Source organism: Acinetobacter sp. V89_7 (assembly GCF_029967895.1).
Classification (GTDB): Bacteria; Pseudomonadota; Gammaproteobacteria; order Pseudomonadales; family Moraxellaceae; genus Acinetobacter; species Acinetobacter soli.
The window spans coordinates 1-44,715 of record NZ_JASCAJ010000004.1 but is presented as its reverse complement, the minus strand read 5'-3'; the positions used below and the strand labels follow the sequence as shown (position 1 = coordinate 44,715).

The window sequence follows — 44,715 nt, the reverse complement described above, 5'->3', positions numbered from 1 at the left end:
CGCTGATGGTAGTGTGGCGTTAGCCATGTGAGAGTAAGTCATCGCCAGCTTTTAAATACGAAAGCCCCCTTAACATAAATGTTAAGGGGGCTTTTTTATGCCTAAATGAAAGAGAAAAGAAATAAAAAATAAATAAAAAGTGCATATCAAATTAGAAAATACAAAATCTGCCCAGCACATCGATCACTTTACGTTATGATGAATGAAAACGGAGGGATCTTGTGTGCAGTTTAAGGTAATAAGCGCGAGCGATTTAACGCATAATCAAAGAGAGCAAATCGCAAAATTATGTTTTGAGGCTTTTGATGAAGATCCTTGGAGCCAATATGTATTTATGCAAAATGCTGTGCATGTTATTGGATCAGTAGATAATGTGATTGTGTCACATGCTTTATGGACAAAAAGAAACTTCACTGTAAATACGCTTCAGAATATTGAAACGGCATATGTTGAGTATGTCACTACCGATTTGAGTATGCGGGGTAAAGGCTATGCATCGCAGTTACTTAAGTATTTAATCCATTATTTAACTCTGAATCAGTATCCTCTTGCAGCTTTACAGCCTGAAGACGATGAGTTTTATAAAAAACTAGGTTGGTTACCATGGAAAGGTAATCTATACGTTCAAAATGGGCAGTCGTTGTACCAAACTGAAGACGTCGAGATTTTACTTTATCCATTGAATAATGAGATTGAGGCATATCTCAAGTCACAACATCAGCTTCTGTGTACAGACTGGAGAGAAGGTGAGCTTTGGTAAATGAATCAGATTTTATGATGAGATTTGACAGGCTTATTTTGATTCTGAATAATGCATGAGAATCATTCCAACGCTAATAAGGATAGTTATGTCTACCGATCCACACTTCAAAACGCCTGAAAATCGTGGTGTTGCAGTTTATGCGAATAATGCTGATGCCATTGGTAATACGCCCTTAGTACGAATTAACCGTATTATTCAAACGGGTGCAACCGTGTTGGCAAAGGTAGAAAGCCGTAATCCTGCATTTTCAGTGAAATGTCGTATCGGTGCTGCACTGATTGCCGATGCTGAAAAGCGTGGCGTGCTTAAGCCGGGCATGCACATTGTGGAGCCAACAAGTGGCAATACTGGTATCGCATTGGCATTTGTGGCCGCTGCAAAAGGTTATCCAATTACACTCACAATGCCTGCAAGTATGAGTCTTGAGCGTCGTAAAGTGCTGAAAGCCTTTGGTGCGAATCTGGTTTTGACAGAGCCAGCGAAAGGTATGAAAGGTGCTGTCGATGAAGCTGTCAGACTCGCAACCGAGCAACCTGAGCTCTATTTTTTACCTCAGCAATTTGAAAACCCTGCAAATCCGAAAATTCATGAAGAAACGACCGGGCCTGAGATTTGGGAAGCCACGCAAGGTCAAGTGGATATTCTGGTAGCCGGTGTGGGAACTGGTGGTACGATCTCAGGTATTTCGCATTATTTTGAAAAAATACAAAACAAACCGATCTATTCGGTTGCAGTTGAGCCGGCAGAATCTCCAATTATCTCTCAAACCAAACGTGGTGAAGCCATCACTCCAGCTCCTCATAAAATTCAGGGAATTGGAGCGAACTTCATTCCAAAAAATCTAGATTTAGACATAGTCGATGAAGTGATCACGGTCGAGAGTGCAGATGCGATTGAGTGGGCACGCAAGTGCGCAACTCAAGAAGGGATTTTAGTGGGGATATCATGTGGTGCAGCATTGGCTGCAGCAGCAAAAATTGCTGAAAGATCAGAAAATGCTGGAAAAACAATAGTCGTAATTTTACCTGATGCGGGTGAGCGTTATTTGTCTTCTGTACTTTTTGAAGGCATGTTTGACGAGTAATATCAAGAAGGAAGAAGCCTATGTCGGGCTTCTTCTGATTTGGGTATCGCTCAATAGGTTATACTAAAGTTCCTTTTTTAAAGTTTTTTCAAAACGTTTGACAGATCGCGCATATTTCTTAGCTTTGTGTCTTGTCCAAAAGCTCGATTTATATCCTGTTGGTCCTACATTATAGTAGGCGCTGGCTTTAAACCAACTTCCAGCCATGCTGTTATAGCGTTCTAAAATATAAGCACTACATTGAATATTGGTATATTCGTCCAACAAGTCGCCCGGACAGCTCTGTTGCCAGTAACTTGGAATAATTTGTGCCAGACCGACGGCTCCACCTGAAGAACGAGCGTAGGAATTATAATTCGACTCTTGACGAATCGTGGCTGCAATTAATAGTGGTGGTACATTATAGCGATCTGCACTTTGAATAATCATAGGTGAAATACGGTTCGCTGCATTCGGGGAAACTGAATAGGCACGCTGTAGTCCATGAGCAAGTTTATTTGAGCGTTCGACTACGGTTCCACTGTGTGGTCCTAGTGTCGTACATCCTGTAAAAATCAGACCGATTGTCATCACACTTAAGGTTTTTAAAGAATGAATCGGATTAATAAGAAATTTATGTTTATAAGATAACTGCGTAAATAAAGCCAAGGTGACGATCTATCAGAAATACTATTGATCTGGATAGTAGTGATAAGCACATTTGAGGTCAATATATGATAACTTTTCATAACAACATGTTGCTCGCAACAGTAAAATGATGCTTATAAGCAAAATAAGTGTTTTAACGCACGCTAAATTATGAAAGAAATTGCACTCAAGTAAATAATGTAGGACATCAAAAATGAAGTGGATGGTTATTGCGCAGTATTCATTTCCCTATGAGGCTCACATTGCAAAGGCTCGACTGGAATCGGTTGGTATTCCAGCATATATTGAAAATGAACATACTATTAATATGTATTGGCTGTATTCAAATGCTTTAGGCGGGGTACGTGTTTTAGTGCCTGATGAGCAGGTAGACACGGCACGTTATTTAATTTCTCAAGATTTTAGTCAAGATCTAGATGATGAACTGAATTTGACTTCGGTACGATGCCCAAAATGCAACAGTACGCAAATTGAGCCATTTACTCAAGGCAAAAAAGCAGCTTTCATTGCGTTTTTTGTGATCAATGTTCCATTATTTATATACAAGCACGGCATGCGCTGTAAAGCATGCCAGCACTTTTTTAATTAATATTTTGTTTGCTATTGATGCTTTAAGTCCACCAGTATCTCAAAATATGAAAGAAAATCGGCGCTGAAAAACAAACGGAGTCGATACGATCCAGCATCCCGCCATGACCTTGAATCAGTTGTCCCCAGTCTTTAACACCGCGATCGCGTTTGATTGCAGACATCACCAGTCCGCCAAAAAAGCCAAAAATACATACCACTAAACCAATTGCTGCTGCCTGCCAAAGATTAAAAGGCGTTAACCATTTCATGGCCACACCTAATGCGCTCGCCAGTATAACCCCACCAATTAAACCTTCAATCGTTTTAGACGGAGATAAAATAGGCGCAACTTTATGTTTGCCAAAGAGTTTGCCGCAGACGTATTGCAGTACATCTGAAGCTTGCACCACCATAATCAACCACATTGCCAGCCAGATTTTATCTCCATAAAAGTGAATTAAATTCAAATTGAGAAGTGCGGGCACATAAGAAACACAAAAGACACAGATCATCAGACCCCATTGAATTTTTGCACTTCGCTCTAAAAAATGTTTAGTATCTTCTTGTTTTAAACTTGCAATTGGAATAAGTAAAAAGGCGTAAAGTGGTATAAAAATAGAATATAACCCATACCAATCCGTATAAACCAAGTAATACTGATATGGAATCATAAAATAAAATGAAATGAGTAGAGGGAAATAATCACCACGTCGGGTCGGCAGTAGACTAATAAATTCACGTAAAGCAAATAACGAAATGAGCCCAAACAGCACAATAAATGCAATTTTTCCAAGCAAAATAGCGGTTGCAAGTACAATCAGCATGACCCACCATGCATTAATACGTGCATTTAAATTATCAATCACAGGGGAGGCTTGAGTGCCAGCGCGTTGCTTTAAAACAAAACCGATACTCGATGCAATAAGCAAAATGCCTGCAAAAATAGCAAAAAGCAGATAGGTTTGATATAAATTATGCGCCATCATTGGTATTCCGCCTGTTTAAGTTTAAGCAGTTCATCTTGAGCAAGACTTAAAAAATGGGCTTTGTCTAATGCAGAAGATACTTGCAACGGACATCCAAAAATGACGCTAGAGAGCAATGGTAAAGGAATAAATGCACCTTTTGGCATGACTCGTTTCAGGTTTGAAATCCATACGGGTACAACTTCCACCTCGGGAAATGTCTGACTTAAATGATATAAACCACTTTTAAATTCGAGTAGTTCAATATCATCGTTTAAATTACGTGTGCCTTCAGGAAAAAAGATGATCGAATAGCCTTCTTGTAACACATCTTTGACGGGCTGTAAGGGATCTTCATGATGTTCTCGTTGGCGTTTAATAGTCACACCAGAGAATGTATCTTGAATTAAAAAGCGTCTGAAACCATCTTTTAACCAGTAATCTGATGCTGCAATGGGTCGGGTTTGTCTTCGAATCGCTTTGGGTAGTGATGACCAGAGCAAAATAAAATCGATATGGCTGGTGTGATTGGCATAGTAAATTCGTTGTTTCATTTCTGGTGCACAGCCTAACCAGACACTCCGCGCACCCGTCAATAACCGTGCACTGCGACGAATAATGAGCGAAATTAAACGCGCAAAAAGTCGACTGATTGTTGAGTTTGTGCGGGTAGTAGGATCAGATTGAGCAGGTATTGTCATTTTTATCTCTATGAATAGCCAGATAGCATTTGAATCAAACTCATCATTAACATAGCGTATTGCAGCACAAGAAGAACAATTTGTAGTTTAAATAATCGCTTGCATCCATTTAAACGCTCTGTCCAAGTTCGACCTGCTTTACTGTTTGGCATTAACTTTAACGCGATTAAAGCCAAATCCAGATCATGAGTTCGTTCATTTAGCATTTTGGGGTCATGCTCAGCCAAGTAAAGCAAGAGTTCTGCATCGAGTTTGACACGGATAGAGACATAAAGATGACTAAATATCAGAATAAAAATTACAGCAAAATAACCCCATATCCAGATTGTTGGCCAGAGCGCATAAAAGAAACATAAAATGCATAACACAAAAGCCACATAGCCTGCCATTAACAATGAATGGGTGCTTTGTAATACTTTTGCCAGTACAATAAACTGCATATGCATCATTAAAACTCTAACTTTTGAGCATAGTCATGTAGACATTGCATTTGCTCAATGTTCAAACGTACCCATGGTCGCTCCGTTTGAACGATACGTAGTGCATCTTCTGGATCACGTGCAAAGTTTTGATCAATCAGCCAGGCACACAAAATAGCGGTACTGCGTGAATAACCGAGTGCACAGAAAACAAGTAATTCATAAGGTCTTTCTGCTGCTTTAGATTTTTGAACGAGATCATCAAAAATACGCACTGCATATTTTAACTGTTTGGGTTGAAGCGGAATAAGATCTAGACTGAAATATGCTTGATAATGTTTTTGTGTGTGAACAGGCAATTCCGCGCAGCAATCAAATAATGCAGTGTAGTTCTTTGCCACAGATGACGTTGGTATTCTACCCAGATAAAGATTTCCAGATTGATAAGTCAAAATTTTGGAATCTTCTGGATGTTTTTTTGTCCAAAGTCGACTATTTAGCCAAGCCATGACCAAATAAGGCCCCAACAATAAAGTCGCTGCATGCGTTAAGCGACCGTTGGCTTGTTTCTGAAAAAAATGCGGTCTGACCAACAGATATGCCAATCCGACAATGGTTAAACTGACGGCAGGATAGAGCAACCAGAGTGTCCAGCTGGCATAATAAAATGCAATAAAGCTAAGCCCTAAAGCGCCAAAAAGATAATAACTGGCCAGACGAATGTGCCGTGATGTACGGTACTGAAGTGCATCCGCTTGATAAGGTGCTTTGACATGAAAAGGGAACAGCCAAATACATAAGGCGCCCGCCAACACCCCTGTTGGAATATCGATAAAATGATGTTGCCATGTCGTCAGCACTGAAAGACCAATCAAAAAGGACCACAGATCTACGATCCATTTATATGGAGCAACTACATGCCGACGGTAGAAATCCCACAAAATAACCAGAAGCACAATATGCAAAGAGGGCGCCTGATTAAATGGCTTGTCAAACCCCATCAGCACATCAAACCAAACACCAAAAAAACCATCAAGTGCGGGCCGATCAAAGCTAAATTTAAGCGGGAAAAGTAAGAAGCAACTTACAGCAATTAGCTGTGCGGTGAATAATCTTAGCGCATGTTGTTTAAGTTCTAAGCGATTCCAGCACAATAGCAACGATAAACCATAAAATAGATCAATCGACCAATATGGAACAATCGTCCAAGGCCACAGCGGAATTTTATGCTCCCAGTCAAATACAATACTTCCAACGTAAGGGAGATTGTCGGCATATTGATTGGCAAAGCCATAACTTAAGAAAAAAAAGGGTGCTAAAAAAACTAAACAGAGAAGTCCCCATTTCCATGTGCCAGCCTGTAGTTCAAAATCTTGCTGCATATGCGTCTTTCTCTGATCTCTATTTGATTTTTTGGGCAACCGATACACTAAATATTCCAAATTCATCAATACATTGATCAATTTTTTTAAATCCGGCTTCTTCTACCAACGCATCAATTTCGGCTTGAGAACGTAAACGCATCACCCAAGCATCTCCCTGACGGTGTGAGGTGAGTGCACGAGCTATAAATTCTTGTTGAGGATGCCAGATCTGACCGGTGTAAATAAGGTAGCCTTCTTTTTCAATGGCTTGAGAAAGACCACGAAGTGACTGTCTGAGTAGATCATTATCACTAAACAGCTCGTACAATCCAGAGACCACCGCCAAAGTGATTTTAGGCTCAATACTCGCCAGTGAGGCTTCATCAAAGGCATCACCTTGTTTAAATACTGCAATATCGTCCAAACCACGAGAGCGAATTAGTGTATTACCTGCATTTACGTTCAGTGGGCTGTAATCTCTTAAAAGCACATGGGCTGGGCGCACAGAGAGATTTTGTATAGCATCGAGAATATATCGGCCATGACCTGCGGCGATATCTAATAGCCTAAGCGGTTTTCCTGATTGATTCAGTTTTTCTGCATATTGAATAAGTAACTGCTCGATATGTTGCTTGCGTATACGAATTCCTCGCCAGCCTATGGCATTTAAATATTGTCGATCAATCAGCTTACCCAACATAGAGGTGCTTTCTGGCTGGTTGCGATAAACAAAATCAAGGGTACTTCCTGAGTCATATCCTGTATCTTCACCCAATTGAAGCCCTTTAGAAAATCGGCTGCCTATTTTTAAATTTTGCTTTGTGATCGACCAAAACCAGTGTTTCAGTGAATTACGAGGAAAAGGCGTACTTAACTGTTCAGCGGTCGCACAGCTTGGCCCGACTTTATCGGCATCTAATATATCTGGCGCGGTATAAGCGTGTGCGAAGCATTGGAGAATATAGCGGCGGATTTTATGTACCGCAATATTGCGGTGCTGCTCTCCCAAAGTATCGTGATAAAAGCCTTCAAGAATATGGAATTCTTTATTGGGATGTGCCAGTCGCTGATAGAAAAGCTGTTGTGGTTTGCGATGTACGACAAAATCTGCGCCCGAACATAACACTTGAGTAGGCACAAAAATGTGTTGAGCATCGGCAACGATACGTTGAGCAGCTGTATACAACCCAAGTAACATGCGCACTGAAATTGCTTTGGCGATCTGTGGATCTTGAGCGTAGTCCATTGCACGTTCGCGGTCATGCGTGAGCATGTTGGCTTTCACATAACTGGTAATAAAAAAGTTACCTTTTATCTTGCTGAGTAATGACAAGCCTGGTTTTGCAAACGGAACATAGAGCTTAATATCAAAAGCAGGTGAGGCAAGACACAGTGCTCGAAGTGGCGGGGCATAATCATGTACCCATGTGGCAGCTAAAACAGCGCCAACACTCTGTGCCACAATGGCGATATCGGATGTTTTGATCTGATACTCAGCTTCGATATGTCGCATAAAGTATTGAATATCTTTAACACAAGCCGAAAAACTTGGTGCATCTCCACGTTCGCCGGGTGATTGACCATGTCCTCGCGCATCCCATGCAAAAAAATCAAAATCTGGAAGATTCAGCTCTTCAACCAAGTGTGCCATACGTTCAGAGTGCTCATGACCCCGATGAAATAATACAATGGCTTTTTTTGCAGGTTGATGTGCCGCCGCCCAGCGCTGATAAAACAGGGTAGTTCCGTCATGTGTGATAAATTGATGATGACTGTTGTGATGCATAGTATTTTGTCCTGTTTATTATTTTGAATGAATTGCGTGTCGAACTCGATTGGATATCGTGAGCATTAAAAGTAAAGCCATAATACCTAAGAGGCCGTTTGCTACAGAATGAAGGATCTGCTCTGAAATGATGGAATTCAACATACTTGCCAAAACAATCCAGAGGGCAAGAAGACTAAAACAGAATGCTCGATCACTTTTACCCATGGGGCCATCATAGCGTCGTGCTTGACCAATAAGTGGTGCCATTACACCCGCATATTCACTTAAAATAGCCATAAAAATGACCGCCACTAAAAGTATCGGCTCGATAAAACCAAACGCGATAAAGCAGCCGTAGAGCGCCGTATCGGAAATCACATCACACAGCTCGTTTAGGTAAGCACCTAGCATGGTTTGCTGGTTGAATTCTCGTGCCAACATGCCATCTATAGCATTGAAACCCATACGCACCAACATCCAGAGCGGAAAGAATAACCAAACAAAATAAGGCGCTATATTTTCATGTAGCAGCAAATAGGCTGCCAGAGCGACAGAAACCAGCATTGCGAGTACTGTAACTTGGTTGGCGGTTACTCCCTTGTGATAGAGCTGTTGTACCAAAGGTCGTAAAAGATTCTGAAACGCTGGTTTTAATTGATAAATTGAAGGCATTTTTCGTTTTTTTAGTTCAATCTAAAACTTATTCTTATCATTTTGACTTATAACTTACAAGCTGATGCTGCATTTACCTAAAATAGCCTAAGTAATTTTAAAATCTATATAAAAGAATTTATACTCAATTTGCTTTCAATGACTGGACTAAAAAAACATGACACCTGCCTGTAAGCTTCTTAAAAATCAAAAGATTGAATTTAGTCTGCATGAATATGAACACGATCCGCAGGCTAAAAGTTTTGGTCTGGAAGCCGCCGAAAAATTGAATCTGAATGTCGAAGATGTGTTTAAAACACTTTTAGTCACCGACGACAAAAACTATTTCGTTGCGATATTACCTGTTAATCATCAGCTTAATCTAAAAAAAATTGCGTCGGCTTTGGGCTGTAAAAAATTACATATGTCGGATCCTAAAGAAGCGGAACGGCTGACTGGATATTTAGTGGGGGGGATTAGTCCGCTTGGACAAAAGAAACGACTTAAAACAGTCATTGATGCAACTGCGATCAATAAACCCAAAATTTATGTCAGTGGTGGAAAGCGTGGTTTAGACATTGGCGTTTCACCACAAGATTTGTCCAAACTTCTTGGCGCAGCATTTGCCGATTTACTCGATATCTCATGATATTTAAATGAATGTCTTTAAATGGTCGTGAAAGCTTCATTAAAATGACATCTTGAGTGCGCAAAATCAGTCAACTTTTTTTAATGCCTAAACAAAATGAAAACAAGAATGCTGCTTTTGATGATCTTGACGGGGAGTGGGTTGATCGGACTGACAGGCTGTAATGACAGTTCGAATGATGATTCGACTACTACAACTTCAGTTACAACCAACACATCTGGTTATTTTCAGACCAAAACACCGTATCAGGCGCAGCAGAGCATTGGTAGCTATCAGGCAGCACCGGCTGGATTTGAGCCCGTATTTACAGAACTGGTTGCGCGTCATGGTTCGCGCGGTCTATCGAGTATGAAATACGACTTGGCATTGTACAATCTCTGGAAACAGGCCAAGACAGACAACGCATTAACACCATTAGGAGAAAAGCTCGGCTCAGATCTTGAAGCGATGATGAAAGCCAATATCGTCCTTGGTTACGGCGTCGAGGGAATTCGCCAACCGGGTTATGGCAATGAAACTGCACTGGGGATAGACGAGCATCGCGGGATTGCAGATCGTTTGCTGCAACGCTTACCACAGCTTTTTAATGTCTCTGCGATGGGAAATCAGGATATTCTGGTGCAAAGTTCGGGGGTAGACCGAGCCGTAGACAGTGCCAAATTTTTTAGTAATGAACTTATACGCCAAAATGCCGCTTTGTCGGGCAAAATTCGTCCTGCAAGCTATACCATTTTAAATACAAGTCTTAGTCCAACTGTTCAAGATCAGGGCGTCGAACGCTTCTTACTTTATTTTCACAGCTTAAATAAAGACACTGATGCAAGCGAAATCAATTCAAGCTTCAAACAACGCATTTATGACGCCAGCATGAATTATCAAAACTTTGAAAGCAATGATCTTCAGTTACAGCAAAAGCTCAAACAAATTTCTAGTCAAACGCAAGCGCAGCAAGTTGCACTGACAGTGCTAGCTCCACTTTTTAAAGATGCATTTATTCAGAAGTTGGGAACGCCAAGTTATACCTTTAGCAACACGGGCTCTTTTTCAGCCACAGCACCAGACGGCACTGTGGTTACGGAAAAAGGCAAAGGCAAGAATACCATTAGTAGTGCAGTCGATGCTGCGGCATATTTATATGAGTTATATTCGATTGCACCGGGCATGAAAAAAGAATTGGTCAATACAGATTTTGCTCAATATATGCCACGAGAAGCAGCTAAATTTTATGCAGAATATAATGATGCCAACGATTTTTATGAAAAAGGACCAAGTTTTAGCGAGTCTAATCAGGTTACGAGTATGATGGCTCAAGGCTTAAAGCAAGACTTTTTTAACCAAGTCGATGCTCTAATTAATAAAGCGCAATCACATAAAGCGGTTTTACGTTTTGCACATGCCGAAATCATCATCCCATTGGCGACTGCGTTTGAACTCAAAGGCATGATGACGCCGTTACCGCTTGTCCAAACCTATTCATACAGCAACAGCCCATGGCGTGGTGAAGATATTTCCCCAATGGCAGCCAATATGCAGTGGGATATTTATCAAAATGCGCAAGGTTATACCTTGGTCAAAATGCTTTACAACGAGAAAGAGACCTTATTTAAATCGAATTGTGACTATGCTCGCTACGCACCGAATAGCTATTTTTATGATTATCTGAAATTGAAACAGTGCTACAACATTTCAAATTTTTAACAGATTTTGCGTGGGCAGCAGTGTTTGACTGCTGTCCAGTTCTTATATTTAGTTTCATAGCTTTTTTATAAAAACAATATTTTCTGATTGATTTGATTAAAAATGTTGAATAATAGCCTATATTTTGTTTAAAAAATAATCAAAAATGTTTCATTTATTAAGATCAGCCCGCAAAGGATGATTTATTGGTTACTCTAAAAAACAACAAATTATAAACAAAGGGGAAAAATATGCTGATATTTCACTCGTTTTCTGTTCAGGGCGCGCTTTTTGATATGGATGGTACAATGTTTGATACTGAACGACTTCGGTTTCAAACATTGAAACAGGCATCTCAAGAACTCCTTGGGCAGAGCTTTTCAGATGACTACTTAATGCAGTGTTTGGGTTTAAGTGCCACCACAGCAGAGCAGTTGGCCAAAGAGCGCTACGGCGAGCACGTTCCTTATCAGAAGATTCGCCAGCGCGCCGATGTGCTCGAACTCGAACGTGTCCGTAACGAAGGTGTACCGATTAAAAAAGGCTTGGTGCAAGTTTTGGAGCGTTTACGCAAATCGGGATTACGTATGGCAGTTGCCACGTCGAGCCGCCGTGCGATTGCAGAAGAATATCTGATTAATGCCAATGTATATAAGTTTTTTGATGTGCTGGTTTGTGGCGATGAGGTGACTTGCGGTAAACCTCATCCTGAAATTTTTGAAAAAGCGGCAGAGCAGCTCAACCTTAAGCCGACGCAATGTTTAATGTTCGAAGATTCTGAAAATGGCATTTCATCTGCACATGCAGCGGGTGGTGTGACTATTTTGCTCAAAGACATTAAAACGCCAAATGACAACATGCTTTCAAAAGCAAATTTTTACTACGAAACCATGTATGACTGTTTGCATGATCTGGATCAATTTGTCGCAACGATGGACATGCCTGAACTCGATGCGTCATTTCCGCAGTCATTAAATCAGCTCACCGTTGGCATTCATGGTTTTGGGGCAATCGGCGGCGGATATCTGGCTCAGATTCTTTCGCATTGGGATGGTTATACACGGCCGCAGCGCATCTTGGCTTCCACCAGAAATTCCTTATATCGTGAAGCCGTCAATGCATTTGGTACCTACTGTATCCGTTATGGGCAGCGTTCTTATGATGAGCGTATAGAATACATGTCGGTGATCGATGCCGATAATGAACAACAAATGCTGGATATGTACCTCGAATCGTCTTTGATCGCGTTATGCTTACCCGAACAAGCGATTCAAGATGAAGCCAAAATCATTGCAAAAGGCCTCTATGCACGTTATGCCTCCCAAACAATGCAAAATCATCATCCACTGACGCTTTTAATTATTTTAAATAAAGTCGGCGCTAAAAAGATGGTGATCGATCATATCCGTGACGCTTTGGCTCAGCTTTCAACCGTTGAGATTGCAGAACAAATCATGCAACAGCATTATTTCTGCGACACGGTGGTCAACCGCATGGTTTCAAAATTGTCAGAGCAAAATTTATATCGACAACTTAAGATTAAATACAACTTTTTTAAGCAATATCAGTCGGATGTAGAATGCGATAATGTCGAGATTGAAGATACGTCTAAGTTATCGAGTGAGCAAGAGCATCAAGCTGCGATGTATATCGATGATATGCGTCGAAATTTTCAGCCAAGCCATATTTTGCAAACGATGGATCTGATTTTGTTCAATAGCGAAGTAGATATGCCAATTTATGTAGAAAATTGCAGTCCGCTTTTAGCTAAATTAAGGCAAGTCATCCGAGTAGATAACATTGCAGATATTCAATTGATCAAGAATCGTTTATGGAACGGTGTACACGCCATGATCGCTTGGTATGCAGCGACGCTCGAACACGAAACCATTGGAATTGCGATGGGAGATTCACGTGTAAAGGATTTTGCTGATGCATTGATCGGTAATGTGCAGGCGGGATTGAATCGGCAGTTGCCTCATCGTGAAAAAGATTTACAGCGTTTGGCCAAAAGCTTCATCGAATCGTGCCAATACGCCTATAAAGACCCATGTGAACGTGTGGCACGCGATCCCTTACGTAAACTCAGTTATCCCGAACGTGTTTTTGGTTCGATTGCCATAAATCTTCAGCATGACCAATCTATCGATGTCCTAATTGTTGGCGCAGCGTTGGGTTATTACTACGCACAACATGCGCAAAAGCAGCCTTTAGCAACAATTCAGGCACATTTACAGCAAACGTTAGATGCTACGAATATCGCTGCCAAGCACAAACATCTAATCAAGCAGCAAATCGTAAACTATTTAACCGAATGGAATGAAAACCCTGAACAGCTGCTGTCAACGAGTTTTTTGCAAGATGCATTAGAACATCATGCTGTAAGCGCTTGATCTAGACAATTGATTTCTAAATTTAAGCGCACTACAGAATCTAAAAGCATGTTTTAATATTGGTCTTAGAGTTTTCGGTGCCATGATGTGTTTATCAAGCCAAATCAGTTTGTTATAACAACCGAGCAACGTGATTATAGCGAATGGCACCGTGGACGCACACGTTATGCACTATGGTATTTGTTGCTTGATCAGGTTAAACATGCAGAGATAATCAAACAGCTTGATCAGATCCGTCACCAGTTTTCGGACTGTTTAATAAAATCTTCAAACCGCCAATACCATATTACATTGTATATTGGCGGTTTTTTGACATGTGATGAGTCTATTTATAACGATGATTTTCCACAGTCATTGTTTGTCAAACAACGGCAACAGCTTGAATCTTTAAATTTATCTCATTCGATCACACTAAAGTTGACCGCTGTAAATAGCTTCGAAAGTGCGCTTTTTGTGCAGGTGAGTGACTCACTGCATCAACTCATATCGATCCGATCCGCTTTAAGATTAGCCCAACATACTGAAGTGGCTGCGCAAACATACTGTGCGCATATTACATTGGGGCTTTACGCTCAAAAAGTGATGGGACAAGATGTTTTGCAGCGTTTGGATGCATGTGCAGCACTTGATGTAGAACTCGAATTTGATCAAATCCATTTTGGTTATTACAGTGCGCAAACACTGCAAGGCCCGTTACATTCACTTTATTGTTTTAATCTGGAATGATCTATGCTACAGCTGATCTTGGGCGGCGCACGCTCTGGAAAAAGTCGACATGCAGAGAAAACTGCTAAATCCTTTGTGTGTCCTGTGATTTATATTGCGACCGCAGAAGCGCGAGATGCTGAAATGCGGGAGCGAATTCGCCATCATCAATCACAACGGCCCGTCGAATGGAACCTAGTGGAAGCACCACTCGATTTAGTCGATCAGTTGCTGGCACATGATCATGACAATCAAGTGATACTGATTGATTGCTTAACGTTGTGGCTGAGTAATCTTTTAATCACAGAAGATGTGCATTTTCAGTCACAGCAATGCGATCGCTTGGTTCAAATCTTACCGACTTTAAAATCGGATGTGATCATGGTCAGTAATGAAACAGGCCTTGGTGTGGTTCCGATGGGGGAACTGAGCCGCCGTTTTGTCGATGAGTCAGGCCGATTACACCAGCGTTTAGGCGAGGTGGTCGATAAAGTAGAGTTTTGTGTTGCGGGTTTTGCAATGTGTTTAAAAGGAGAGGCATCGTGAATTGGTGGATGGCACAGATTAGACCTGTAAATCAAATCGCACAGCAAATGGCCGAGCAGCGACAGCTTCAATTGACAAAGCCGGCAGGCTCACTTGGAATGCTTGAGCAGGTCGTGATTCAGCTTGCTGGATTACAAGGTACACCTCATCCGCAGCTGAGCAAGCCGTGGATCAGCATTTTTGCAGGCGATCACGGCATTATGCAAGAGCAGATTTCGGCTTTTCCGCAAGCGGTCACGCGCCAGATGCTACAAAACTTTGCAACAGGTGGTGCATGTATCAGTGTGATCGCACGTGAACACGCTGCTCGCTTACAGGTGATTGATTGCGGAACGGTGGGTGAGGCTTATCACATCGATGGCGTTGAAACCCATTGTATTCGTGCAGGAACAGCAAATTTTATTCAAACCCAAGCCATGACGGCATTCGAGTGTCAACAGGCATTAAATTTAGGGCGTGAAAGTGTCGAAAAAGCCCAGACCGCCCAAGCAGATATATACATTGCAGGTGAAATGGGTATTGGAAATACCTGTGCGGCTGCTGCGTTAGCCTGTTTACTTTTAAATGAAGATCCAGATCAGCTCACAGGCGTAGGAACCGGTATCGATGCAGATAAACTTAAACACAAAAAGGCAGTGATTCAAACTGCGCTGAATTTACATCGAGAAGCAAAAGGTAATGCCTTTCAATCACTGTGTGCAGTAGGCGGGCTTGAAATTGCTGCCATGACAGGCGCCTATATACGCGCAGCTCAATTAGGAATCGCGATGGTGGTGGATGGTTTTATCAGTTCGGTAGCAGCACTCTGTGCTGTACATTTAAATCCAGATGTTCGTCGGTGGATGATTTTTGGCCATGCCTCTGCCGAATACGGGCACCGCCGGGTGCTTGAAGCATTAAATGCAACTCCATTGCTCCAGCTTAATTTACGTTTAGGTGAAGGAAGTGGTGCGGGTGCAGCGCTTTGTTTGATTAAGCTTGCATGCAGCTTGCACAATCAAATGGCCACATTTGCTCAAGCGGCTGTGTCGGATCATACAGGATAACCGAAATGAATCTGCCAATCATTCAACTCGATCTATTGCGCCACGGAGCCACCGAGCAAGGGCATACTTTACGTGGTCATATCGATGATGCACTGACAGCAGAAGGGCTTGCGCAGATGCAGGCATCAATCGATGCACATCGCAACCAAAACTGGCATGTGATTGTAAGTTCGCCTTTATTACGCTGTGCCTACTTTGCAGCGCCTTTGGCACAGCGCTTGGCGTGTCCATATATAGAAGTTGAGGCACTTAAAGAAATGTATTTTGGTGAGTGGGAAGGTAAAACCACCCAATCCATATATGAGCAATCACCCGAAGAATTGGCAAATTTCTGGCAGTGTCCTACACAGTACAGTGCTCCACAAGGTGAACGGCTAATCGATTTTCAAACGCGGGTTTTAAATGCCTTGAAAAAACTCATCGAACAGATGTCGATGCGGCATCAGTCGCATGCTTTGGTGGTAACGCATGGCGGGGTAATCAAACTATTACGCTGTCTTGCGCAGCAGCGCCCGTTAGACGAGCTCTTGAGCATGCAAGCACCTTTAGGTGAGCTGGTTACAATGCAATTAAGCACTCAGGATGATCAGTTAATGATTCAAGAGATGTATCAATGATGCCGTTTTGGATTGCCTTACAGTTTTTGACGATTTTACCTGTACAGCTTGATCGCATGCCGACAGCAGAAGAAAATGCGCGGGCTGTATTGTTTTATCCTGTGGTTGGGCTACTTTTAGGTGGGCTTTTATATGCTCTGGCGCTGCTTCTTGTACCAGTGCCAATCATTTTAACAGCAGTGTTCATAACGCTTTTCTGGATAGGCCTGACAGGCGGATTGCATCTTGATGGTTTGGCAGACACGGCCGATGCATGGGTGGGTGGCTTTGGAGACAAGACCCGAACGCTTGACATTATGAAAGACCCTGCATGCGGGCCTATAGGTGTATTAAGCTTAATTGCGCTGGTTCTTGTTAAATTGTGTTGTGTATATTTGCTTTTGATGCAAAGTCAGACACTATTTTTAATTTTTGTGCTGGCACTGAGCCGCGCGGTCCCTATATTACTGTTTTTGAGCACACCTTATGTACGCGAAAAAGGCTTAGGGCGCGATGTTGCGGCAAGAATTCCTAAATTGTATGCATACTTGATTTCAATCTTGATTGCACTGGGAGGCATCAACTGGGGCTTACGAGGTATGTTGGCTGTCTTGGTTTCGATAACGACCATTATTTTTTTGCGTAGATGTTTTATCAAACGTATCGATGGCATCACAGGAGATACCATCGGGGCGAGTATTGAAATTGTTGAAGCCATGCTCATCTTAAGCTTTGTTTTGCTTGGCTATTATTTGCTTTAATCCGACTTTGGTGATGAGAGTTTCAATTAACCTAGTAACTTGATGACCAGATGAATCAGGCTCGGACCAGCCACCACCATAAAAATACCAGAAAGTACCATCGTGAGGCTGGCAATCACGCCTTCATCTTTATGCCGGGCATAGGCTTTACTGGTGCCAAAACCATGCGCTGCATTGCCTAAAGAGGCACCTTGTGCCAGCGTAGAGCGTAAGCGCAAAATCGCCAATACCACATCACCGAGTACCATGCCTGTAATTCCGGTGATCATGGTAAAAACAATCACCAGTTGCACCGATCCACCGATGTGTGCCGTGAGTGCCATGGCAAATGGTGTGGAAATTGAGCGCGACATTAAACTAAGCGTGGTTTGCTCATCAAAATGAAACCATCTTGCCAGATAAAATGCACTCACAATACCCGCCGTCATACCAATACATATTCCGAATCCGATTGCCAATGCATGACGACGGATGATACCCCGATATTCATAAATTGGAATAGCAAACGCGACAGTAGCTGGGCCAAGCATCCACACAATCCACTGGTTATCTTGCATATAGGTGTTATAGGAAATATTGAAAGCCACCAATATAAGTATGATGATGGCCGGCAATAAAATGGCGGGTGAAAGCAGTAAATAGGGAAAGCGTTGGTGTAGGGCTTTGACCAGCACGTAACCAGCGAAGGTTCCGATTAAACACAAAAGTGATAGCATCATGACAATGACTCACTTTTACTGTTACCTTTGCCAAAGCGAAACGTATGTTGAAGCCATTGTTCAAGCTTAAAGCACAAATGGACTGTATATACGGTTGCAAGCATGACGCATACTGTACCAAGTACGACCGCCGTGATGAGCTGCAAGCCTTCGCTAAGAAAAAGCACTTTATAGTTCATTAGCCCGACCACACAGGGAACAAAAAATAGAACCAGTTCGCTCAAAATAAAATCTGAGCCCGATTTAATCCAGTTCAGCTTAAAAGTTCCACTGAGTAATCCGAGCAACACCAAAAATAACCCAATCACACCAGCCGGAATCGGAAGTTGAAACAGCTTTTGAATCAGTGATCCTATCCACCACAGCATGATCAAAAGGCCGATCTGTAAACTTATTTTTGCCAAAACCGAATAACGTGAGTTCATCACCAGAAGTATCCTAAACTTATGCGGGAGAAAGTGATGTAATTAGTTTAAATCGACTTTTTATATCAAATTATGAATAATAAAATTATAATTATGCTGTATTGGAATGTTTGATTGTGGATATTAAAGCCTTAAAAATTTTTGTGCAGATTGTTCAATCGCAAAGTTTTACACTTGCGGCTGAACATATGTTTGTAACTCAACCGACCGTAAGTAAGGCCATTTCTCTTTTAGAGAATGAACTCGGAACAGCACTATTTAAAAAAGGCGAGGCAGGGCGTAAGCGTGAAATTGAACTGACCTATACTGGTGAACTGGTTTATCAGCATGCATTAAAAATTTTAGCTGAACAAAAGAAAATCTATGAAACCCTAGAAGATATCAAGCAGCTCAAAAAGGGCAAGTTAACTTTAGGTTTACCTCCTTTAGGCTCGGTTCTACTTACTCCTTTAATTGCAATGTTTCATAAACAGTATCCCAACATTGAATTAAGTTTTTTAGAAGTAGGTTCCAATACCATTGAGCAGGCGATTTTAGCGAAAAAAATTGATGTTGGAATTTTATTGAGTCATCTCAATCCGGTACTGGCGACCATACCCATTATCGATTCTCCTCTGTATTTACTTGCAGCAAAAGATTCATACTGGAAACATCATGAAGCTGTGGTATTGAGTGATTTACGTGAAGAGTCATTTTTGTTGTACGACGATAGCTTTACCCTGAACCATTTAATTTTACAAGCAGCACAACTTGAAGGCTTTCAACCCAAAATCGTATGTAAAAGTAGTCAGTGGGATTTTATTGCCAAGCTAGTCGAGTTTTCGATGGGTGTTGCACTTTTGCCAAAAATTTATTGTGATCAACTTGATGTATCCAGATTTACGATAATCCCTTTGATCAACACACCGCTACGCTGGACCTTAAGTATGGCATGGAATACCTCCGTACCCATGACTAGCGCTACCCAAGCGTGGTTAAAGATTGTAGAGCAACATAAGCAGCACATAGGGTTTAAAAAATAACTTGAACAAATTATAAAATAATATATTATAAAAATATATATTGTTTGGTGAGGCTAAGCACATGCACGAAGTTCTGTTGGCTTTTTTTGGAGGTACGCTTCTGGGGCTTGCTGTTGTTGGATATCTATATGTTCATGGGCGCATTGCCGGCATTAGTGGTCTGATTGCACAACAATTCGGTTCGGGCTTGTCAACAAAGTCACCTGCATTTTGGTTTTTGTCTGGACTCATTCTCACCTCATTTGTAGTCGGGCTATTCTGGCAACCAGAAATTCAGCTTAATAGTCATCCCTTGATACTGATTGTTGCGGGTTTACTGGTGGGATTTGGTACACGTTTGGGATCAGGATGTACCAGTGGACATGGCATATGTGGCTTAAGTCGATTGTCATTACGCTCATTCATGGCAACATTTACCTTTATGCTCACCGGTTTTATCACGGTTTATGTATTACGTCATATCATTGGAGGATTCTAATGAAAAATCTCCTTGCATTTGCTTTTGGTGCTTTATTTGCTTTGGGTCTGTTAATCTCTGGTATGTCGAACCCTGCTAAAGTTTTGTCTTTTTTAGACTTATTTGGAAATTGGGATATCAGCCTTGCCTTTGTTATGCTGGGTGCTATTGTGGTCGCATTTCTGCCGTTTCAGCGCGCCATCAGACACCCAAAAACTTGGTTAGGTGAAAAAATTGATTTGCCTTCAAATCAGCAAATAGATAAAAAACTCATTAGTGGTGCGATCTTGTTTGGTGTGGGCTGGGGGATCGCAGGTGTATGTCCTGCACCTGCATTGACATTGATTGGGCTTGGGCACTTTCAGGTTTTGTATTTTGTAGTTGCCATGTTGATTGGCATGTATATTCATCGTAAATGGTTTGGAGTATAAGCCCATGTCTCTTATGAAGCCGCAAGTAACTGCATTTTTTGATGAGTCAACCAAGACTTTCAGCTATGTAGTGACTGATCCAGACACCAAAATCAGTGCCATCATAGATAGCGTGCTGGATTACGATGCTGCATCTGCAACCACATCGACCGTACATGCCGATCAGATTGTTGAGTATGTCAATCAACATCGCCTTAGTATTGCTTGGATTCTTGAGACACATGTACACGCTGACCATTTAACGGCTTCGCAATATTTAAAAGAGCAGCTGGGTGGCCGAGTGGCCATGAGTGAAAAAATTAGTACGGTACAAGACACCTTTAGCCACATCTATCATCTAAATGCAGAAGCATTCAAAGCAAAGCATACTTTTGATTATTTGTTTAAGGACGGTGAACAATTTCAAATTGGTAATTTACAGGCTTACAATATTCCAACGCCAGGGCATACGCCCGCTTGTTTAAGTTATGTGATTGGCGATGCTGTGTTTGTAGGAGATACCCTGTTTATGCCAGACTACGGCACCGCGCGCTGTGATTTTCCTAAAGGCAGTGCAAGCCAGTTATTTGACTCGGTACAACGCTTATATCAATTGCCTGAATCCACACGGATGTTTTTGTGTCATGACTATTTGCCAGAGAGCCGAAAAGACTATGTGTACGAAACTGATGTGCGTACGCAAAAGGTTCACAATGTGCATATACATGAAGGTACATCTAAATTCGATTTTGTCGAAATGCGTCAGGCGCGTGATGCAACATTGGCAATGCCCAAACTTATTTTACCGGCGATTCAGATCAATATGAATGCGGGGAAATTTCCAGAACCGGAAGCCAATGGTCAGCGTTACCTCAAACTTCCTTTGAATTACTTTAAAGTCTAAATTATGTCTAATCTTGAAGATCCGCGCGTTTTACTCGCGCTTGAACGTACTTTACTGGCATGGAACCGAAGCAGTCTTGCCCTGATTGCTTTTGGTTTTTTAATTGAAAAATCGACACTTTTGGTACATTTGATTGATCCAGTGCGTTATCACGACAAAATTATTTTCAATCGCTGGTTAGGCGTGATCGTGATCGTGATGGGCGTTGTGGTCAGTATTCTTTCGATCCAGCAGTATCGAATAGCACTACGTTCTCTTACACCGCTCGAAATGATACCTGGGTACAAAACCAATCTTGCCAGTGTATTAAGCTATTTCACCATTTTAGGTGCAATTATGCTGATTATTTCATTTTGGATGTAGTTTTTAACAGTAGCCCTCGAGAGGACTACTGTTACCTAAAAAATAATATTGAAGCGCTTAATAACACGCTTATTATACGGGCCACCTAAAGCTGGCCTGTATCTGATGTGCCCAAGGGCAATATTAGACATTATGATTGCTGCGGATCGTATTGTTTTTCCTTAATCAATAATGCTGGAATTACACCGCAAATCAAATAGGCAGCGCCCATGACTAAAAAGCCTAAGCCGATGGAGCCGCCCGAGGCTAAAAAGCCAATAGTCGCAGGTGCAATTGCCGCACCCAAACGACCCACATTGTATGCGCCACCTGTAGCACTACCGCGAATATGGGTAGGGAAGCTTTCTGTCATATAGGTGGCATTCACGCCGTAAGGAATACCATATAAGAAGCCAAACGCAATCAAAAGGAAAAGAATATTATCTGGGGAGTTGTAAAACACAATGAGTGGAAGAAAAATTGCAGTTCCAATGGCACCAAAGGCATAGGTAAAACGCCGTCCAAGTTGATCTGCCATATAACCTGCAAGAATTTTACCTAAGATCATTGCGCTGTATGTTCCGACCATGTAGGCAGTCATTTCCTTAAACTTCATGCCTAACTCACTTTCAAGGTAAGAGGGCATCCAGTTATTTACGCCATAATAGCCAAATTGCAAGAAACCCGCAGTTAAAGCCCACAAAATAAACATCTTACGGTTTCGTGGTTCTGCAAAAATGCGTTTTAACGCACTCTCTTGCGTGTTGGTATCTTGCCCAGTTAAATCGTTGCGAGAATGATACCAAGCTTGTGGTTCGGGAACTAAAAAATGCATCAAGACTGCAAGGAGTACCGGCACGATCGCAACGTAAAATAGCATTCTCCAGCCATGATCCGGAATAATCCAGCCTGCAAGTAGAGTTGCCACAATATATCCAACCGTCCAGCCCGCTTGAAGTGTACCCAGAACAGTTGTACGGTAGCGAGTTGGCACATACTCGGCCATGAGAGTATTACAGGCAATATAAAGTGAGCCTAAACCCAATGATGCAAAAAATCTTAAGATACTAAATTGTATAAAATTTTGTGTGAGTCCTAGTCCACAAGTCAGTACTGAAAACAGCAAAATCGAAATCACAACAATCCGAACTCGCCCGAATTGATCACAGGCCCAACCGCCAAAAATTCCACCAATTGCCATTCCCGCAAGGGTAAAGCTACCGAGCATACCTGCTTGAACAGAACTTAATTGGAACTCAGCCTTGATGCTATTAAGGCTGTATGACAGCAACATCAGGTCGGCACCATCGACTAAAAGGGCAAGAAAAGCAAAAAAGAATGCGATTTTCCATGTATGAGGGCTGAGATTGACCTTATTTTTCATATTTTTCACTGCTCTGTTCCTTAAGCACCACAACCGATATATCTCGTTAGCATTGATGGCAGTGCGAGATGAAATCGATGAATTTTCCGGATAGTAAAACAAGAAAATTATATTTTCAATTAAAATAAAATTAAATATCGCTATGCGGTATAATATTTTCTTATATAAGATGATGTTTTTGCTTACAAATCTTTTGTGTTAGGAGATTTAATCTTTTATTCAGTTTTTAAATCAATTTGATGTTTCATTAAATATCTGTATTATTGATTTTTCATATCGCTATGCGAAATATTTTGCTAGTGTTTAACTTTTAATACGCCATAATAATGGAAATAAGAATGGGTGCACTTCAAGGAATCCGTGTTTTAGATTTAACTCGTGTTTTGGCTGGCCCGTGGTGTGGTCAAGTACTTGCAGATTTGGGCGCCGAGGTCATCAAGGTTGAGCGGCCAAAAAAAGGCGATGATACGCGTGCTTGGGGGCCACCTTGGATGAAAGACAACACAGGCCAAAATACCCAAGAGGCTGCTTACTATCAGTCGACCAACCGCAATAAACTTTCGGTCGCCATTGATATTTCTACGCCTGAAGGGCAAGAGCTTGTTCGCAAACTTGCAAAAGAATCTGATGTTTTGATTGAAAACTATAAAGCGGGTTCACTGAAAAAATATGGTTTAGATTATCAAACCTTGGCAGAAATAAATCCTAAACTGATTTACTGCTCAATCACCGGTTTTGGTCAAACTGGCCCACGTGCACAAGAGCCGGGCTATGATTTTATCATTCAGGGTATGGGCGGTCTGATGTCTGTTACAGGTGAGAGAGACGATTTACCCGGTGGCGGCCCGCAAAAACTTGGGATTGCATTTTCAGACATTACCACGGGCCTATATGCGGCCATTGCCATTCAAGCTGCGATCATAGATCGATATACGTCCGGGCTTGGCCAATATATCGATATGGCTTTGCTCGATGTGCAAATCGCAACACTTGCCAATCAAGGCATGAATTATTTGGCATCGGATCAAATTCCAGTTCGCTATGGCAATGCGCATGCCAATATTGTGCCGTATCAAGTCTTTCAGGCGTCTGATCGGGATTTTATTATAGCCTGTGGTAACGATTCACAGTTTATCAACTTATGCACCGCGATTGATCGTTCAGATCTGGCACGAGATCCACGTTTTAAACGTAATGCCGACCGGATCGCGCATCGAGAGCAAATTATTTCAGAGTTAGCGCATCATTTTAAAAACAAAAAGGCCGATGAATGGGTGAGAAAAATTCATGCTGCGCATGTTCCCGTTGGGCTAATTAATGATTTGAAGCAGGCTTTTGAAGAGCCACAGGTACGAGAGCGAAATATGCTGATCAAGATGGAGCATCCTCAGCGAGATGAGCTCACCATTGTGGGTTCACCCATTAAAATGTCGAGAACACCAGTTGAGTACAAACTTGCGCCACCCACTTTGGGTCAGCATACCAAAACAGTACTTGGGCGTTTTTTATCTTCAGATGAGCTTCAAAAATTATCGCAGCAAGGCGTGATTGAATAGTTAGCTTGAATTATTGAGTAAAAGAGGCTGGGCATTTGTCGCTTCTTTTGCTATTCCCAGAATAATTAGATTATAATTTTCGCAATGCGAAACATTAATTGAGTTGAGTGCACTCATTCTTATGACAGATTTAAATGACATTGAACATAATGAAAAATTATTAGCCCCGCTGCGTCATGAATTGCTTCATCCCATCGAAGATATGCAAGATGAAGATGACCGACAATTTATCACGGCTTTGGCGCGTGGTCTGGAATTATTGCGCTGTTTCTCTGCCAAACAACCGCATTTAGGTAATCAAGAATTGTCACAGATGACAGGCTTGCCCAAACCTACAATTACTCGCTTGACACATACCTTGTCGCGTTTGGGGTATATTCGTCAGGTGCCGAATTCAACCAAATTTCAATTGTCTGTTGGCGTCTTGGCGTTTGGTTATTCCATGCTTTCCAATGTCTCCATCCGTTCAATTGCTCAGCCCTATATGAAAGATCTGGCCGATTATGCCGGTGCTGCTGTGGCCATGTCGACCCGCGATCGACTCAACATGATTTATCTGGATGTTGTGCAAGGTAAAGGTAATGTTACCATGCGCCGTCAGGTCGGAACATATTTACCCATTCACCTCAGTTCGATGGGGCGTGCCTGTCTTGCTGCTATGCCTGAAGATGAGCGCGACTTTCTGTTAAACGCGATTCGTAGCAAGCATAAAGAAGACTGGATTAAAATTAATCGTGATCTGGATAAAGCATTTCGTGATTACCAAGATTTTGGTTACTGTTTTTCGATAGGCGACTGGCATAAGGATGTTAATTCGGTGGCGGTGCCACTCATGCATGAGCAACATGGATTACTGGTATTTAATTGTGGTGGGCCAAGTTTCATTATGAAGCGAGAGAAACTCGAAGAAGATATTGCACCGCGCTTATTGCATATGGTCAATAACATCAAGACAGAAATTAGCTGATTTTTTACTATCACGCTGATTTCTAAAGCTGTTAAGCCTGCTTTGATAGTAAAGTACTTTTACTGTCGAGGTAGGCAATCCATAAGGTCAGACCTCCAAAACCAATGCCGATCAAACATACGCCATGCCATCCTGAATGTCGCCAAGCATAACTTTCGATCACTGTGCCGAGTGCGCCACCAAAAAAATAAGCCGTCATATAAATTGCGTTAAAGCGTGATTTCAACACCTGATTCAATCGAAAGACAATACTTTGATTGGTGACATGAAGCGCCGATAATGAGGCATAAATCAAAAGAGTTGCCAAAATATAAAATATAAAAGAGACAGGTAAAAATAAAAAAAGGATCCAGCTCCCAATAAAGCCACCAGCAGAGATATAGGATATCCAGTGGACATTACGCTCATTTAAATGATGACCAGCCAGATTTGCAACCAAAGTTCCTAAAATGCCCACAAAGCCGAACAGTCCGATACTAAAATCAGAAAAATGATAGGGCGCAGGCGCAAGTAGTAAAGACATTGTAGTAAATACCATGCTCACACTCGCAAAAATTAAAAAACCAAGTGCGGCGCGTCGGGCCAAGCAGGGTGAATTTTTTAATAATACTGGAATAGAAACAAGCGTTTTCATATAGCTCTGTCGCTGTGTGGCGGGAAACACATCGAGCTTGCGATATAACATAAATGCAATCATGAGCAAGGCGATTCCGCTGATCACATAAATGATTTGCCAGTGCCAGAGCGTAGAGGCCAAACCAGATAATGACCGAGCTAATAAAATTCCAAGCATGAGTGCGCTAATTAAAAAACCAACCACACGGCCACTTTGTGTAATAGGCACCAGACTGGCTGCAAGTGGCAGGAGTAGCTGAGCAGAAACTGAAAATAATCCAGTTAAAATTGTGCCTACGATCATCCATCCCAAGCGATCTGCGCTTCCGGTAATGAGCAGTCCACAGGCGGCAAGCACCATCAAAATAACCACCAATTGACGCTTTTCTAACAGATCTCCAAGTGGCATCAACACCAATAAACCAATGGCATAGCTGATTTGAGCACATGTGGGAATCCAAGCAACCGATGTTTCTGGAAGTGCAAGAGATAGCGCAATGGAATGAATAAGCGGTTGGCTAAAATAATTACTACCCGAACAAATTCCCGCTGCAATCGCCATGAGTATTAATGTAGGCGTATAAAATGAACAAGATCTCATAAAACCAGACGGCCAATTGCTGTGCTTACAGAATTTAAGAGTAATAAATTTAAATTGTATTTACAATTAAATAAAACATTATTTTGCTATGCGGTACTTTAATTTGATATAAACATGAATCATGTGTCAGATGCATATATTACAGAATGAGGGATGCTATGGGAGCCTTAACAGGATTTAGGGTGTTGGATTTAAGCCGTATACTTGCTGGGCCTTGGTGTAGCCAGATTCTTGCAGACTTAGGTGCAGAGGTCATCAAAATTGAAAAGCCATTTCAAGGCGATGATACGCGTATCTGGGGCCCACCGTTTTTAAAAACCGATCAGGGTGAAGATTCAAATGAGTCAGCCTATTATTTATCTGCAAATCGCGGTAAATATTCGGTGGCCATTGATATGGCAAGCGTTGAAGGTCAGGCTCTCATTAAAAAAATGGTACTTGAAAGTGACGTTCTACTCGAAAATTACAAAGCGGGTTCTTTAAAAAAATACGGGCTGGATTATGAAAGTTTAAAAGAAATTAACCCTAAACTGGTGTACTGCTCAATCACTGGATTTGGTCAAAAAGGCCCACGTGCTCAGGAGCCAGGTTACGACTTTATTATTCAAGGTTTGGGCGGGATGATGAGTGTGACGGGGGAGCGCGATGATTTACCAGGTGGCGGCCCTCAAAAAGCAGGTTTAGCTTTTGCAGATTTAACCACAGGGTTATACGCTGCGATTGCAATTCAGGCTGCTTTGTTGTCTCGTGTGAGTACCGGTGAGGGGCAGCATATTGATATGGCTTTGCTCGATACACAAGTGGCTTCACTTTCTGTATTGGCCATGAATTATTTAACTTCAGAAAAAATACCGGGCCGTTTGGGTAATGCGCACGCAAATATTGTACCGTACCAGGTATTTAAAGCCTCTCAAGGCGAATTTATTATTGCATGTGGCAATGACCAACAGTTTAAGGCCTTATGTGAAAGTATTGAGCGTCCAGAGCTGGCTGTAGATTCAAGATTCAAACAAAACAAGGGAAGAGTGACGCATCGTGATGAACTTGTAGAGATCTTGCAGCAACACTTTATGAGCAAGCCTGCACAGGTCTGGGTAGAACGGATTCATGCTGTGCAAGTACCTGTTGGCATGATCAATAATCTTCAACAAACGCTTGAAGAAGAGCAGGTGCGTTTTCGTGAAATGGTTGTTCAAATTGAACATCCGCTTAAGAAAGACTATGTATCGATTGGCTCGCCAATCAAACTCTCAAAAACTCCGGTGCAATACACCAAAGCACCGCCGTTTTTGGGTGAAGACACTGATCTTATCTTACAGCGTTTTGTTTCGCCGCAAGAACTTGCGCAGCTCAAAGATCAGCGTGTTGTACAGCAAGGTTAATAACGCAGTGAGGTGTGAGGCAGCGCGTATCATGATTTAGTTAAGATCACAGGCTCTCAGTCAGCGCATCTTGAATACTATGCACCATATATTTCAAACGTGGTCCGATCTCGTCGACTAATTTTTCTGCGCTGAGCAAATAAGAAGGCGAGCCGCAGTTAAATACATAAATGCCGTGCTTTAAACTGACGAGGGGTACTGCAACTGAGTTAATGCCTTGTTGCCAATCGCCCAGAGACAAACAATATCCGTGCTGGGCGTACTCATCAAATGCTTTTTTGAGCATCATTTCAATTTGTGGCCATTCTTCAGGATGTTTCTTCTGAATCGCCTTAAGTAAGCGTTTACGTTCAAATTCTGGTGTCGCAGCAAGACAAGCTCGTCCCATAGAACTGCTATAAAGTGGTAAGGTGGAACCAATCGGGCGACGAATTTTACTATTGGTTTGAACAACATCCAGATAGAGCATATTTAGACGATCACGCGCTGCCAATGCAACGGGTGCCTGAGCATATTGGCTCATTTCTTCCATATAGCGATGTGCAGTACTACGCACAGTTAAATTCGATAGCGCGGCATAACCCAAAGACAATACGCCAATATCCAGCATATATTTTGGAGAATCTGGCATTTGTTTTAAATAGCCTAAGCAAACCAGCGTATTGGTTATTCTGGCAATGGTAGGTTTAGGTAGTCCTGTCATTTTTGCCAGCTCGAGATTACCAAGAACTTGGTGCTGTAAAGAAAAACAACGCAGAAGTTCAAGGCCACGTGCCAAAGACGCAATAAACTGAGGATTGTTTTCTCGATGAATATGGGAAATTGGATCTAAACGAATTTCATCAAAATTGAGTGGTTTATCATTTTTTTTAAGTTCAGTACTTTGCGACATTCCATGCTCAAACAGAAGGCTAAAGACCGATAATAGAGCATTTCATTTTGTATTGTAAGTATCATCCATTCATCGCAAGATACGATGAATGGATCTGATGAATACATGTAGGGCAGATCAATTATCCAGAAACATTTTCAATGACCATCGCTAAGCCTTGTCCTACACCAATACACAAGCTCACCACCGCATACCGTTTATTACGACGCTGAAGTTCTCTAGCAACCGTAAGAGCTAAACGTGCACCGGAAGCGCCCAGTGGATGACCGATCGCAATTGCTCCGCCGTTTGGGTTTACACGCGGGTCATCGAACGAAAGGCCTAATCCCTTTAAACATGAGAGTACTTGTGAGGCAAAGGCTTCATTAATTTCGATAATATCTAAATCATCTAGCGTAAGTCCTGCACGCTGTACTGCTTTTTTGATGGCTTCAATTGGGCCAGCACCCATAATTCGAGGTTCAATACCTGCTGCTGCCGCAGAAAGTATTTTAGTCATAGGCTTTAATCCATATTTTTGACCTGCCTGTTCAGAACCGATCAGCAGTGCTGCTGCTCCATCATTAATCCCTGATGCATTACCTGCTGTCACTACACCACCTTCAAAAAGAGGCTTAAGTTTACTCAAGGCATCGAGGGTTGAGCTTGGGCGAGGGTGTTCATCTTCGCAGATGAGTTTAGGTGGCAGTTTTTTACCCTGAGGCACTTCAACAGGCGTGATTTCGTCAGTAAAAAAACCATCTTGTTTGGCTTGCTGGTATTTTGCCTGTGAATCTGCTGCAAACTGATCGGCCTGTGCACGGTCTATACCATATTCCACCGCGACATTGTCGCCTGTTTCAGGCATGGAGTGCCCACCAAACTGCGCGGTAATTTTTTTATTTGGGAAGCGGGTACCAATGGTGGTGTCATAAATTTTTGCTTCGCGGCTAAACGCACTTTCTGCCTTGCCCATCACAAATGGCGCTCTAGACATGCTTTCTACTCCACCCGCAATGTATAAATCGCCTTCACCACAGGTAATTGCACGTGCCGAATCGATGACTGCCCCAAGGCCGCTCGCACAGAGACGATTGATCGTCTGACCCGGTACCGTTACGGGTAAGCCTGCGAGTAATGCAGCATGCCGCGCAATATTGCGACTGTCTTCACCCGCTTGATTGGTATCCCCTAAAATAACATCTTCAATGTCTGCACCCGGTACGCCGGTTTTTTCAATGAGTCGTTGAATGACCAATGCGGCCAAATCGTCTGGTCGAATCGAGGCCAATTCACCTGCATGGCGACCAAATGGTGTACGTAATCCGTCGTAAATATATGCATTTAACATGTCTGAAATCCTGAATTATGATGCGCTATAGGTAAGGGGTAATTGTAATGTCACTCTACGTTGCAGCCATGGACTAGGTCGATAACGTGGGTCTAGGGTAAGTGCTGAGATGCGCGTTAGAATCAGTAAAATCTTATCGGCGCCCAGTACTTCACCCCACTCAATTGGGCCGTGTGGATAGCCTAAGCCCAAACGTACTGCTGCATTGATGTCATCTACGGTTGCAATACTTTGCTGAGCCATGTCACAGCCCAAGTTAATCACCATGGCCAGTACGCGCTGCGCAACAAAGCCAATACTTTCTGCAATCGTGCTTGCACCAACGCCGTCAAGGTTGAAAATAGAATGTGCAGCTTGGCAAAGTTCTGGTCGCGTTATCAGTGAAGGCATCAATGTTCGATGGCGCTCAAGCCCATACAGTAGATCAATCGCAACGCATTGTTTGGCATCGAGTCCTAATCGCTTTGCGGTATGTGTTGTATCTTCGCCGTAGCAGGCCAATAAACATAAGCTGTCTGGCTGCGGTGTTGCGCCGTTATCCAATGTGATCTGCTGTTGTTTTAAATAATCCATCAGGGCATCTTGGTCGGCCGTATAATCTGCTGCAATCCAGACCGCTGGATATTGCTCAAGCCGAGCGACATGTGAGGGGGCGGCTTCATTGGTTTTTTTACCAGCTTCATAACGATAAAAGCCCTGACCGGTCTTACGTCCAAGTTGTTTACCCGCTAAAAGTTGTTGGGTAAGCGGGTTTGGACGATAGCGTGGCTCTTGATAATATTGCTGATAAATAGACTCCATGACAGGATGTGATACATCTAATCCGGTCAGATCGAGTAGCTCAAATGGCCCCATTTTAAAGCCAACACCCTCTCTTAATATCCGGTCAATTTCGCTGAACGTTGTAACCGATTCATTGAGTATTTTCAGTGCTTCAGTGCCATAGCCACGGCCGGCATGGTTTACGATAAAGCCCGGTGTGTCTTTTGCCACAACTGCCCGATGTCCAAATGCATGAGACAGTTGAGTCATGGTCTCTACATGTTTTGCATCGGTTTTTAAACCTTGTATGACTTCGACCACTTTCATAAGTGGAACAGGGTTAAAAAAATGATAACCAATTACACGCTCTGGAACACGACACTGCGCCGAAATCGCAGTCACAGACAGGGATGAGGTATTAGAAGCTAAAATCGTGCTGTCTGGCACAATCTCTTCAAGCTGCTGCATTAAGGCCTGTTTGATGTCTAGCCGCTCAATAATTGCCTCAATAATCAGATCACATACTTTCAGATCAGGTAGGCTTTCGGTCACGATCAGGCAGTCGATGGCCTTTTGAGCCTGTTCAGACGTGATTTTATTTTTTTCGACCAGTTTATTGAGGGTTTCAGCCAGTTTATTTTTGGCTTGTAAGGCTGCGCCATCTTTAGTGTCATACAAATAGGTGGTATGTCCTGATTGAGCTGCAATTTGGGCAATTCCACTGCCCATAATGCCGACCCCAATAATCCCTATATGTTGTATTTGCTGTGTCATACCGTCGTTCCTCGGGTATTTGATTATTCTCTTAAACGTTGCACAAGTTTAAAAATTATTTGCCCTGATAAACGGGTTTGCGTTTTTCCATAAAGGACTGAATACCTTCAGATTTATCTTGTGTTGAAAAAAGCAGTTGAAAAGACTTCCGTTCTAGTGTCAGCCCTGCATTGAGAGGTACATCTTCACTGTGTAGCGCTACTTCTTTAATCTGCTGTAGCGCGATAGGCGGCATTGCGGCAAGGTTTTCTGCCATTTTGATTGCAGTTGTAATCGTGTCTGCATCTTCGGTCACTTGAGATACCAGCCCAATACGATAGGCTTCATCGGCAGGTACCAATACACCAGTCATGATCATGCGCATGGCGTGAAATTTACCGACCGCACGAAACAGGCGCTGCGTTCCTCCTGCACCCGGCATAAGTCCCACTTTAATTTCTGGCTGGCCAAAATTAGCACTTTTTCCTGCGATGATAATGTCACTATGCATGGCAAGCTCACAACCACCACCCAAGGCAAAGCCGTTCACTGCTGCAATAATTGGTTTTGGACACTGCGCAATGGCATTCCAGTAACGTTCGGTGTGTCTGAGCAACATCTCTGTAGAGGTGGCATTTGCCATTTCTTTTAAATCTGCACCCGCAGCAAATACTGAGTCTCCACCAGTGAGTACAATCGCATGAATATCATCATTAAAGCTTAAATCGTTAAATGCTCGAGCCAAATCTTTACGGATTTGCGTATTGAGCGCATTTTTTGCTTCTGGTCGATTAATTTTCACAACGGCTATGTTTTTAACTGAATAATCGACTTCTACGAAACATTCCTGTTGAAGATTTGTCATTTTATTATCCTTGATTTCGCACATCAAAACACTGTTCCTCATATCATGCGTATTTGTGATTTTTTTTCAAGCACTTTTTCCTTAATTGCGTATCATTTTTAAAAGATAAACAAAATAAAGCATCAAAAATTCAAAATTACGATAAAAAATTTCGTTTAACGAAATTTATTTTTAAAAAGTATTGTAAATTTGGTTTTAGTTCTCGTAGTATGAAATTAGTTCAAATTATTTTAGATATGTGAATTTGGTGGACAGGGAGAACACACATGATCCGCGATGATGGAATGTTGCAGCAGTTACTTTCAACCATTCGAGACTTTGTCCGCAATGAATTGATTCCCAGAGAGCACGAAGTAGATGAAAATGACCGTATTCCACAGGATATCGTGCAGCAAATGCGTGAAATGGGCCTATTCGGATTAACCATTCCAGAAGAATATGGCGGCCTTGGTATTACCATGGAAGAAGAGGTCAATGTTGCATTTGAATTGGGACATACATCGCCAGCGTTTCGTTCACTGATTGGAACAAATAATGGCATTGGCTCGAGTGGCTTAATTATTGATGGTACAGATGAACAAAAGCAGAAATACCTGCCCAAATATGCCAGCGGTGAGATTATTGGTTCGTTTTGCCTCACTGAACCAGAAGCAGGATCTGATGCAGCATCCTTAAAAACGACAGCAGTGAAAGACGGTGACTTTTATGTGATCAATGGAACCAAACGCTACATCACCAATGCACCACATGCTGCAACCTTTACCGTGATGGCGCGAACCAATCTAGAGATCAAGGGGGCAGGAGGAATTTCAGCATTTTTGGTTGAGGCCAATACACCAGGAATATCGTTAGGAAAAATCGACAAGAAAATGGGCCAGAAAGGCTCACATACCTGTGATGTTATTTTTGAAAATTGTCGTGTTCCGGCTTCAGCACTCATTGGAGGCGTAGAGGGCGTTGGCTTTAAAACCGCAATGAAGGTACTCGATAAAGGGCGCTTACATATTGGTGCGTATAGTGTCGGAATTGCCGAGCGCATGCTCGATGATGCACTGCGCTATGCGGTAGAACGCAAACAATTTGGTCAACCAATTGCCAATTTTCAATTGATTCAAGCCATGCTTGCCGATTCAAAGGCTGAGATTTATGCAGCAAAATGCATGGTGCTTGATGCGGCCCGACGTCGTGATGATGGTCAGAATATCAGTACAGAAGCCTCATGTGCCAAGATGTTTGCTACTGAAATGTGTGGCCGTGTGGCAGATCGCTGCGTACAGATACACGGCGGCGCTGGATATATCAGCGAATATTCAATCGAACGTTTTTATCGAGATGTTCGTTTGTTCCGTTTATACGAAGGCACAACTCAGGTTCAACAGCTCATTATTGCCAAAAACATGATTAAGGATATTACACACTAAACAAAAGTATATGAGGCAGAGGATGCCTCATCATTTAATTGTCTGAGGAAATAGACATGACAACGGATACAATTACACAAGATCGTCCTGTTGCAGTGATTGAAACACCCAAAAAGATTTGGATTACCGCGTTTGTTTTTGCTTTTTTAGCGCTATTGTGCGATGGCGCAGACCTTGGATTTCTGGCATTAAGCTTAACTAGCTTAAAGGCAGAGTTTCACCTCACGGGAGTGCAGGCCGGCACTTTAGGCAGTTTGACTTTACTCGGATCGGCCATAGGCGGTTTGTTTGGTGGTTGGGCATGTGACCGTTTTGGACGAGTCAGAATTATTGTTTTTTTTGTTGCTTACTCGTCGATTCTCACCTGTGCGCTCGGATTTACACAATCTTATATGCAATTTGCATGTATACGTGTGCTTGGAGCAATGGGGCTTGGTGCGCTATATATCGCGTGTAATGTGCTGATGTCTGAAATGGTGCCTACCAAACACCGCACCACCGTTTTGGCAACACTCATGACCGGCTACACTTTAGGCTCATTGCTTGCAACCTTACTCGCGGGACATATTATTCCCGATCATGGCTGGCGCTATTTGTACTGGTTATCGATTACACCTATTGTTTTATCATTTTTCATGCATTTTATGGTGCCTGAGCCAGCATCATGGAAAATCTCATTCGAACGTCGTGCTCGTGTGCATGCCCAGCAACCAGCTGTAAAATCTACAAATCCATATCGGGAAATCTTTAAAGAGCGCCGTCATGGCGTCATGTTTTTACTTTGGGTGGTGAGTACAGGTGCCTTACAGTTTGGTTATTATGGTGTGAGTAACTGGTTACCTGCCTATTTAGAATCTGATCTTGGTATTAAATTTAAAGAGATGGCCATGTATATGGTCGGTACCTTTATGATCATGATCTTTGCCAAAATTATTGCCGGTATGATTGCCGACCGTTTGGGCAGACGCGCTGTTTTTGCCTTTGGTACGATTGGTACCGCACTGTTTATTCCGGTGATTGTTTATTTAAACACGCCTATGAATATCTTATGGCTCATGTTGATGTTTGGGTTTTTATATGGCATTCCGTATGCAATTAATGCCACATACATGACCGAAAGCTTTCCAACCTCAATGCGTGGCTCTGCCGTCGGGGGTGCCTATAACGTAGGGAAAGTGCTCTCTATTTTTTCTCCACTTACCATTGGCTATTTATCACAGCAAGGCTCTATTGGTCTAGGGCTACTCGTGATGGCTGCGGCGTACTTTATTTGTGGTGTCATTCCTTTGTTATTTATTAAAGATCGTTTGTTTAATCCACAAAAAGCAGATTAACTCTACGTAATTTTAAATGCGTAGAAAAGATTTCAAATGATTTTAGCAACAATAATGAGAACAATGGATCAATTAAAAAAGGTGTATCAATGAAAATGGAAGTTTTAGATTCGATACAAAATGACGTGGTTCAAACGCCTAAACGCATCTGGATGACTGCATTTATTTTTTGTTTTTTTGTTTTATTGTGCGACGGTGCCGACATCGGAATTTTGGCATTTACATTGACCAGCTTAAAGGCGGAGTTTGGCTTGACCAGTGTTCAAGCAGGAGCGCTGGGAAGCTGGTCAATTTTAGGCATGGCCATTGGCGGATTGGCGGGTGGTTGGGCCAGTGATCGTTTTGGTCGCGTCCGGATTATTGTGATTGCCACTGCCGCATTTGCAATTTTATCTGCATGTACGGGTTTTGCGCAGTCTTATACCCAAATCGCAATTTTAAGAACGATTACCTGCATGGGGCTGGGGTGCCTGTATATCGCCTGTAATACCCTAATGTCGGAATTGGTGCCAACCAAATATCGCACCACAGTTCTGGCCACACTCATGACGGGATATACCTTGGGCTCGTTAGTTATTACCGGGTTATCGGGTTGGATTATTCCAGAGTTTGGCTGGCGAATGCTGTATTTCATCACCATTATTCCCATTGTACTGGCTATTTTGATGTGGATGCTGGTACCAGAACCTGCCTCTTGGCAACGTGCACGTGAGTTAAAGTTGCATGCTGCACCCACAAATCATGCTCAATCGAAAAACCCGTATATCGCTCTTTTTAAAGATAAACAGCACGGCAGAATGCTGCTGCTCTGGTCGTTTAGTTCTGGATTTTTACTGTTTGGTTACTTTGGAGTCAGTAACTGGCTGCCTGCTTATCTTGAGGCCGAACTCGGCATCAAGTTTAAAGAGATGGCGGTATACATGATTGGTACTTTCATTACCATGATGTTTGCAAAAGTGGTGGCCGGTTTTGTAGCGGATCGTATTGGTCGACGCATTGTGTTTGCTTTTGGCACCTTTGGAACAGCCCTGTTTATACCGGTTGTCGTCTACTTTCATACCGCTCAAAACATTGGCTGGCTGATGCTGATCTTTGGTTTTCTCTACGGGATTCCGTATGCCATCAATGCGACCTATTTAACTGAAAGTTTTCCAACCTCGATTCGTGGTACAGCAGTGGGTGGTGCCTTCAACATCGGACGTATTGGGGCTATTTTTGCACCGATCGCGATTGGATATCTTGCCATGCACAACTCCATCGGTGCCGGATTGTTACTCATGGGCGTGGCTTATTTTATGTGTGGCCTCATCCCGACATTACTGATTAAGGATCGTTTATACGATCCGCAACGTGCGGATTGAATCCGGTTTGTTTATCGAAACCATTCAAGGAATAGATGATTATGGTGAATAAAATCACGACAAACATAGAGTCGGTCTTAAAATCGATTCCAGATGGTGCAACCATTATGACCAGCGGCTTTGGTACGACAGGGCAGCCCGAAGCCTTGATTGAAGCGCTCATTGATATTGGCACCAAAGATCTGACCATTATTAACAATAATGCATCTTCTGGGCCGGGAGGGCTCACCAAGCTATTTTTGGCCGGTCGAGTGAAAAAGTTAATCAGTTCGTATCCTAAATCCATCAGCTCGACAGTATTTGCAGATTTATATCGTGCAGGGAAAATTGAACTTGAACTGGTGCCTCAAGGTAATTTGGCCTGTCGAATTCAAGCTGCTGGCGCTGGTTTGGGTGCAATTTTTACCCCAACCGGCTATGGAACCAAAATTGCCGAAGGAAAAGAGACACGTCATATCAATGGTAAAAACTATGTACTTGAATATCCATTAGAAGCGGACTATGCCCTGATTTATGCAGATAAAGCGGATCGATGGGGAAATCTGACTTACCGAAAAGCTGCCCGAAACTTTGGTCCTATTATGGCCAAAGCTGCAAAACAGACCATTGTACAAGTGAATCAAACCGTTGAACTGGGAACACTCGATCCTGAATGTATCATTACCCCCGGGATTTTTGTTCAACATGTCGTTGCAGTAGGAGACATTTAATGCATGTTCAAAAAAGAAATCGCGAAGAAATTGCTGCGCTCATTGCACAGGATATCCCTGATGGTGCCTACGTAAATTTAGGAATTGGCCTTCCTACGCATGTGGCGAAATATTTGCCAAAGGACAAAGAGATTTTCTTGCACTCGGAAAATGGTGTCTTGGCATTTGGTCCACCACCTATGGCAGGTGCAGAAGATCCCGATCTGGTCAATGCAGGAAAAGAGTTGGTGACGCTCCTTGATGGTGGATGTTTTATGCATCACGGTGATTCGTTTGACATTATGCGTGGCGGCCATCTGGATATTTGTGTGATTGGAGCATTTCAGGTGGCAATCAATGGAGATCTGGCCAATTGGCACACAGGGCGAGTCGATGACTTACCTGCGGTGGGCGGCGCAATGGATCTGGCAGTTGGTGCAAAAAGCATTTTTGTATATATGGAACACATCACCAAAAAAGGTGAACCCAAAATTGTGGAAACACTACATTATCCGATTACTGGGCAGCAATGTGTGGATCGAATTTACACCGATCTATGTGTGATTGAGTTAAAAGCAGGTCAGGCGCATGTCATTGAAATGGTCGACGGACTAACATTTGAAGCATTGCAGGCTGTGACCGGATGTAAATTAACTGATGCAAGAGCCGCTGCATGATGATGTGATCAGTACAGCAATGTGATCTCGCAGGTTGAAATCAAAATAAAATCTTTAAGGATAAAAGATGAAAAAACTATTACTGGCTGTGGCTTGTACCACGGCCTCAGGAGCGCTTTTTGCAAATTCGGGTACTACAGAACAACGAATTCAGACATTAGAGATGGAGTTAGCGCGCTTAAAGGCCGATTTGGCTCAGCAAAAACAACAAAATCAATCGGTTGAAAGTGTTCAGGCACAGCAAGTGAGTACACCTCAAAATACAGCCCCAAAAGATAAAGTAATTCCACCGTCTTGGGTCAATTGGACGGATCAAGTGAAGGTGTATGGAATTGCACGTCTTGATGCCGCTGTAGATTTTCAGTCTTCACCAGACAGTGGCGGACGTACTACGAGTAGTCTATATCGTACACCTTTTGAAAGTAGCACCAGAGCCAATCACGCACGTTCGGATGCCAGTATTAATGCCAGTCGAATCGGCGTATATTTTAATAATCCCGATAAAACAATTTTGGGTAATGTCGAAGCAGACTTTTTTGACAGCTCGACCATGGGTACAGGGGATGGTAAATTCCGTATCCGACATGCATTTTTCACTTATAAAGATTGGACTTTTGGTCAAACATGGTCCTTGATGTCGAATATGGAAACTCGAACGGAGTCTGTCGATTATACGCAGTTCTTAGGTACCTCATATACCCGCCTGCCACAAGTACGATATGACTGGAAAATAGATGCTCAGCAGGACTTGAAATTAGCACTGGAATACACCGGTTCACGTGTATCGGCGTTGCCGTCTTTCACCACACGTTATAGTTATAAACAGGGCCCACTCTTGGTTTTGGCACAAGGTTTTGTCAATGAAAAATCGGTCGATGTTGCAACAGAAAATATTAAAAAAATCAGTTGGGGCGCTGGTGGTGGCTTAAAATATGCCTTTACACCTATGCAATCGATTCAAGCCAATTATCAATATATCGTGGGCGATCAAAAATTTATGCCTTATACCGCGCAAAGTGGGCTGGCCAATGCATCTACGCTCAATGCTGCTGGAGACTTTTCTTTAAATCAAGATAAAACGGCATTGGTCATGAATAAGTTGCATGCCTTTAATTTAGGATATACCTATAAGTTTAGTCCGTATTGGCGCACCAACTGGTCGGCATCGTTATTTAAGTATGACGATCGTACCACCTATGCAAAACTAAATCCCGATGCCAATAAGCAGCTTGTCGATTACGTAGCAAACTTATTTTATAGTCCGAATACTCAGCTCGATTTCGGTATTGAATATCATCAGGGGCAGCGAAAAGTGTTTGATGGCCGTACCGCCGATGTGTCACGAATCAATGTTGTCTCTATGTACAAATTCTAGTTTGGGATGATCTAAATACAATGCAAAATGTCATGCAGTCTGCTGCTCAACCCTTGAACATGTCACGAGGTTTGGTATTTATCTTGGCCATGACATGCGGCATTTGTGCAGGCTCAAACTATTATAATCAGCCGTTGATCTATTCTATCGCGCACGCATTAGGAGTCAGTCCAGATCAAGCGGCATTAGTGATTGTGATTGGGCAGCTCTCATATGCGGTGGGGCTGTTTTTACTGGTGCCGCTGGGCGACTTTTTTGAAAAAAGACGCTATATCGTTGTGTTAATGTTATGCACCGGATTTTCACAAATCGGCATTTCATTTAGTCCAAACCTGAGTGCGTTGTATGTTTTAACATTCATGTCGACATTTTTTTCGGTATCGACACAAGTGCTGGTTCCTTTTGCTGCTGGGCTGGTCTCTACACAGCAAAGCCCCCGCATTGTGGGTACGCTCATGAGTGGCCTGTTTATGGGGATTTTATTGGCTCGATCTGTTGCAGGCTTGATCTCTACATTGTGGTCGTGGCATGCGGTCTATTTGCTCAGTGGTGGATTAATCTTGATTTTTGCAATTGTGGTTTGGTTTCGTTTACCCGAAGCACATCGAAGCGGGCAGATTAAACTTTGGCAAATCTATGTATCACTTTTTACGCTTGCCACCCATGAGCCACATTTGATTCGGCGTGGTATTGTAGGTGGTATCGGTTTTGGAATTTTAGCGCTCATCTTTACCACCATGACTTTTTTACTGGCCAATGCACCTTACTATTTTAATGATTTTCAAATTGGTGTATTTGGTGTGGTAGGGCTGGCTGGTGTATTTGCGACACATTGGGCAGGTAAAAAAATTGCTAAAAAACAAGAAAATTTAACCGCATTGCTCAGTTTGATCTTACTTATAGCAGCATGGTTTCCATTATTTTTCGCCCAAAAATCATTGATTCTTTATGCTTCAGGTGTAATTTTGGCCTATTTTGGATTATCTGCATTACACGTATTGAATCAAAATCTGGTCTATCGGATCTCACTTCAGGCAAGATCAAGAATTAACTCGATTTACATGACATTGTATTTTGCAGGTGCTGCACTGGGCTCACTCATGGCGGTCTATGCTTGGAAACATTGGGGCTGGACCGCCTGTGCAAGTATAGGTTTAGGTATGGCGATACTCAGTTTTATGATTGACCGTTATGATTTTTATATCATGAAACGCTCGGCTGATTGCGACTAAACAAAGCGTTTCATCGCGCTGACTTAACGTCGGATAATCATAAAGGTTGCTGAGGCAAAGGCATAAATCTTACCTTGATCATCAACAATTTTACCCTCGGTGGTAATGATATTCCGTCCCGCATTAATCAGCTCCCCATGCGCATAATAGGCGGTATCTATTTGCATAGGACGGATCATCTTCACATTTAAATCAATGGTGCCGTAGCCCGTATTTGGGCCGAGTACCGAATGTGCTGCGCCGCCCGTGGATGTATCTAAAGCAGTGGCACAAAAACCGCCGTGTACGCCACCTTGTACATTTAAGTGGCTCTTGTTGGGAATCACTCTATACACCACTTTTCCTTCAGATGCTTCAATTAATTCCATTGGCAAGGTGTGTGCCATTGGGGAGGCATCTATTTCTCCTTGTTTTAAAGCGGTTAAAAACTCAAGACCCGTTTGCATATGACATCCTTGTTAAATGGTAGAATAAAAGAGAATTAAACATACTATAAAAACAAATTATTCAAAATATAATTTTGCATAACAAAAATTAAATTTATTTTCAGTTTTTATTTAATATTTTTATTAATACGTTGATAATTTATTAAGATGTTGTAATTATTCATTTATTTTTAAAATAAAAGTTCCTCTAATCTATATGTTTGCATAGTTAGCCTTGAATTAATGTTATTTTGCAGAAATTAATTTTGCATTATGAAATTAAATTGGTTATTTTTGATTCATAGAATTACAAGATTGGATGTGTCTATCCATCACTTACAACACTGCAAGGGATTACAGAGATGCCGGTTTATCAAGCGCCACTTCGTGATATGCAATTTGTTTTACATGAGCTTTTAGAGGTTGAAACTACATATCAGCAATTTCATGGTTATAAGGATATGCTCAGCACAGAGGTGATCAATCAGTATTTAGAGGCAGCCGCAGATTTTTGTGAAAATGAAATTGCACTGCTCAATCAATCTGGTGATCAGCACGGGTGTCGATTACATGAAGGTGTTGTGACCACGCCACACGGCTTTAAAGCTGCGCATCAAAAATATGCCGAGCTGGGTTTTCCATCCTTGACAGCAGATCCCGAATATGGCGGGCAAGGGATGCCAACCTTGCTTCGAATCGCAATTTCTGAAATGTTGTGTGGCTCGAATTGGTCTTGGGCCATGTATCAAGGGCTTTCACATGGTGCAATGCGTACGCTTGAGCATCATGGTACACCTGAACAAAAACAAAAATTTCTGAGTAAACTGATTACAGGCGAATGGACAGGCACCATGTGCCTCACCGAGTCACATGCCGGATCAGATTTAGGTTTGATACGTACAAAAGCAGAACCCAATGCAGACGGGAGCTATGCAATTTCTGGTGAGAAAATCTTTATTTCTGCCGGAGAGCACGATTTAACCGAAAATATTGTACATATTGTGCTGGCACGTTTGCCTGATGCACCTGCTGGAACCAAAGGCATTTCGCTTTTTATTGTGCCAAAATTTAATCTTGATGAGGCGGGAAATATTGCAGATCGAAATGCAGTGCTGTGTACATCAATCGAGCATAAGATGGGGATTCATGGTAACGCGACCTGCGCACTCCATTTTGATCGAGCAACAGGCCACTTAATTGGTCCGCCACATCGTGGGCTCAATTGTATGTTTACCTTTATGAATACTGCACGTATTGGAACGGCTGTACAAGGACTTGCAGCATCACAAATTGCCTTTCAAGGGGCTTTGGCTTATGCCAAAGATCGTTTGGCTATGCGTGGACTTACGGGTGCACATTATCCCGAAAAAAATGCCGATCCGATTATTGTCCATCCCGCTGTTCGTAATATGCTAATGACGCAAAAAACTTTTGCAGAAGGCGGCCGTGCACTTGTTTATTTTTTAGCACAGCATGCAGATATTATCGAAAAATCAAACGATCCTGTCCAAATTCAACGCTCCGATGAGCTGCTGGCCTTTTTAACTCCAATTGCCAAGGCATTTTTGACCGAAACAGGCAATGAGTCGGCCAAACATGGTATTCAAATATTTGGTGGTCATGGATTTATTGTAGAACATGGTATGGAGCAAATTGCACGTGATGCCAGAATTTCTACGCTTTATGAGGGAACCACTGAAATCCAGTCGATCGACTTACTTGCGCGTAAAGTATTAAAGTCTAAGGGTAAACTTCTGAACAATATGCTTGATTTGATCGATGCATTTATTGCGGCGCATCATGCAGATCCAGCGTTGAGTCCATATATTGAAAAGCTCATTGCGTTAAAAGGAGAGTGGTTGAATCTTACTCAAGAGATTACAACGGTTGCAAAGCAAAACCCTGAAGAAATTGGCGCTGCCAGTGTTGATTACTTATATTATTCTGGTTATGTAGTATTTGCTTATCTGTGGGCAAAAATGGCACAAGTTGCCTATGAGAAACAACAAAACACAGCACAGGATACTCGTTTTTATGCGGCTAAAATTAAGACTGCGAATTTCTTCTTCGATAAGCTGCTGACCAGAACACAAAGCCATGCCGCTTCAATTAAATCAGGCGCTTCCTCTGTAATGGCATTGAGTGAAGAGGACTTTGCTTTTTAAAAAACAGATGATGCTTGAAGGCATCAGATTCTATTGATATACATTTTAAGCGCGACATTTTCACTGTTATTATACTCAGCCCATGATGAGGCTGAGTATTTCTTTATAAAATGATCAGATACGATCATCGAACAAGATGTATGGAAAATGAATTATAAAATATTGCGTAACTCACGTGCTGTTTCTTGCAATAGTGGCAAGATATGCTGAATCAGATATTCTTTTGTGGTTCGCATCGTGGGTGACACAATATTGAGGGCGGCCACTACACGTGATTGCTGCCCATAAATAGGAACAGCCAGTGCATGTACACCGAGTTCATGTTCTTCACTTGAATAACACCAACCCTGTTCTTTAATTTCAGATAACAGATCTAGAAAAATCACATTATCGGTATGGGTATACTTGGTTAAACGCTGTAAAGGGTACTGATTTAGCCATTCTTGTTGTGCGAGATCATCTAGATAGGCCAACAGAATTTTTCCAGCTGAGGTGGCATGTGCGGGAAGTCGATTGCCCAAATGTAATCCGTAAGGATTTACACGATCTGTCTGTTGATGCGCTGCGCTACGTGCAATGGTAATGGCTTCATATCCATCTAATACCATCACGGAGTAGATCAAGGAAGTTTGTGTGGTCAGTAAGTTGAGCAGGGGTTGCGAAATTTTTGGAAGCTGGGCACCGCCCAAATAAGAGCCTGAAAATTTTAAAATTTTTGGTGTTAAATAAAAGTAATGACCATCTGAATCTAGATAACCAAGATACTCCAGCGTGAGTAGATGCCGACGTGCTGCTGCGCGCGTCATGCCGGTGCGTTCGGCTGCCATGGTAATATTAAGGCGATGACGATCTGTGCCAAAGCTATCAAGTATTGCCAGACCTTTACTAATACCTGCAACAAAGTCTTCATGACGAATCGTTTTTTTATTGGCAGGATTTTGAAGAATATTTTCTTCTCTGACTGAATTTCTATCCATGACGCACTCAAAATATGTTCGTTACAATACAGTTCATATTGCATGCTTACTATACTCTGAAAACGGGTCAATTAAATGATGTTTTGTTCGAACATCGAACATAATTTTTATAAATCGAACAAAACCTTGTGAGTTGCTCTAGCGCTCAACCATAAAATTATAAAAAATGATCAAACAAGGGAATCCTACTAAATGACTAAGGAATAGTGATTTGTATCTCTCATTCATCTCCTTCTTCATGTCTGTTTTCCTTCCTTTCAAATTTGCTAGATGCACATTGGAGTTATCTAATGATAGATAAAAGTGCAGCGACCCTAACGGAAGCGCTCTCCCAGATCCACGACGGTGCCACCATCCTGATTGGTGG

General features: G+C 42.3%; 44 protein-coding genes and 1 pseudogene. 28 read left to right on the top strand and 17 right to left on the bottom strand.

The features are described from left to right. The first annotated feature begins 223 nt into the window (after positions 1-223). Both QLG00_RS00855 and cysK read left to right on the top strand, forming a co-directional pair. Positions 224-760 carry a GNAT family N-acetyltransferase gene (locus QLG00_RS00855; RefSeq protein ID WP_282470364.1) on the top strand — a complete coding sequence of 179 codons (537 nt, stop codon included), beginning with the start codon at positions 224-226 and terminating at the stop codon, positions 758-760. A gap of 88 nt (positions 761-848) precedes the next feature. Next, positions 849-1,847, top strand: a complete 999-nt coding sequence (gene cysK, locus QLG00_RS00850; RefSeq protein WP_104125299.1) for a cysteine synthase A — start codon at positions 849-851, stop codon at positions 1,845-1,847. 63 nt (positions 1,848-1,910) lie between these two features. Here the strand turns inward: cysK and QLG00_RS00845 are convergent, their stop codons facing one another. Continuing rightward, complete coding sequence (locus tag QLG00_RS00845) at positions 1,911-2,417, bottom strand: transglycosylase SLT domain-containing protein (protein ID WP_227265891.1); 507 nt, start codon at positions 2,415-2,417, stop codon at positions 1,911-1,913. Between the two features lie 271 nt (positions 2,418-2,688). Here QLG00_RS00845 and QLG00_RS00840 point away from each other — a divergent pair, with 271 nt between their 5' ends. Continuing rightward, positions 2,689-3,084: a DUF2007 domain-containing protein gene (locus tag QLG00_RS00840; protein ID WP_004937923.1), complete on the top strand. Its 396-nt coding sequence runs from the start codon at positions 2,689-2,691 to the stop codon at positions 3,082-3,084. Between the two features lie 22 nt (positions 3,085-3,106). On the opposite strand, the gene QLG00_RS00835 is transcribed toward QLG00_RS00840, so the two are convergent. From QLG00_RS00835 to QLG00_RS00810, 6 genes are read right to left on the bottom strand one after another with little or no spacing between them, the layout of a single operon-like run. Further along, positions 3,107-4,051, bottom strand: a complete 945-nt coding sequence (locus QLG00_RS00835) for a phosphatidate cytidylyltransferase (RefSeq protein ID WP_104125300.1) — start codon at positions 4,049-4,051, stop codon at positions 3,107-3,109. After that, the gene (locus QLG00_RS00830) at positions 4,048-4,731 is read right to left on the bottom strand and encodes a lysophospholipid acyltransferase family protein (RefSeq protein ID WP_104125301.1); all 684 of its coding nucleotides are present in this window, start codon (positions 4,729-4,731) and stop codon (positions 4,048-4,050) included. The genes QLG00_RS00835 and QLG00_RS00830 overlap by 4 nt, the downstream gene beginning before the upstream one ends. Before the next feature lie 8 nt (positions 4,732-4,739). After that, positions 4,740-5,180, bottom strand: a complete 441-nt coding sequence (locus QLG00_RS00825) for a hypothetical protein (RefSeq protein WP_228154107.1) — start codon at positions 5,178-5,180, stop codon at positions 4,740-4,742. Next, positions 5,180-6,532: a phosphatase PAP2/dual specificity phosphatase family protein gene (locus QLG00_RS00820; protein ID WP_104125302.1), complete on the bottom strand. Its 1,353-nt coding sequence runs from the start codon at positions 6,530-6,532 to the stop codon at positions 5,180-5,182. Before QLG00_RS00820 ends, QLG00_RS00825 begins: the two co-directional genes overlap by 1 nt. 19 nt (positions 6,533-6,551) lie before the next feature. Next, positions 6,552-8,300: a bifunctional alpha/beta hydrolase/class I SAM-dependent methyltransferase gene (locus QLG00_RS00815; protein WP_282470363.1), complete on the bottom strand. Its 1,749-nt coding sequence runs from the start codon at positions 8,298-8,300 to the stop codon at positions 6,552-6,554. Between the two features lie 18 nt (positions 8,301-8,318). After that, complete coding sequence (locus QLG00_RS00810) at positions 8,319-8,954, bottom strand: CDP-alcohol phosphatidyltransferase family protein (RefSeq protein ID WP_282470362.1); 636 nt, start codon at positions 8,952-8,954, stop codon at positions 8,319-8,321. A 157-nt stretch (positions 8,955-9,111) separates the two neighbouring features. Here QLG00_RS00810 and ybaK point away from each other — a divergent pair, with 157 nt between their 5' ends. From ybaK to QLG00_RS00770, 8 genes are all read left to right on the top strand, one after another. Then, positions 9,112-9,582, top strand: a complete 471-nt coding sequence (gene ybaK, locus QLG00_RS00805; RefSeq protein WP_004937900.1) for a Cys-tRNA(Pro) deacylase — start codon at positions 9,112-9,114, stop codon at positions 9,580-9,582. Positions 9,583-9,702: 120 nt separating this feature from the next. Further along, complete coding sequence (locus QLG00_RS00800) at positions 9,703-11,280, top strand: histidine-type phosphatase (RefSeq protein ID WP_282470366.1); 1,578 nt, start codon at positions 9,703-9,705, stop codon at positions 11,278-11,280. A 230-nt stretch (positions 11,281-11,510) separates the two neighbouring features. Further along, on the top strand, positions 11,511-13,652 hold the full coding sequence (locus tag QLG00_RS00795) for an HAD family hydrolase (RefSeq protein WP_104125305.1): 2,142 nt from the start codon (positions 11,511-11,513) through the stop codon (positions 13,650-13,652). An 87-nt stretch (positions 13,653-13,739) separates the two neighbouring features. Continuing rightward, positions 13,740-14,378, top strand: coding sequence for a 2'-5' RNA ligase family protein (locus QLG00_RS00790; RefSeq protein ID WP_104125306.1), 639 nt, complete (start codon positions 13,740-13,742; stop codon positions 14,376-14,378). Positions 14,379-14,381: 3 nt separating this feature from the next. Then, on the top strand, positions 14,382-14,903 hold the full coding sequence (gene cobU / locus QLG00_RS00785; protein ID WP_282470361.1) for a bifunctional adenosylcobinamide kinase/adenosylcobinamide-phosphate guanylyltransferase: 522 nt from the start codon (positions 14,382-14,384) through the stop codon (positions 14,901-14,903). Continuing rightward, positions 14,900-15,949 carry a nicotinate-nucleotide--dimethylbenzimidazole phosphoribosyltransferase gene (cobT, locus tag QLG00_RS00780; RefSeq protein ID WP_282470360.1) on the top strand — a complete coding sequence of 350 codons (1,050 nt, stop codon included), beginning with the start codon at positions 14,900-14,902 and terminating at the stop codon, positions 15,947-15,949. The genes cobU and cobT overlap by 4 nt, the downstream gene beginning before the upstream one ends. An 11-nt stretch (positions 15,950-15,960) precedes the next feature. Beyond that, positions 15,961-16,566, top strand: coding sequence for a histidine phosphatase family protein (locus QLG00_RS00775; protein WP_228154108.1), 606 nt, complete (start codon positions 15,961-15,963; stop codon positions 16,564-16,566). Next, positions 16,563-17,306 (top strand): adenosylcobinamide-GDP ribazoletransferase, encoded by a 744-nt coding sequence (locus QLG00_RS00770; protein WP_104125310.1) that lies wholly within the window; start codon positions 16,563-16,565, stop codon positions 17,304-17,306. Before QLG00_RS00775 ends, QLG00_RS00770 begins: the two co-directional genes overlap by 4 nt. 26 nt (positions 17,307-17,332) lie before the next feature. Here QLG00_RS00770 and QLG00_RS00765 read toward each other — a convergent pair whose 3' ends face one another. Next, entirely contained in the window at positions 17,333-18,025 is a 693-nt protein-coding gene (locus QLG00_RS00765) for an LrgB family protein (RefSeq protein WP_104125311.1), read from the bottom strand. Next, positions 18,022-18,450, bottom strand: a complete 429-nt coding sequence (locus QLG00_RS00760; protein ID WP_282470359.1) for a CidA/LrgA family protein — start codon at positions 18,448-18,450, stop codon at positions 18,022-18,024. The genes QLG00_RS00765 and QLG00_RS00760 overlap by 4 nt, the downstream gene beginning before the upstream one ends. Positions 18,451-18,566: 116 nt before the next feature. Between QLG00_RS00760 and QLG00_RS00755 the strand changes: the two genes are divergently transcribed. The 5 genes from QLG00_RS00755 to QLG00_RS00735 all read left to right on the top strand — a co-directional run bounded on the left by QLG00_RS00755 (position 18,567) and on the right by QLG00_RS00735 (position 21,606). Continuing rightward, on the top strand, positions 18,567-19,472 hold the full coding sequence (locus tag QLG00_RS00755) for a LysR family transcriptional regulator (RefSeq protein WP_282470358.1): 906 nt from the start codon (positions 18,567-18,569) through the stop codon (positions 19,470-19,472). Positions 19,473-19,533: 61 nt separating this feature from the next. Beyond that, positions 19,534-19,950: a YeeE/YedE thiosulfate transporter family protein gene (locus QLG00_RS00750; protein WP_282470357.1), complete on the top strand. Its 417-nt coding sequence runs from the start codon at positions 19,534-19,536 to the stop codon at positions 19,948-19,950. Further along, a complete protein-coding gene (locus tag QLG00_RS00745; protein WP_104125313.1) occupies positions 19,950-20,360 on the top strand; it encodes a DUF6691 family protein in 411 nt (136 codons plus the stop codon). The genes QLG00_RS00750 and QLG00_RS00745 overlap by 1 nt, the downstream gene beginning before the upstream one ends. A gap of 4 nt (positions 20,361-20,364) precedes the next feature. Further along, positions 20,365-21,243, top strand: a complete 879-nt coding sequence (locus tag QLG00_RS00740; RefSeq protein ID WP_004937859.1) for an MBL fold metallo-hydrolase — start codon at positions 20,365-20,367, stop codon at positions 21,241-21,243. Between the two features lie 3 nt (positions 21,244-21,246). Then, complete coding sequence (locus tag QLG00_RS00735; protein WP_004937858.1) at positions 21,247-21,606, top strand: DUF202 domain-containing protein; 360 nt, start codon at positions 21,247-21,249, stop codon at positions 21,604-21,606. Between the two features lie 130 nt (positions 21,607-21,736). On the opposite strand, the gene QLG00_RS00730 is transcribed toward QLG00_RS00735, so the two are convergent. Beyond that, the gene (locus tag QLG00_RS00730) at positions 21,737-22,969 is read right to left on the bottom strand and encodes an MFS transporter (protein ID WP_282470365.1); all 1,233 of its coding nucleotides are present in this window, start codon (positions 22,967-22,969) and stop codon (positions 21,737-21,739) included. Between the two features lie 338 nt (positions 22,970-23,307). On the opposite strand from QLG00_RS00730, the gene QLG00_RS00725 reads away from it, so the two are divergent. After that, positions 23,308-24,525, top strand: coding sequence for a CaiB/BaiF CoA-transferase family protein (locus QLG00_RS00725; protein ID WP_282470356.1), 1,218 nt, complete (start codon positions 23,308-23,310; stop codon positions 24,523-24,525). 121 nt (positions 24,526-24,646) lie between these two features. Next, positions 24,647-25,492 (top strand): IclR family transcriptional regulator, encoded by an 846-nt coding sequence (locus QLG00_RS00720; protein WP_004937849.1) that lies wholly within the window; start codon positions 24,647-24,649, stop codon positions 25,490-25,492. Positions 25,493-25,523: 31 nt separating this feature from the next. Here QLG00_RS00720 and QLG00_RS00715 read toward each other — a convergent pair whose 3' ends face one another. Next, positions 25,524-26,708 carry an MFS transporter gene (locus QLG00_RS00715; protein ID WP_282470355.1) on the bottom strand — a complete coding sequence of 395 codons (1,185 nt, stop codon included), beginning with the start codon at positions 26,706-26,708 and terminating at the stop codon, positions 25,524-25,526. A gap of 158 nt (positions 26,709-26,866) precedes the next feature. On the opposite strand from QLG00_RS00715, the gene QLG00_RS00710 reads away from it, so the two are divergent. Next, positions 26,867-28,090 (top strand): CaiB/BaiF CoA-transferase family protein, encoded by a 1,224-nt coding sequence (locus QLG00_RS00710; protein ID WP_282470354.1) that lies wholly within the window; start codon positions 26,867-26,869, stop codon positions 28,088-28,090. 46 nt (positions 28,091-28,136) lie between these two features. Here the strand turns inward: QLG00_RS00710 and QLG00_RS00705 are convergent, their stop codons facing one another. From QLG00_RS00705 to QLG00_RS00690, 4 genes are all read right to left on the bottom strand, one after another. Continuing rightward, entirely contained in the window at positions 28,137-28,982 is an 846-nt protein-coding gene (locus tag QLG00_RS00705) for an IclR family transcriptional regulator (protein ID WP_282470353.1), read from the bottom strand. Between the two features lie 121 nt (positions 28,983-29,103). After that, positions 29,104-30,312, bottom strand: a complete 1,209-nt coding sequence (locus QLG00_RS00700; RefSeq protein WP_282470352.1) for a 3-oxoadipyl-CoA thiolase — start codon at positions 30,310-30,312, stop codon at positions 29,104-29,106. A 15-nt stretch (positions 30,313-30,327) separates the two neighbouring features. After that, positions 30,328-31,848, bottom strand: coding sequence for a 3-hydroxyacyl-CoA dehydrogenase (locus tag QLG00_RS00695; protein WP_282470351.1), 1,521 nt, complete (start codon positions 31,846-31,848; stop codon positions 30,328-30,330). Positions 31,849-31,903: 55 nt separating this feature from the next. Next, on the bottom strand, positions 31,904-32,692 hold the full coding sequence (locus QLG00_RS00690) for an enoyl-CoA hydratase (RefSeq protein ID WP_208477449.1): 789 nt from the start codon (positions 32,690-32,692) through the stop codon (positions 31,904-31,906). 266 nt (positions 32,693-32,958) lie between these two features. Between QLG00_RS00690 and QLG00_RS00685 the strand changes: the two genes are divergently transcribed. From QLG00_RS00685 to QLG00_RS00655, 7 genes are all read left to right on the top strand, one after another. Continuing rightward, a complete protein-coding gene (locus tag QLG00_RS00685) occupies positions 32,959-34,113 on the top strand; it encodes an acyl-CoA dehydrogenase family protein (RefSeq protein WP_282470350.1) in 1,155 nt (384 codons plus the stop codon). A gap of 56 nt (positions 34,114-34,169) precedes the next feature. Further along, the gene (locus QLG00_RS00680) at positions 34,170-35,447 is read left to right on the top strand and encodes an MFS transporter (protein WP_004937829.1); all 1,278 of its coding nucleotides are present in this window, start codon (positions 34,170-34,172) and stop codon (positions 35,445-35,447) included. A gap of 89 nt (positions 35,448-35,536) precedes the next feature. Next, positions 35,537-36,808, top strand: coding sequence for an MFS transporter (locus QLG00_RS00675; RefSeq protein WP_282470349.1), 1,272 nt, complete (start codon positions 35,537-35,539; stop codon positions 36,806-36,808). Positions 36,809-36,849: 41 nt separating this feature from the next. After that, a complete protein-coding gene (locus QLG00_RS00670; protein WP_004937825.1) occupies positions 36,850-37,518 on the top strand; it encodes a 3-oxoacid CoA-transferase subunit A in 669 nt (222 codons plus the stop codon). Then, on the top strand, positions 37,518-38,174 hold the full coding sequence (locus QLG00_RS00665; RefSeq protein ID WP_025095552.1) for a 3-oxoacid CoA-transferase subunit B: 657 nt from the start codon (positions 37,518-37,520) through the stop codon (positions 38,172-38,174). Before QLG00_RS00670 ends, QLG00_RS00665 begins: the two co-directional genes overlap by 1 nt. A 67-nt stretch (positions 38,175-38,241) precedes the next feature. Next, the gene (gene dcaP / locus QLG00_RS00660) at positions 38,242-39,549 is read left to right on the top strand and encodes an outer membrane trimeric porin-like protein DcaP (RefSeq protein ID WP_151815770.1); all 1,308 of its coding nucleotides are present in this window, start codon (positions 38,242-38,244) and stop codon (positions 39,547-39,549) included. 20 nt (positions 39,550-39,569) lie between these two features. Then, positions 39,570-40,781 carry an MFS transporter gene (locus QLG00_RS00655; RefSeq protein WP_151764624.1) on the top strand — a complete coding sequence of 404 codons (1,212 nt, stop codon included), beginning with the start codon at positions 39,570-39,572 and terminating at the stop codon, positions 40,779-40,781. Between the two features lie 23 nt (positions 40,782-40,804). Here QLG00_RS00655 and QLG00_RS00650 read toward each other — a convergent pair whose 3' ends face one another. Continuing rightward, entirely contained in the window at positions 40,805-41,227 is a 423-nt protein-coding gene (locus QLG00_RS00650; protein WP_151764625.1) for a PaaI family thioesterase, read from the bottom strand. Positions 41,228-41,568: 341 nt separating this feature from the next. Here QLG00_RS00650 and QLG00_RS00645 point away from each other — a divergent pair, with 341 nt between their 5' ends. Then, entirely contained in the window at positions 41,569-43,371 is a 1,803-nt protein-coding gene (locus QLG00_RS00645; protein WP_151764626.1) for an acyl-CoA dehydrogenase C-terminal domain-containing protein, read from the top strand. Positions 43,372-43,523: 152 nt separating this feature from the next. Here the strand turns inward: QLG00_RS00645 and pcaU are convergent, their stop codons facing one another. Further along, positions 43,524-44,348, bottom strand: a complete 825-nt coding sequence (pcaU, locus tag QLG00_RS00640; protein ID WP_004947557.1) for an IclR family transcriptional regulator PcaU — start codon at positions 44,346-44,348, stop codon at positions 43,524-43,526. Between the two features lie 290 nt (positions 44,349-44,638). Here pcaU and QLG00_RS00635 point away from each other — a divergent pair. Further along, positions 44,639-44,715 (top strand): annotated as a pseudogene (locus tag QLG00_RS00635) (3-oxoadipate CoA-transferase); the annotation flags it as partial.

Coding starts and splice junctions, on each gene's coding strand:
- pcaU (WP_004947557.1), bottom strand. CDS start 44,348: ATGGATAGAAATTCAGTCAGAGAAGAAAATATTCTTCAAAATCCTGCC.
- QLG00_RS00725 (WP_282470356.1), top strand. CDS start 23,308: ATGGGTGCACTTCAAGGAATCCGTGTTTTAGATTTAACTCGTGTTTTG.
- QLG00_RS00750 (WP_282470357.1), top strand. CDS start 19,534: ATGCACGAAGTTCTGTTGGCTTTTTTTGGAGGTACGCTTCTGGGGCTT.
- QLG00_RS00730 (WP_282470365.1), bottom strand. CDS start 22,969: ATGAAAAATAAGGTCAATCTCAGCCCTCATACATGGAAAATCGCATTC.
- cysK (WP_104125299.1), top strand. CDS start 849: ATGTCTACCGATCCACACTTCAAAACGCCTGAAAATCGTGGTGTTGCA.
- QLG00_RS00685 (WP_282470350.1), top strand. CDS start 32,959: ATGATCCGCGATGATGGAATGTTGCAGCAGTTACTTTCAACCATTCGA.
- ybaK (WP_004937900.1), top strand. CDS start 9,112: ATGACACCTGCCTGTAAGCTTCTTAAAAATCAAAAGATTGAATTTAGT.
- QLG00_RS00665 (WP_025095552.1), top strand. CDS start 37,518: ATGCATGTTCAAAAAAGAAATCGCGAAGAAATTGCTGCGCTCATTGCA.
- QLG00_RS00675 (WP_282470349.1), top strand. CDS start 35,537: ATGAAAATGGAAGTTTTAGATTCGATACAAAATGACGTGGTTCAAACG.
- QLG00_RS00720 (WP_004937849.1), top strand. CDS start 24,647: ATGACAGATTTAAATGACATTGAACATAATGAAAAATTATTAGCCCCG.
- QLG00_RS00690 (WP_208477449.1), bottom strand. CDS start 32,692: ATGACAAATCTTCAACAGGAATGTTTCGTAGAAGTCGATTATTCAGTT.
- dcaP (WP_151815770.1), top strand. CDS start 38,242: ATGAAAAAACTATTACTGGCTGTGGCTTGTACCACGGCCTCAGGAGCG.
- QLG00_RS00655 (WP_151764624.1), top strand. CDS start 39,570: ATGCAAAATGTCATGCAGTCTGCTGCTCAACCCTTGAACATGTCACGA.
- QLG00_RS00650 (WP_151764625.1), bottom strand. CDS start 41,227: ATGCAAACGGGTCTTGAGTTTTTAACCGCTTTAAAACAAGGAGAAATA.
- QLG00_RS00810 (WP_282470362.1), bottom strand. CDS start 8,954: ATGCCTTCAATTTATCAATTAAAACCAGCGTTTCAGAATCTTTTACGA.
- QLG00_RS00680 (WP_004937829.1), top strand. CDS start 34,170: ATGACAACGGATACAATTACACAAGATCGTCCTGTTGCAGTGATTGAA.
- QLG00_RS00695 (WP_282470351.1), bottom strand. CDS start 31,848: ATGACACAGCAAATACAACATATAGGGATTATTGGGGTCGGCATTATG.
- QLG00_RS00705 (WP_282470353.1), bottom strand. CDS start 28,982: ATGTCGCAAAGTACTGAACTTAAAAAAAATGATAAACCACTCAATTTT.
- QLG00_RS00795 (WP_104125305.1), top strand. CDS start 11,511: ATGCTGATATTTCACTCGTTTTCTGTTCAGGGCGCGCTTTTTGATATG.
- QLG00_RS00710 (WP_282470354.1), top strand. CDS start 26,867: ATGGGAGCCTTAACAGGATTTAGGGTGTTGGATTTAAGCCGTATACTT.
- QLG00_RS00745 (WP_104125313.1), top strand. CDS start 19,950: ATGAAAAATCTCCTTGCATTTGCTTTTGGTGCTTTATTTGCTTTGGGT.
- QLG00_RS00835 (WP_104125300.1), bottom strand. CDS start 4,051: ATGATGGCGCATAATTTATATCAAACCTATCTGCTTTTTGCTATTTTT.
- QLG00_RS00830 (WP_104125301.1), bottom strand. CDS start 4,731: ATGACAATACCTGCTCAATCTGATCCTACTACCCGCACAAACTCAACA.
- QLG00_RS00735 (WP_004937858.1), top strand. CDS start 21,247: ATGTCTAATCTTGAAGATCCGCGCGTTTTACTCGCGCTTGAACGTACT.
- QLG00_RS00765 (WP_104125311.1), bottom strand. CDS start 18,025: ATGATGCTATCACTTTTGTGTTTAATCGGAACCTTCGCTGGTTACGTG.
- QLG00_RS00670 (WP_004937825.1), top strand. CDS start 36,850: ATGGTGAATAAAATCACGACAAACATAGAGTCGGTCTTAAAATCGATT.
- QLG00_RS00770 (WP_104125310.1), top strand. CDS start 16,563: ATGATGCCGTTTTGGATTGCCTTACAGTTTTTGACGATTTTACCTGTA.
- QLG00_RS00760 (WP_282470359.1), bottom strand. CDS start 18,450: ATGAACTCACGTTATTCGGTTTTGGCAAAAATAAGTTTACAGATCGGC.
- QLG00_RS00815 (WP_282470363.1), bottom strand. CDS start 8,300: ATGCATCACAACAGTCATCATCAATTTATCACACATGACGGAACTACC.
- QLG00_RS00740 (WP_004937859.1), top strand. CDS start 20,365: ATGTCTCTTATGAAGCCGCAAGTAACTGCATTTTTTGATGAGTCAACC.
- QLG00_RS00645 (WP_151764626.1), top strand. CDS start 41,569: ATGCCGGTTTATCAAGCGCCACTTCGTGATATGCAATTTGTTTTACAT.
- QLG00_RS00840 (WP_004937923.1), top strand. CDS start 2,689: ATGAAGTGGATGGTTATTGCGCAGTATTCATTTCCCTATGAGGCTCAC.
- QLG00_RS00845 (WP_227265891.1), bottom strand. CDS start 2,417: ATGACAATCGGTCTGATTTTTACAGGATGTACGACACTAGGACCACAC.
- QLG00_RS00820 (WP_104125302.1), bottom strand. CDS start 6,532: ATGCAGCAAGATTTTGAACTACAGGCTGGCACATGGAAATGGGGACTT.
- QLG00_RS00800 (WP_282470366.1), top strand. CDS start 9,703: ATGATCTTGACGGGGAGTGGGTTGATCGGACTGACAGGCTGTAATGAC.
- QLG00_RS00715 (WP_282470355.1), bottom strand. CDS start 26,708: ATGAGATCTTGTTCATTTTATACGCCTACATTAATACTCATGGCGATT.
- QLG00_RS00700 (WP_282470352.1), bottom strand. CDS start 30,312: ATGTTAAATGCATATATTTACGACGGATTACGTACACCATTTGGTCGC.
- cobU (WP_282470361.1), top strand. CDS start 14,382: ATGCTACAGCTGATCTTGGGCGGCGCACGCTCTGGAAAAAGTCGACAT.
- QLG00_RS00825 (WP_228154107.1), bottom strand. CDS start 5,180: ATGATGCATATGCAGTTTATTGTACTGGCAAAAGTATTACAAAGCACC.